We start from the raw sequence: 56,670 nt of genomic DNA on the forward strand, positions 1-56,670 counted from the left end.
CGGTTGGTCCGCTAAGTCTGGCGGTATCAAAGGGAATGGTCTTCGATTATTTCGATGCTGTGCGGCGTATTGTTGAAGGTGCTAGAAGAGAGGTCTTCTTCATAGATCCATATCTCAGTGCTGACTTCGTTCAACGATATCTGCCTTTCGTAGCCGCAGGCGTTCGGGTTCGCCTGCTTGGCAGAGAGAAATTCAGCGCACTCCAGCAAGCCGCTGCAATGTTCGCACAGCAGAGCGGCCTTGCAGTAGAAGCCCGTAGCGGATCGAAGTTTCATGACCGCTATTTGTTGATTGATGGTGAGACAGGTTATGGTTCTGGCGCATCATTCAAGGATGGTGGGGTCAATACACCTACCGTTTTGCTGGAACTACATGATGTGCTTCCCCAAGTCTTGGAAACTTATCACTCTCTTTGGAACGATAGCGCCCAATAGGTCTGGACCCGATGTGGCATACGTCAGCTGGCTCTGCAGAGCGAAGGGTCGGAGGAAGTAACGGCAAGCAGGAGTGAATAGCGTTCGCTGGTTCGAAAAATATGGCTTCTCACGAAGCATCCTCCATTCGGCGCGGACTACGCATCCGCCCCGTAATTATCTCTCAGAAGCGTGGAAAGCTTCGCGATTCCCGAGGGACTTTCTGTGCCGCCGCGTGCTTTTCCACCCCCTTGTTCCATTTTCATTCCAACTCCTCTATTTTTCGCTTGCGCCGAAAATCCCGAAAGACTAACAGGATCAAGCCTGTTTAGGCGTGACGGAATGTAGCGCAGCCCGGTAGCGCACTTGACTGGGGGTCAAGGGGTCGTCGGTTCGAATCCGGCCATTCCGATATTTTCAAGGTTTAGCGGACGCGTGACGCTTTCTCCTTACAAAGCCAGTTAGCGACACCGCTAGCTGGCTTTTGTTTTTGGCGATGCGCCCGGCAGTGATGGGTCTTCTCGCCTGAATCCGGCAGTCCGAGGTGGCAAGAGACTTTCTTTTGCCATCGGATGCAGGGTATATCAGCGGCCATTATCTTCATGTGGATGGTGGTTTGATCTAGCGACTTTACTGGCAATAGTCGCTATGAGCAGCAAAATGGAATGAAGACGGAACAGGGAATGCGGCAGGTGTCGGACAGGTCAGTAACGCGAAGCGCGGACCTTCTACTCAATGACGATAGCGAGCCCGCGCGCCGGCAGGTTTCGCAGCAGGGCGCGGGCTACCGCCCTTCAGACCTCCAGGAGGTCCTGAATGTCGTCGGCGACGTTTTGCTGTCCCCGCAGGCTCCCGATATGGCCGGATATGTGGCCGGCAACGTCTACCGACGGCTTGAGAAGCGTGGCTCTGTGCGGGAAGCTTCCGCAACCGATCTGAAGCCGCCGGAGCATCTGCAGCGCGCGCTTGCAAACGTAGCGGCTTCCCTGTCGCGTTTCGCAGCCATAAAGGAATCGCTTTTCAACGTTGCGGAACGGCTGACATGGCGCCGTGGCCGCGGCGGCCCTTTCGCGAGCCTGAATTTCGAGACGGCACACGCACATGCGGTGATCGTCGGCCCAGGCGGTATGGAAGAGCGCAGCGACGTGCGCCTGGGACTGACCCTGATGGCGCCCTATAGCCGCTTTCCCGACCACGTCCAGTTTCATTCGCGGGTGTTCATGTTGTTGTCGGATGGAGAGGTCTGCCTCGACGACAGCAACTGGTTCCGGGCTACGGCGGGAACGATCTTCTTCAATGAAGCCGGCCGCAAGTTTGCGATGCGCTGCACCGCAGAGCCACTCCTTGCGATCTGGTGCCACGTCGAGGACGCGTCTCTCTAGGGACGCCAGCCTTCCAGTCTAGTCAACTTTGTTTTGATGCGCCGCGCTTGCGCCCAGCGTGCAGCCGCCGCTGGAATGCACGCATCTGCAAATTCCAGATGCCTCATATGCAAATTTCGATCTGCTCACTCCATGTGCAATGCGCTATATAATTGTGCAACGCAAAAGGAGAAATGCAATGAATATCGCCAACAGGATTGTTGAGTTCTTTCAGCTTGGTAAGGCATACCGCGAACTGGCTCGTATGGATGATGCCGCACTGAAGGACATCGGTGTAAGCCGTTCGGATCTCAAGCGCCGAGTTTACGGTCGCTGATCGTTTTCAGCCAATACCGGTATTGAAGGGCCTGCCTACGCGGGCCTTTGTTGTTTCTGCCCCCGGGTGGCAGTTGACAGTCGTCGCAAGACTGAAGCGATCAGGAGTTGCGCGGCAACGGCGCCAAGTGGCGGAATTAACAGATAAATGACGAAGTTGCGCGCCCGGGCTTGGTAAATTATTGGGCAGCCCTATGTTGATTGCGAAAACATAAGGAGAAGGCCATGACAAAGAAGATCGCAGTAGTACTCGCAACGGCGGTTCTGGCGCAGTCATTTGCCACGAGTCTTGCCGCTGCCGACCTCAATCGTACTTATGTGGCGCCCGATAGCAGTGACGGCGTCAGGATCGGTGTTCTGGCATGTAACATTGGTGGGGGCATCGGCTATCTCATTGGCTCGGCCAAGACGCTCGAATGCGTCTTTACGCCTGCCGGCGGTGGAACCCCTGATTATTACAGCGGCGCGGTGCGCAAGCTGGGCGTCGACGTCGGCTTCACGACGCGCGGCGGGCTGGTTTGGGCTGTGTTCGCGCCGACCGCCGGCTATCACCGCGGTTCACTGGGCGGCCTTTACCAGGGCATAACCGCTGAGGCGACACTTGCCGGCGGCGTTGGCGCCAATATCCTGATTGGTGGGACCTCAGGATCGATCCACCTGCAGACGATCAGCGTGACCGGCCAGCTCGGCCTCAACGTGGCTGCGACGGGAACCTCGGTGACCCTCACGCCTGCTGGCTAGGCATGCCCTTTCGGAGGCAGGACGCTATTTGCGTCCGGATGACAAGATGAAAGAGCCGCCAAGTGCGGCTCTTTCGCATTTGTGCGTGTAGGGTTGCTTTGATTCCCGCGACGCACGCTGACCGTGTTTATGTGGGTGGCACAATTTCTCGCGGTATAGACCGGCGACGATTTTCGGCTGTTATTGCGAGAGTCACGAGATCATCATAAGGCACAGAGTGTTGTTGAGCGTTGAGATTCATTTAATAAGTAATTCGCTAATATAAGTACATGATGGATCTCGAAATTAACGAAATTGCGTGCTAGATGTATTTGGGGATACGTCTGGTGGGCCATGTTGGATCGTAATCGTGACGAGATGTGCAGAAAAGATATTGCCAAGGCTTTTGACGAGTTGACCAGTCAGGCAACTCAGTCCGGTTGGCCGGCACACGAAGCGGCGCTCGTTCTCTATGAGCTCGCCGAGGCTTACCTGATGCAGGCGGGTGCCACGATCATCATCGAAGGATCGATGCAGTCGCAGTTCATCAGTGACCGTTTGAAGGGGTGAGCGGCAGCCGCCTTCCTGCGCAGAGGCAGTGTCGGACCGTTCACATTAATGTTTCCTAACACAACATGAGTTGATAAATGCCGATCCTGCGCGCATAGTAATCGCATTGTCGGCTATGGAAGGGCGGCCGGCTTTTAGGCTGTCTGTGTTGGTAGCCCTGGATGGGACGTGCAGCTCCGATGCTCAAATCCCCTATATTTCCGCGCGATTTGCCGCTGTTCTCGGAAGATCTGAATCTTCTATCGGGGGTCCTCGACGACGTTTGCGAGAACCGGGGCATCAGCCGAAACACGGCGGAAGCCGAGCACATCGGTGCGTTGATCATCCAGCTCTATCGGCAGGGCGTCAAAGACCCCGCCAAGCTCGCGGCTCTCGGCAAAGCCTATCTCTAGCGATCACCCGCCGGAGCAATCAGTCATCATTGGCAGCGTTGAGGTTTTCCGGCCTGATGCCTTCATCGGCCGCCGACCGGGCTTTCAGCCGCACGCCGGGCCCGCCTTCGTCATGATTGCCGCTTGCGATGAAGATGATGCCGGCTGCCTCCAGGGCATGCTTTATGGCGAGCACGGCGTGTGGTTCGCCATTCGCTTCATCTTCTTCGAGTGTTTCGATGGTTGCAATCGGCAGGCCCGAGGCGGCTGCCAGTTGCTCGATGCTCAATCCGGTCATGGCGCGGGCACCGCGCATTTGTGTCGCTGTGATCATAAGGAAAGTCTAGCGCGGCGGCGAGCGTTCGCAAGGGGCTAGCGGTGCGCGCGACGGTTCTCGTTGCGAATATGCCGTGCCTCGAGAGCGACGCAGCCCCAAACCACGCCGAACAGGAGGTAAACGTGGCGCCAGTGGTCGATGTCGATGACATTGCCGATCGCCGCGTGTCCGAGAACGGCGATCCACCCGATCATCAGGTATGGTTGCCAGGGCCGGTCCTTCAGCAAGTGCTTGAAACCCAGGCACAGGGTGCAGCACAGCATGCCGACATAGCTGATGAAGCCGAGCCATCCATAGGTCGTCAGTGACTTCAGCCAGATATTATGCTCGTCCTCGGGAAAGATGGTGCCGAAGACCATTGGCCCTATGCCCAGAGGTCGTTCCATCATCATCGTGAAACCAATGCGGTGTCGCTCGAAGCGCCCGAGATGCTCGCCGTCGTAGTCCTGGACCAGCTGCGCACGCGTCGAGAAGAGGTCGCTCACCTTGGGAAACTGGAGGGCGATGAGCAGCGATGCCGTCATCATCATGATCGCGGCCAGCGACAGGATGAGAATGCGCAGGCGAAAGGCTCCGCTGCGCTCCTTCAATAGCATGAGGAAGACGAGCAGCAGCACGCCAAGCAGGAAGAGACCCCATGCTGCGCGGGAGAACGAGAGAAAGACGCCGAAGGCGAGGATCAGCAGGGCTCCGGCCCGGATCGGAGCAGACCGCAAATTTCCGGTCAGTATTCCATGGACCAGATAGAGCGAAGGGGGGACCAGAAATGGGCCGAAAACGTTCGGATCCTGGAAGGCCCCCTTGGCACGGTCATAGAGCGTGAAGACCTCGGCGCCGGGGAAGGCGTGAAAATAGCCAAGGATGCCGAGCGTCGCGGTGATCACGGCGGCAAAGACCCAGGCGTTGAAGATCAGCGGCAGGCGTCGGTGGCTGTCTTCTATGATCGCCGCGTAGAACACGGCCGTCAGTGCGAGGAAGCTCGAAACGGCAACATACATCGGTCCGTCGGCGAGGTCCCGCATCTGCGTCAACGATAGCATGCCGCCGACGTTGAATGTCATGAGAAGCGCCAGGAGAGGGGCGGTGTAGCGGGAGATCCTGAGTCCGAGGATGAACCAGATACCGACTAGGCCGGCCATCCAGAGCTCGTAAGGGGCGGGTTCATTGATGACGAAACCGGACAGGAAGACGCCGAATGCGACCGCTGCCGATCCGATCAGACGCAGCGTCGCCCGCTGCGGATTGGCGACGCGGGAATATGCCGCCTCCACCGTGCTCAATAGGCGTTTTCCGTATTGAACAGCCGGAATGGCGTCAGGAACAGGATCTTCAGATCGAACCAGAGCGACCAGTTCTCGATGTAGTAGAGGTCGTATGCGGTGCGGAACTTGATCTTGTCGTCGTTGTCGACCTCGCCGCGCCATCCATTGATCTGTGCCCAGCCGGTCACGCCCGGCTTGACGCGATGGCGGGCGAAGTAGCCTTCGACCACGTCGCCGAAGGCGCGATCGCGGGCCTGGGCAAGCACTGCGTGGGGACGTGGCCCGACGAGGGAGAGCTCGCCGCGGAGAACGTTGAAAAGCTGCGGCAGTTCGTCAATCGACGATTTGCGGATGAAGCGCCCAACGGGCGTGACGCGCGGGTCCCCCTTCGTCACGGCAGCGCGACCGGTCGGGTCGCCCATGTCGGTATACATGGACCGGAACTTGAAGATGTTGATCACTTCATTGTTGAAGCCATGCCGTTTCTGCATGAAGAAGACGGGGCCCTTCGAGGTTGCCTTGATGGCAATCGCCGTCGCCAGCATGATCGGCCAGACGATAGCGAGCGCGATGACGGCGAAGAAGACGTCGAAGCAGCGCTTGGCAACCGAATCCCAATCGCGGATCGGCTTGTTGAATATGTCGAGCATCGGCACCGCGCCGACATGCGAGTAGGCGCGCGGACGAAAGCGCAGGCGGTTTGCGTGCGCGGCTAGGCGGATGTCGACCGGCAGGACCCAGAGCTTTTTCAGCAGCTGCAGGATACGGGCCTCAGCGCTGAGCGGTAGCGCGATGATCAGCATGTCAATGCGCGTCATACGACCGAACTCGACGAGCTCGGCAACCGTCCCGAGCTTGGGATAGCCGGCCACCATGATCGGCGACCGTTGCTCTCCGCGGTCATCGAAGATGCCGCAGATGCGGATGTCGTTGTCGGGCTGCTGCTCCAGCAGGCGGATCAGGTTCTTTGCCGGTTCGCCGCCGCCGACGATGACAGCGCGCCGCTCCATGATGCCGTTGCGCGCCCAGTTGCGGATGCCGTAGGCGATGAGGAAACGCGAACCCAACAGAAATACGGCGCCGAGGGCAAACCAGAAGAGGTAGGATTGGGCATGCGCCCAGCCGATCCCACCAAGCAGGCTCGTGGCTGCCGCCGTCAACAGGAAGGCGACCGTCCACGCGGCGAATACACGAGGCAGCAGCCGGATCCGCGCGCGCAACGGCGGAATGGAATAGTTGTCGGTGACCTGTAGTGCGACAACGAGCACGGCTGCAGCGACGGCCGCCGTCGCGGCGCGACCCAGGAAGGTGTCGGTAACGTCACCGGGCCAGATGAGGAAGGCAAGGAGACCGATCGCAAACTGCGATACGAACTCGAACAGCCGCAGTTGCCCGATCATGATCGATGGCGAGCGTGTCTCTTCGCTGAATTGCGCGGCGATCTGTCTTGCAAACTCGTTGATCGGCTCGGAAGGCGCTTCAGCTTCCGTGTCGCTGCCACGCAGATTGATGCCGGAAACCTGCTTGCGCAGTGCTTCCAGATCGAATTGATCGTTTTTCTCTGCCTTGTTCATGAGGCTACCGCATCTGGTTGTCCAAATGGCAATAGCAGAAAGGCACTAAGAAACTTTTACGAAGCAGCAGCAGTAGTTTGGCTATGCTGGGTGTCCAGCAGTTCGCGGTACAATTTCAGCACATCACTGGCCATGACCGAGGCTGAAAAGACGGACCGCACGCTTTCTATTGCCGGCATGACTGCATCGTGCCAGCCGGGAATGCGGATCGCGTCAGCCATCACGCGAGCCAGATCGTCGGCATCTTCGGGTTTCACGAGAGCGGCGCTATCCACGCCGAGAGCTTCTGGAATGCCGCCGACGCGGGTGGCGATGATGGTCTTGCCGGCGGCCAGGCCTTCCAGGACGATGTAGGGAAGGGCTTCCGCCCGCGATGGCACGACAAGGTTCTGCGCCATCGCGAAGGCCTGCTGCACCCGCATCGCGGGCAGCATTCCGATGCGCTTGCCGAGCCCGCGTTCCACCATCATGTCGCGATATTTATCCCGGTCCGGCCCATCGCCGATCATCAAGGCAGAGAGAGGCCGTCCGAGGATCCGCTCCGCTTTTGCGAAGGCGTCTATAAAAAGGTCGGGACCCTTAAGGTCCCGCAGCATCCCGATATAGATGTAATGCACGGCGTCCGATCGCGTTGGCACGGGCGCGAAATCCCGTTCGCCTATGCCATTATAGATCAGCCGCGTTTCCGTTCGTGGGCGTCCGACCTTCCTGGCGTAGGTGTCGCGCTCGTACTCGCAGATGAAGACGAGCGCATCGGTGAAGTATTCCTGCAGCCGCTCCATGCGCAGGACGAACTGTCCGATGAGTGAGGAGCGGGAATAATGCAGGCTTCCACCGTGCGCGGTATAGAGGCGGGCTACGCGATACCTGTTCACCCGCAAGGCTGAGCCGGCAAGTCGCGCGAGCACGCCGCCTTTGGCGCCGTGTCCGTGCAGCACATCCGGCCGCAAGCTTTTGATATGTTTGTATGTGTCCCAGATAACGCCGATATCGGAGAAGCTGACCGAGCGGCGGATCGGCACGCGGATCAGACCGAGAGCGAGATAGGGACGGATTTCGTCAAAAAGACTGTCCTCGTGCTCGCCGCCGGTCGAACTGTCGCAAATGATGCCGACTTCATGCCCTGCCTTGCTATGCTCGATCACCAGGTCGCGGACATGGCGGAAGATTCCGCCGACCGGGGACCTGAAGCAATGGAGGATGCGAAGAGGGCGCTGTTTGCTCATCAAGGGTCAGAAGAGCCGTTCGCGCACGTAGATCGTGTCGCCTGCGATGATCGCCGAGGAGATGTTGACCCGGCCCGTCAGAACCTGGCCGTTAATCTTGCGTGTGACGTCGACGGCGCCCTGGTTTGCCCTGGCACTGAAGCCACCGGCCACAGCCACGGCATTTTGTACGGTCATGCCCGGGACGTAGGCATATTGGCCGGGCTGGCCGACTTCGCCCATGATGAAGATCGAGCGGTAACGATCGACGTCGATCGTGACGTCGGGATCGCGCAGGTAGCCCTGCTTGAGCTTCTGGGCGATTTGGCCCGAGAGTTGCTGCAGGGTACGACCGCGCGCCGGCACTTGGCCGATAAGCGGGAAGGCGATGTATCCGGCCTGGTCGATCGTGTAGACGTTCGTCATGCTCGGCTGGTCGAATACGGTGATGCGCAATCGATCGCCGCTATCCAGCGAATAGGGCTGGATCGTCGCCTGGTTGAAGGCCTGCGGGGCCGGCTTGTAGCTATTGCAGCCCGCCAACACCGCAGTCATGGCGGCGAGGCTCAGGGCCAGCAGAAGTTTTGGCTGTGCAACAGGCATGCGCAGGTGCTCGCAAGAAATGAATGTGTTCTTCGCTGTTATCATTCCGTTAGGGTTAATAGCCGGTAAAGGGAGGGCATTTTTCCCCTTCCCGGTGCTGAAGGACCCAACGGCACGCACTCAAGCATTAACCCTTGAGTTACTGTAATCATTTACCTTCGCCGCACGTTTGTTCTTGGAGTACGAGCATGTCCGGCGTAATGGGTCATCAGGATGTGGACATTGATCTTGGCCAGTTGGTCCGCGCGGTATGGGCGCGGCGCCTGAAGGTCGCTGCGATCACCGTGCTCGGGGCAGGGGTCGCTTTTACCGGCGCCAAGATGATGGCGCCGAAATATCGTAGCGAGACACGCATCCTGATCGAGCCGCGTGCTCCGGCTTTCGCGACAGCCCAGGCCAATGACCCCGGCGCCAGCCCGCTTCTCGACGAGCTCAACATCGCAAGCCAGGTCCAGCTTCTTCAATCCGCGGATCTGATCAAGCAGGTCATCAACAGCCAGAAGCTTTACGCGCTTCCGGAATTCGACGCCGCGGCCAACGGGTCGGCGCTCAACGATATCCTGATCGCGCTTCATCTGAAGAAGAGTCCTCTGGAGAGCCCGCCCGAGGAGCGGGTGATCGATGCCTTCACCGAGCGATTGCAGGTCTACCAGGTCCCCGGTTCGCGGGTGATCGGCATCACCTTCACGTCAAAGGATCCGAAGCTCGCGGCGACCATTCCGAACGCGATGGCTGCGGCGTATCTCGTCAAGCAAAGCGGCGCGAAGCTCGATTCCAATTCGGAGGCGACGCGCTGGCTGGAGCCCGAAATCGAGACCCTTCGCAGGAAGGTCAGCGAGGCGGAGCAGAAGGTTGCCGAATATCGCGCCGAACACGGTCTGTTGCCGACCAACACAGGCACCAATTTTCCGACGCAGCAGCTGAACGATATCTCCGCTGAGTTGACGCGCGTGCGCGGCGAGCGGGCCAATGCGGAGGCCCGCGCCCGGTCCGTTCGCGACAGCCTGTCATCAGGCGAGCCGTCGGATACGCTTCAGGACATCATGTCTTCGCAGTCGATCCAGCGTCTGAAGGGTACGGAATCTGCTCTGCAATCGCAGATCTCTGATCTTCAGACCTCGTTGCTCAACAATCACCCGCGGCTTAAAAGCCTTCGGGCGCAGCTTGCCGACATCAAGGCGCAGATCCGCCAGGAGACGCAAAGAATTCTGTCGAGCATCGAGAACGAGGCCAAGGTTGCGGCCCTCCGTCAGGCTGAGCTCGAGCAGCAATCCGACAAGGTCAAGGCAAGCAGCGCGCAGGCGGGCGAAGACGAAGTCGGCCTCAACGCGCTGGAACGCGAGGCGGTCGCCCAGCGGCAGCTTCTTGAAACCTATCTGTCGCGCTACCGCGAGGCGGCCTCCCGCGCAGACAAGAATTCCAGTCCTGCGGACGCGCGCGTCGTGTCGAATGCCATCCAGCCAGTCGATCCCTATTTCCCGAAGGTCGTCCCGATCGTCACGGTCGTTGCGCTCGCGACCTTCATCCTGACTTCGATCGCAATCATGCTGGCCGAGTTGTTTAGCGGTCGGGCGCTGCGCCCTGTCGGAGTTTCCACCGCCGCCGAGGAAGAACCGGTCGAGAAGGATGAAATCGTTCATTCCGAACCGCGCAGGAGCGCGGCCACTCCGAGCATGCTGGCTCTGACGGCCGAGGACGAAGAGCCTGTCGAGGACGTCGCCGATGTGCTCCCCGAGGAGCCGGCGGTCGACGACAACGAGTTTTCCGTCGCGTCTGTCGCCGATTACCTGATCGGCAGCCGAGCCCCGCTTGCGATCGCGATTTCGCCGACCGGCGATCGCGGTTCGGCAGCCACCGTGTCTCTCGCGCGTAAGCTGGCCGATGCGGGGTCGCGTGTCGTTCTGGTCGATATGACGGGGTCCGGCTGCCCGACCGACCTCATGGCGCAGGATCGCGACGCGCTCGGCATCACCGATCTTCTCTGCGGGGAAGCAGCATTCGGCGACACGATCCACGGCGATCGCCTGTCCGATGCGCATCTCATTCCCCAGGGCGTGAGCGATACGCGACGGGCCATGCGCGGCGCCAGCCGCCTTTCGCTGCTGCTGGACGCGCTTGCTTCGGCCTATGATATCGTGCTTGTCGAATGTGGTGCGGCCGACGTCGCAGGCGTCTCACGTCTGACGCAGAGCAAGGATGTCGAAATCATCCTCTCGATGCCTGATATTGTCGAAGACGAGTTTGTCGCCGCGATGACCGCTTTCGAAGCGGCCGGATACAGCCGTGTCGTACTCATGTCAGGCGACGATCCGGCGGACGACATGATATCGCGCCAGGCGGCGTGATCAGACGCCGGCAACCCTGCGCGTGCGCTGGGCGAATTTGTAGAGACGCTCGCGGCTTTTGACGTAAGCCTTGCCGCGGGTGATGGCGCGATACGCAAGACCGGCCAGAGACCCTCGTGCGGTGATGGGCAAGACTACGTCATGATGATCTGTTTCGACGGGTGCCCAGGAGCGCTTGTAGCCCTGATCGCCGAGGCCAAAGTCGAAGAGGCTGACGCCCTTGCCGTGAAGCCCCGAGATCATCTGCCAAAACAGGAATTCACCCGGGCTCGCCTCCGCGGCAATCCCCTCATCGATCGCGCTGAATTGGCAGATGACGTGGTCGGCCTTTCTGGAGATGCCGGCGACCGCCGCGATCTTTCCATCATGTTGGCCCTTCAGGCGGATTGCGTGCATTTCCAGCGGGAATGCCTCGCCGGTTCTTGCATCGATCGCGCCACGCAGGAAGACTTTGGTTTCAGGATCAGCGAAGACGTCGGGCAGGCCCATGGCCGCGAAGCGTTCACGCTTCATCTGAAAGAAGCGGTCGAGAAGCCAATGCTGTTCCTCCGGGCGACCGCCGGCGACATAGTCGAAGCCACCGAGCGCTTCGAGCCGCTTGGACTGCACCCGGAACTTCTTGCGTCGACCCTTTGCGTTCAGCTGGGCAAGGGTCGCTTCGAAGGTCTCCAGCAACGGAAGCTGGTAGGCATGATTTTGGTTTCGCACCATCGGCAATGCGGCGAGCGGATTTTGACGCTCGCGCCAGATCAACGGAATGTTCTGGAGCAGCAGAAGATCGGCTCGCCCGCGCAACGCCACCCGCAACTGTTCTGCGAAGCCGCGGTCGGCTACGAAATCGGCCGAAAACAGTCCGGTATTGATGTTGCTGTGGTCGGCGCCGATGAATTTGGCGACCCGTCCGCCGTATGACGGAACGATCTCGACAGGCAGGATGAACACCGTCTGCCGGCCCGACCTTCCGCGAATGATGGTGACAGCGCGGCCATGTGCCCGGACCCAGGCAGCGCACCAGTCGTAGCCCTGATGCAGAGAGGTCAGGGCATCCGTTTCAAGGGCGCGCCATTCCTTCTCGAGGGGTTCGATCGCATCCACGATGTCGATCTCGTAGGCGCCGGCTATCGGCGCTGAAATGCCATGCCTGCTGCCGCCCAGGGGCTCTTCATCGATATGAAGCATCTGCGTTTGCACAGGGACTCTCCGGTCAAGCTCGTTGCGCGAAGAGAATAGAGAGCAGAAGCGTGAATTTTGTTTATGCCGGCGCGTGAGCCGGGATTTCCGCCGATCACGGTTATCCGGCGATTAACGCTTACTGCTGCTTCGGGCCGGCCATCCACTTGATGATGACCATTGCCGGCAGCACCCAGAGCAGGCCGCTCAGTGCGAAATAGAGCAGATGCCCCCACCAGGGCGCATCTCCGAGTGTCGCAACCGCGATGGTGTTCGCGAGCAGCGCATAGAAGAGCACGAGAACGACGATGAGGATCGTGCCGATGAACTTGCGAAGGCGAACAGGCATCGATTGTCTTTCAAAAGAGATTGGCAACCGCCGCGACGGCATGCCGCAAAGGTTCGGGGCTTGTTTTGCATGAGCCGCTAAGGCAAATCAACAGCGCAGATAAGGAGCCGTCATGAGCATCGCGAACACGACCATCGAGAAGCAGCTGTTGCAGGAAGTACGCACGCAGGACAGCAACCGTCGCGTCGTCCGTATCTGGCTCGGGTTCGTTCTTCTGGCGCTTTTCTGTCTTGTGATTGTCGGTGGCGCCACCCGGCTGACCAATGCTGGCCTGTCCATCACCGAGTGGAAGCCCATCCACGGCGTGATCCCGCCGCTGAATGCAGCCGAATGGGAAGAGGAGTTCAAACTCTACCAGCGCATTCCCGAATATCAGGTGCTCAACAGCGACATGACGGTTGAGCAGTTCAAGGGGATCTTCTGGTGGGAATGGGCGCATCGGCTGATTGCTCGCGGCATCGGGGTGATCTTCGCGTTGCCGCTGTTTTATTTCTGGGCGACTGGCCGGATCGAGAAGCGCCTCCGCTGGCCACTGGTCGGCATTCTTGCCCTCGGCGGCCTCCAGGGCGCGATCGGCTGGTGGATGGTGTCGTCGGGTCTCTCCGTTCGCACCGATGTTAGCCAGTACCGGCTCGCCACGCATCTGGTCATGGCGTGTCTGATCTTTGCGTCCTGCATGTGGATCATGCGGGGACTGTCGCCGCACTCCGACGATGCGCCGCCGACGTCAAGTTCGCGCGCCTGGGCAGGCGCCATCGCCATTTTCGCGTTGTTCCAGATCTATCTCGGCGCGCTCGTGGCGGGGCTCGATGCCGGCTTCACTTATAACACCTGGCCCTTGATGGACGGTGCCGTGGTCCCGTCAGATCTCCTGATACAGCAGCCTGCCTGGATCAACTTCTTCGAAAATCCCAAGACGGTGCAGTTCATTCACCGCGTCGGAGCCTACACGCTGTTTGCGCTAACGCTGGTCAACATGATCATCGCGCTCAGCGCGGCGCCTTCGACCACGCATGCCCGCCGCGCCGTCGTCCTTTTTGCGCTCGTCGTCATCCAGGCGTCGATCGGTGTCGCCACCTTGCTGCTTCACGTCCCACTCCATTGGGGACTGCTGCACCAGGCGGGCGCACTTGTCGTCTTCGGCTTCGCGGTCGCCAACTGGCGCGGCTTCTATGGCGAATACCCGCGCAAGACGGTGATCTCCGAGCGCGACTAGCGCTCCGCCTGCTTGCAGGCGAATGCCGAGACACAGAGATTTTTAGTTTCGTTTGTCGAATCGGGCCTCCCATCGCCGTCCTTGTCAGAACGTAGAAAGGGCGGGAGGCCAGCATGCGACAGCTCAAGGTATTTCTCAGCATTTCCGTGGACGGCTATTTCGCCGATGAACGCGGCGACATGAGCTGGGCTCATGCCGATGATCCGGATTTCAAGGCATTCGTGGCAGCCAATGCCGGTTCAGGAAATACGCTCGTCATGGGCCGCGTGACCTACGACCTCATGGCTTCCTATTGGCCGACTGATATGGCGAAACGGAACGATCCCGTTGTCGCCGCTGCAATGAACGAACTGCCGAAGATCGTCTTTTCAAGAACGATGCGCGAGGCAAACTGGAACAACACCAAGGTGCTCCATGGTGACGCTGTGCTAGCGATGCAGGCCCTCAAGAACGAGGAGGGCAGGGATATGGTGATCCTCGGCAGCGGCAGCACCGCAAGACTGTTTGCGGAAGCCGGCCTTGTCGACAGCTTTCAGTTCGTCGTCGTGCCGCTTGTGCTCGGTGGAGGGCGTGCGGCGCTTGCCGGTCTCTCGCGTCGCTTGCGGCTGACGCTGGAGGACAGCAGGACATTCAAGAACGGCATGGTGGTTCTCACATATCGCCCTGGCTGATCCACCCAGGCTTGCGGCTTCATCGGGTGCCATAACGAAAAATCCGGCCGCGTTGCCGCAGCCGGATCTCTATCATTCCCTTGTGGGGATCAGTCTCAGAAGAAACCGCGACGCTGCCACCAGCCAGCCTTCTTGGGCTTGCCGTCGTTTTCGGTCGTTTCAGTGCGGGTCGACGTCACCGTCGGCTCGGAAGAAGAGATGTTCGATTCGCGGTTGGCGCGCACCGGCTTTGCGTCTTCGTCGGCCGGCGTTGCGAGATCTGCGACCGCATCGATGGTTTCTGCTTCAGCGACCGGAGCAGCCTCTTCGGCAGGAACAGCCTCGACCACGGGCTCTTCGACCGGCGACGCCTTGCGGCTACGGCGAGCGCGCTTAGGCTTCACGTCTTCGGTGACCGATGCGGCCGTTTCCACGGCAGCCATTGCCGATTGCGCCTCGACCGCTTCCTCGGCAACGGTCTCGATGACCTCGCCCTCGGTTACGACTGCCTCGTCGGCTGCAGCGACATCGCCAGCTTCCGCCTCGGCATCATCGCTCTCGCCATCAGCGTTCTGCTCGGCACCTTCTTCGCGGCTCCGGCGACCACCACGCTTACCGCGACGGCGGCGCTTGCGGCGCTGGGCGTCATCGCCCTCGGCGCGCTCTTCAGTCGCCGCAGCTGCGGTAGCACCTTCGGCATCATCACCCTCGTCGTCGCCTTCGTCCTCGTCGCCAGCGGCAAGTTCGGAAGCAGAATCACCGGATGACTGCTGTTCGGCATTGCCGTTGCGACCGCGACGGCGGCGGCGGCGCTTGCGCTTGCGGCCGTCACCTTCACCTTCGGCGCGAGCCGCCGGGCGCTCGGCAACTGCCGGCTTTTCTTCCAGTTCTTCGTCTTCTTCTTCATCCGCCTCGATGACGATATCGTCGTCATCGTCATCAGGGATGGCTGCGAAGTTGAAGAGCGTTTCGATCTTGACCGGGTTTTCGACGGCTTCGCCGCGATCGATCGCGAAATGCTGTGCCCCGACCGAGCCGTCGGCATCGATGATGATCGCGACGCCGAAGCGCGCTTCGTAATCGATGATCGTCTGGCGCTTGTGGTTCAGCAGGTAGAGCGCGATATCAGGCGTCGTGCGAACCGTGATGTCGTGCGTCGTGTTCTTGAGCAGGTATTCCTCGATGCCGCGCAGGACATGCAGGGCAACGGAAGACTGCGACCGGACGTGACCGGTGCCGCCGCAATGCGAGCAGACCTGGGTCGTCGATTCGAGAACGGAAGCGCGGATGCGCTGGCGCGACATTTCGAGCAGGCCGAAGTGCGAGATGCGGCCGACCTGGATACGAGCACGGTCGTTCTTCAGGCATTCCTTCAGCTTCTTCTCGACAGCGCGGTTGTTGCGCTTTTCTTCCATGTCGATGAAGTCGATGACGATCAGGCCGGCAAGGTCGCGCAGGCGCAGCTGACGCGCAACTTCGTCGGCAGCCTCAAGGTTTGTCTGCAGCGCGGTATCTTCGATCGAATGTTCACGCGTCGAACGGCCAGAGTTGACGTCGATCGATACCAGCGCTTCGGTCTGGTTCATGATCAGGTAGCCGCCGGACTTCAGCGTCACCTGCGGCTGCAGCATGCGATCGAGTTGCGCTTCGATGCCGGAGCGCGAGAAGATCGGATGAATGTCGCGGTAAGGCTGAACCACCTTGGCGTGGCTCGGCATTAGCATCTTCATGAAGTCTTTCGCTTCACGATAGCCTTCCTCGCCGGCAACGATGATCTCGCCAATATCCTTGTTATAGAGGTCGCGGATCGAACGCTTGATGAGCGAACCTTCCTCGTAGACGAGGCAGGGAGCTGTCGAAGCGAGCGTGAGCGTGCGGACGTTTTCCCACAGACGCATGAGGTATTCGAAGTCGCGCTTGACCTCGACCTTGGTGCGGTTGGCGCCGGCGGTGCGCAGGATCACGCCCATGCCCTGCGGCACTTCGAGCATCCGTGCGATTTCCTTGAGGCGCTTGCGATCCTGGGGATTGGTGATCTTGCGGGAGATGCCGCCGCCACGCGCGGTGTTCGGCATCAGAACAGAGTAGCGGCCGGCAAGCGACAGATACGTCGTAAGCGCTGCACCCTTGTTGCCGCGTTCTTCCTTGGCAACCTGCACGAGGAGAATCTGGCGACGCTTGATGACTTCCTGGATACGGTACTGCTTGCGCGGCTTGCGCTGCACGCGATCCGGAACTTCTTCCATCGCATCTTCGGCGCCGACGCTCTCGATCACTTCTTCTTCGTGATCATGATCGTCGTCGTCATCGTCATCACCGCCACGGCGGCGTGCATCGACGTCTTCGGAGATCGAGTCGGTTTCGACCATTGCAGCCATCTCGCCGCCGGTCGAGCCATCGTCTTCGCTGTCGACGGCAGCCGTAGCTTCCGGTTCGCTTGCTGTCTCTGCATCGGCTGCAGGCGCTGCCTTCTTGCGGCTGCGACGCGGCTTGGCTGCCTTCTTAGCGGGCGCGGCCTCTTCCGTGACTTCGGCCACGACATCAACTGCTTCGACCGCTGCCTCGATGGCTACGGGTTCGTCGTCGCTGGCAACGATGCCGATGTCGGGCTGTGCCTGCGTCGAGAGATCGACGGTTGCGGTTTCGACATGCTCGACATCGTCGTCGCGGCGATGCTCTTCAGCTTCCGCGCGCAACAGGGCCTGCCGGTCCGCAAGCGGGATCTGGTAGTAATCGGGATGGATTTCGGCAAAGGCCAGGAAGCCGTGCCGGTTGCCGCCGTAGTCCACGAACGCAGCCTGTAGCGAGGGTTCGACCCTCGTTACCTTTGCGAGATAGATGTTGCCGCGAATTTGCTTCTTATGCTGTGACTCGAAGTCAAATTCTTCTATGCGGTTCCCGCGAACGACAACGACGCGCGTCTCTTCCTCGTGAGACGCGTCGATAAGCATTTTGTCTGCCATGTAAGCTGTGCTCCTCGGCGCAGTCGAGCGCCAGCAACTCCTCCTGTCGATAGTACAGAAAGAGTGCTGCCCGCCATTGCAGCGCCGGATAGTGAAAGTCGCGATTGGTGCGGTGTGGAAGGCAGCAGCCAGACAACAGCGGGGAAGCTTTTCTCCCGGGGCCTGTAGACTTCAGATAAAACCTGCTGCGACACCATCAAAGACCAAGCGAGATCGACAAAACTAAGACCTTATTCAGGTCCGATGAGTTTGCTCTCTCTTTAAAGAGCGGTTGGTGGCTATCCACCGATGAAGTTTCCGAACTATCCGGAAAATCCAGGATCCATTGTCGAGTAAAAACATGTGAGACGGCGGACGATTGCCGGTTGTGGCGCCAGGTCCTTTGCGGTTGGCTGCCGTGTCGGCGACTCTATCCCGTCAGTGCTTCTACCCTGAAAAACCTTGTATGTTTTCTCCGTCACAATAGCAAGGGAAAAGCCAAATGTGCCATAATATTGATGGATTTGGCGAAGCATACACAGACAGGATGAGGGGTGCCGATTCTGACGGTGCGCATGGGGGCTGTACTTCAGCCGCTTTCGCGTCTGCCGCGCAGGATCCATCACAGATGTTATTTAAGGTGTGGCGGTCGATTGTTTAAGAGGATGCGACGCGCGACGGTGGTCTCCGGTTTGCGAAAGAACAATTTCCTTGGATGTGTGATCGCGGCGGCCATCACGACGATGGCGCCTGCGGTCGTCCATGCGACCGATACGGCGTCTGCTGAGCCGCTGCTGGCCTATGGCGCCCGCATTGTGGGAGACGATGCCCGTACGCGGATCGTGATCGATTTCGATCGCGCGCCGACGTTTTCGATTCATTACATTGCCAATCCCGAGCGCGTCGTCGTCGACCTGCCTGCGACCGCCTTCGGCTTTCCGGCCAAGGACCTCGAGGCGAGGGGGCTGTTCAAGGATATCCGTTACGGCAAGATGGATGAGGACAGCGCGCGCATCGTGCTCACGGCAACCAAGCCGCTGAAGATCGGGCTGGCAAAGGTCCAGGCCGACGAAGGCGGCAAGGGGCAGCGACTGGTGCTCGAGGCCGAAATTTCAGACAAAGAGAAGTTTGATGAGTTGGTCAAAGCCCAGTCCTGGGCTGAGCCGGCTGCTCCTGACGTGACGAGCGCGATCCCTTTACCGGCACAGCCCGGCAGCGGCGATTTCATCGTTGCCGTCGACGCTGGACACGGCGGTATCGATACCGGTGCCATCGGCATCGATACCAAAACGCAGGAGAAGGATGTGACCTTGGCCTTCGCCCGGGCGCTTGCCGATCGCCTCAACCGCGAGCCCGGCATCAAGGCATTTCTCACGCGCAAGGATGACAGTTTCCTGTCGTTGTCGGAGCGGGTGGAGATCGCCAGGCAAAATCATGCCGGTCTCTTCGTTTCGATGCACGCCGATACGCTGAAGCAGAAGGATATCCGCGGCGCCACCGTCTATACGATCTCCGACAAGGCCTCGGATAAACTCGCAGCAGATCTTGCCGAACGAGAAAATCTTTCCGATCAGATCGCCGGAAAGGCTGCGGCTACGGAGCCGCCGGAGGTCGCCGACATTCTTCTCGATCTCACGCGTCGTGAAACGCAGGCCTTTTCGATCTCTCTTGCTGAGAGCGTTCTGGCGTCTTTCAAGGATCAGGTCGGGACGATCAACAATCCGCATCGTCACGCGGGATTCCGCGTCCTGCAGGCGCCTGACGTTCCCTCGATCCTGCTCGAGCTGGGCTTCCTGTCCAACAAGGACGACGAGAAGCTCCTGTTGGACGACGTGTGGCGCGGGAAAATGGCCGATCTTCTGACCGAGGCGGTTAAGCACTATCATTCTTCCATGGTGGCGAATGGTGGTTGAACGCCTGCGTGGCGCAGATGTTACAGTCAGCTGCGTAACGCTGTCGGAGTATGGGAATAGGGCGCTCGGGCCCTATTTTGCTCACATTCGCGCCGTTACTCCCCGCTATGTTTTTGATGGCCGAACGGAAACGGCTTGTGGCGATAACGCTCATGGAGTAAGTCGCCAAACGTGCAAAACGCCCCGATCCATGCGATTGTTATGCTCGCGCCGATCGATGATTGAGATACCGGTAGCTTAGATATGATCAGACTTCTTGGATATTTCTTCGGAGTGGCTTGCGTCCTGTTTTTGGGCGTGGCGGCGATAATCGCCGTTTATTTGTCCAACGTCGCGAAGGATCTTCCTGACTACGCCGTTCTGAGCACCTATGCGCCGCCGGTCACCACCCGCGTCCATGCCGGCAACGGTGCGCTGATGGCGGAATATGCCAAGGAACGGCGTCTCTTCCTGCCGATCCAGGCGATTCCCGATCGCGTGAAGGCGGCTTTCCTTTCGGCGGAAGACAAGAATTTCTACAATCATCCGGGTGTTGATCTGACCGGCCTCGGCCGCGCGATCCTCGTCAATCTGCAGAATTTCGGTTCCGGTCGCCGCCCGGTCGGCGCATCGACGATCACACAGCAGGTCGCGAAGAACTTCCTCTTGACGTCCGACCAGACTATCGACCGCAAGATCAAGGAAGCGATCCTGTCGTTCCGCATCGAGCAGGCCTACAACAAGGACAAGATCCTTGAGCTTTACCTCAACGAGATTTTCTTCGGTCTGAATTCCTACGGTATTGCAAGCGCGGCGCTGACATATTTCGACAAGTCGGTAACGGAGTTGACCGTTGCGGAAGCAGCCTATCTCGCCTCGCTGCCGAAAGGTCCCGCGAACTACCACCCCTTCCGCCACCCCGAGGCAGCACTCGAGCGCCGCAACTGGGTCATCGATCGCATGGTCGAGAATGGCTATGTCAGCCAGTCTGACGGCGCCGAAGCCAAGCAGCAGCCGCTTGGCGTGACCGGCCGCACGAGTGGCCCATCGCTCTTCGCCTCAGGTTATTTCGCTGAAGCCGTTCGCCGGCAGGTGATCGAACAGTACGGTGAGAAGGCGCTTTACGAAGGGGGTCTCTCGGTTCGTACCTCGTTCGATCCGCAGCTTCAGGTCTTTGCGCGCAAGGCGCTGCAGGATGGCCTGACGACCTATGACGAGCGTCGCGGCTTCCACGGCCCGCTCAAGCAGATCGATACGACCGCCGATTGGGGCAAAGCCCTTGCGGATATCCCGGCATTGGGCGACGTACCCGAATGGCGCCTTGCCGTCGTGCTCGCCGTGTCCGACGACAGCGTCGACATTGGCCTTCAGCCTACCAAGGACGGCGGCGGCAAAATCCCCGCCGAGCGCGAACGCGGCGTGATCCAGGCAAAGAATATGCAGTGGGCCTATCGCTCCGCCGCCGGCGGCAAGACGGCCAAGTCTCCGCAGGGCGTGCTGTCCGCGGGTGACGTCGTCTATGTCGAGCCTATCGGCGATGACAGCTCGAAGTCCTACCGCCTGCGCCAGCCGCCAAAGGTTGAAGGCGGTCTGGTCGCCATGGACCCGAAGACCGGCCGCGTCTTGGCGATGGTCGGCGGCTTCTCCTATTCACAGTCCGAATTCAACCGTGCCACGCAGGCAATGCGCCAGCCGGGCTCCTCCTTCAAGCCGTTTGTGTATGCCGCGGCGATGGACAACGGCTACACGCCGGCGTCGGTCGTCAGCGACGATCCGCTGGAGATCCAGACCGGCAACGGCCAGGTCTGGGCACCTGATAACTATGAAGGCGAGGGCGGCGGCGCCAACACCTTGCGCTTCGCGATCGAGCATTCGCGCAACCGCATGACCGTCCGCCTTGCCAACGATCTCGGCATGAATGTCGTGGCCGAATATGCGGAGCGCTTCGGCATCTACGACAAGATGATGCCGGTTCTGGCCATGTCGCTGGGCTCCGGCGAGACGACTGTACTGCGCATGGTTTCGGCTTATTCGGTCATCGCCAACGGCGGCAAGCAGATCAAGCCGACCCTCATCGACCGTATCCAGGACCGCTACGGCAAGACGATCTTCAAGCACGAAGAGCGCGTCTGCGAAGGCTGCAACGCCAGCGACTGGCAGAGCCAGGACGAGCCGAACGTCGTGGACAACCGCGAAACCGTCCTCGATCCGATGACCTCTTACCAGATCACGTCGATGATGCAGGGCGTTATCCAGCGTGGTACCGCAGCAGGCAAGGTTCAGCTCGGCACCCGTGACGTTGCCGGCAAGACCGGTACCACGAACGACGAAAAGGACGCCTGGTTCGTCGGCTTCACGCCGGATCTCGTTGCCGGCCTCTACATCGGCTTCGATTCTCCCTCGACGCTTGGACGTGGCGGCACCGGCGGTTCGCTGTCTGCGCCTGTTTTCAACGAGTTCATGCAAGCTGCCGTCAAGGAAATGCCGGAATCCAAGTTCGTTATTCCGGCCGGCATGAACCTCATCCCGATCGACCGCAAGACCGGCATGGCCGCGATGCAGGGTGATCCCAACACGATCATCGAAGCCTTCAAGCCGGGCACCGGTCCCGCGGATAGCTTCTCTGTTATCGGTATGGACAACACCATGGCGCCGGAAGAGATCCTCAAGACGTCGCCGCAGGCAAACCAGGCGGTCCAGTCGGGCGCCGGCGGTCTCTACTAAGCATTCGCAAGACAGATGTGGCGGTTGCGGCTTTACATCCGCAGCCGCCACAATTATTTGACGGACGACTTTTCAAGCAACGCAAAGAAGCAGGAAAATGCGAGCGGAAATCCAGAACGTAGTCGATGAAACCAAGCAGGCTATCACCCTGCTGAGGAGGCATCTTTGACTGGGACCAGGCGATAAGACGACTGGACTGGTTGAACAACAAGGCAGAGGATCCGACCCTCTGGAACGATGCTTCCGAAGCGCAGAAGCTGATGCGCGAACGCCAGCAGCTCGATGACGGCATCAATGGCGTCCGACAGCTCGAGCAGCAGCTGAACGACAACGTCGAACTCGTCGAGATGGGCGAGGAAGAGGGTGACGCCAGTATCGTCAAGGAAGCGGAAGACGCCCTCAAGGCGCTGAAGGCCGAAGCCGCCCGCCGCCAAGTCGAAGCGATGCTGTCTGGCGAAGCCGATAGCAACGACACCTATCTCGAAGTTCATTCCGGCGCCGGCGGTACCGAAAGCCAGGACTGGGCAAACATGCTGTTGCGCATGTACACCCGCTGGGCCGAACGCCAGCGCTTCAAGGTAGAGCTGCTCGAAGTTCACGACGGCGAAGAAGCTGGCATCAAATCGGCAACGCTGCTGGTCAAGGGCCACAATGCCTATGGCTGGCTGAAGACGGAATCGGGCGTTCACCGTCTCGTCCGTATTTCGCCCTATGACAGCAACGCGCGTCGCCACACCTCCTTCTCGTCGATCTGGGTTTATCCCGTCGTCGATGACTCGATCCAGATCGAGATCAACGAAAGCGATTGCCGCATCGATACCTACCGCTCGTCTGGTGCCGGTGGTCAGCACGTCAACACGACCGACTCCGCCGTTCGTATCACGCATATTCCGACCGGCATCGTCGTGCAGTGCCAGCAGGAACGCTCGCAGCACAAGAACCGGGCGAAGGCCTGGGACATGCTGCGTGCCCGCATGTATGAAGCCGAACTTGAGAAGCGTGAAGCCGCTGCCAACGCCGAAGCCGCCTCCAAGAGCGATATCGGCTGGGGCCACCAGATCCGCTCCTACGTCCTGCAGCCATATCAGCTGGTCAAGGATCTCAGGACCGGCGTAGCGAGCACGGCGCCCGACGATGTTCTGGATGGTGAACTTAACGAGTTCATGGAAGCTGCACTTGCCCATCGCATCAGCGGCAAGCCTGATGCAGTCGTCGACGACGTCGATTGATAGCAGCAGCTAATTTGCGTCAGGAGGCCCCCCGCGTGGGGCCTCTTTGATTCTATTCGGGCATTTTTAGATGCGCCCGCAACAGCGCTTCCTGCATGATGATGACATCCTCGACGACGAGCCGATAAGGCGAGTGTCCCTTCGTTAGCGCGACGGCAAAGCAGATGTGTCCGGTTTCCAGCAGAAGGATGCCCAGTCGGCGAGCCGTGGCGGCGCCGAGCTCGGGATCGGCCTTGAGCAGCCAGGCGGTGTGGGTTTCGATGATCGCATGGTCATGCTCCTCCGCAATGCGGCGCAGTTCTGGGTGCGATTGAAGCGCCTCGATTGTCGGAAGAAGTGCTCGATTTTCCTCGTACATGGCCGCGATCGCCTGCGTGAAATCGCGAAATTCCCGGCTGAACGCCGCCCAGGTCCGCGGTATGTCCTTGGTCGCATAGGCTAGGGGAATGGGCCGAAACGCTGCCAGCCAGCGGCGTGCCAGTTCGAGAACGATCGCCTCCTTGTTCGGGAAGTATTGATAGAGCGAGCCGACGGACAGTCCGGCCCGCTCGGCGATCGCGCTCGTCGTCAGGCCCTTGGTGCTGTCGTCGGCCAGCAGTTCCCGCGCGGCTCCGAGAATGCGTTCCACCATGCTGTGGGAGCGATCCTGCTTGGGTTTTTTTCGCGGCTCTATCGTCACGGATGTCCTGCCTTCGATCTTGCAACGCGCTGAAGTTAGACCGTTTTCGGCCCGGACTTCCAGATCACAAGCCGAATTTTCTCGTCCATCGCTACCGCGTTGACAAATGCGAATAAATATTCGTATTTTGACTTGAGCCTGATGGCTCGAAATTTTGTGGAGGAAGATATGATCAGGGAAATGCGCGCGCTCGAATGGCGCGGTATCGCGATGGGGGTATTGGCCGCGGCAGCTGTCATCGGGCAGCCAGGGCTAACGAGGGCAGACGATCCGCCCCCCTTTCCCAAGACCGTGGAAGAGGCTGTGCTGGCGGAGAAGGACGATGCCCTGCCTCTGACGGCTTTCTATGACCAGTCATTTCGCTTGGCGGACAGCAAGCCCGGCGCCTTGCTCGCAAGCGAGACGGTGAGCGACTACGCACTTGCCGTCGGCGTTACCGCGACACGCATTCTCTATCACTCCGTTCAGGATGGTGCGGATGCGATGACGTCGGCCGTCGTATTGACGCCCGCAGGGACGCCACCGGAAGGCGGTTGGCCAGTGATTGCATGGGCGCACGGCACCAGCGGCGTCGCCCGCCAATGCGCGCCATCGGCGATGAAGGACGTCTATTACGGGGGCGAGGGGCTGGCCGACATGCTGGCCGGCGGGTTCGCCGTTGTCGCGACGGACTACCACGGCCTAGGCACGAAGGGGCATCACCCCTACATGAACAAAGCGGATCAGGCCAACGACGTCATCTACTCAGTGCCGGCGGCGCGCGAAGCCGTCGCGACACTCGGGAAAAAATGGGTCGTCGACGGTCACTCGCAGGGTGGATTGGCCGCCTGGGGCGTAGCGGAAGCACAGGCCAAGAGCCCCGATCCCGATTATCTCGGTGCCGTCGCTGTCGCCGGCGCGACCCACTTGGGCTGGTTCCTCGATCACCCGGAGGCGACGAAAGGAGCGGGCTTCTATCTCGCCTGGCACGCCTATGCCGTGCAGCAGAGCTATCCCGAGTTCAAGGTGGAGGACATGCTGTCGAGCGCAGCCATGGACCGCTATGAAAAGGTCACCAACGAGGGGTGCTGGCTTTACGGCTTCCTGAACTACGACGGCGTCGAGGCGCCGCAGATGGTGAAGCCGGGCTGGCGCGATAATAAATGGGTGCGGAAATTCTATCTCGAGAATTCGGCTGGCGACAAACCGGTCGGCGGCCCGATGCTCGTCATAGCAGGCGAAGGCGACAACTCGGTGCCGGTCGAAGCGATCCGCGATACCGTGAAGAAAGCTTGCGGCAACAAACCGGTTCTGGAGTTCAAGAGCTATACGGGCCTCGATCATGATCCTGTCATGAGCGAATCGACGGCGGCTCAGCTTGATTGGATCAGAGACCGTTTTGCCGGCAAGGCTGCCTCAGGCAACTGCAGCGGTTAAGCATTGGTCGGGGAGGCTAGTTGCTCGCCTTCCCGACGGTGACGTCGCCGAATTCGTCGATGATGACTGTCCAGCTTTCGGCGTCGGCATCTGGATCCGTCTTGAGAAACACGGTCGCGAAGAGGCCGGGCTCCTTCAGGATGCCGGTCGAGTTCTCCGGACGGATATCGGTCACATAGGGCTTCAGGTCATTCAGCTCCTGCAGCTCCACCGTCGAAACGATGTTCGGCCCCTCATCGGTCTGCGCGATCTGCTGCAGGTAGACCTTCGCCGTTCTGTCGGCTTGGCGGACAGCGAACAGCTTGTAGTAGCCGTGCCGCGGCTGCTTTGCGGTCTCCGCTTCCTTCGAACCGGCAGGTTGAGCAGCCGCAGGCGCATGCTGAACGGCAGGGGCACTGCCGTCATCCTCCCAGTAACCGGTGCTGGTGGCAAAGGTGATGGAGGCAGGAAGTATGGCATCCTGAGGCTCAGCTGCGCGTGCAGCGAAAGACCAGCCGGCCAATGAGAGAGCGATGAATGCGATCGACCGCAGAGACATCGTCAATCCTCGAATTGCTCGGCGAGAATGCGATCCGACCAGGAACGATCGGGATCAGAGAGGATACGAGCCGTCGTGTGCTCCGACTGGGCAATGCGAACATGCAGCACCGACTTGACTTCGCTGTTGTCGGCAACCGCGTTCACAGGGCGCTTCTCGGCCTCGAGAATATGGATATCGACCGTGACCTTGTTCGGCAGCAAGGCGCCGCGCCAGCGGCGCGGGCGAAATGCGCTGACCGGTGTCATCGCGAGCAGTGGAGCGTCCAGCGGCAGGATCGGTCCATGGGCCGAAAGGTTATAGGCCGTCGAGCCAGCTGGTGTCGCAACCATCAGACCATCGCAAATCAGCTCTTCGAGACGCACCACGCCGTCCACTTCGACCCGCAGCTTGGCAGCCTGATAAGACTGACGAAACAGGGAGACCTCGTTGATCGCCAGCGCCGTCGAGTTCGTGCCATCCGCGTTCGCGGTGGTCATCTGCAACGGCCGGAACGCGTTTTCAACCGCGGCGTTGATGCGCTCGGGCAGATCGTCGACCCGATAGTCGTTCATCAGGAAGCCGATCGATCCGCGGTTCATGCCGTAGACGAGTTTGCCGGAGTTCATCGTGCCGTGCAGGGTCTGCAGCATGAAACCGTCGCCGCCGAGCGCCACGATCACGTCGGCCTCGTCGGCCGGGACATTGCCATACACGCGAATCAACTCGTCTCGCGCCGCAAGCGCCTCGGTCGTCGGGGAAGCCAGAAAACTAAGCGTCTGAAAGGAGAGGCTCATGCAATGCCCTTTGTGATGTCGGCCTAGCTAAATGATTATAGGTTCGCACGACAAGGCATTTTAAGGCTGCAGGCGTTCGCCCGCATTAGCTATCAAAGCCCATAGTCTGGAAATTGTATGCCCGACATTCTGGAGCTGCGCTCGGCATCTGCCCTCACAAGAGCTTCCGAGATCTATGGTGCGCCTCGTTTCAGGAGAGAAAGCCAAATCTGATTCTACTGTGCTATGTGTAGAGATCTCACAAAGCTACCCGTTTGAGTTTGCCGTCAGCTGCAATATCGCTCCAATCTTCACTACCCTAATGAGACGACGCTGGGTGTAGGCGGTGGCGCTTCGGCCACGCTGGGGTATTTGGTCATGACAGGTGTCTTGGCGATCGATCCAGTCGGCTCCGCGGCGCGCAGAACACGCTTGATAGCAGCTTGGCGGAACGATGCGCATGGCATGATCAGGACTTCCCTTCATTGCTGCGTGCATGTCGAGGCGGATGCCTTATCCGAGCTCGGAAGTACGGTATGAAACCATTGACGCTTCTCGTCAGCTCGAACCGCGCCGATTTGTCGCATCGATACATGATCCGTCGAGGCCCCGCCTGGGACCTAAGTCCGTATCGCGCGGTCCGATCCCGTGATTGAGTAGGGAATATTGATTACGGAGAGGGCAGATGTCTCTAGCAATAATCGTTCAGGTTCAAGAGGCCATCATCTCATTGCCATTGCTTGATCGCGAGCAGCGGATGGCGCTGTTTTTGCGACTACTCAGTGAGATCGAGTTTTTGGGGAAGACGGTGCTGGCAAGCCTTGAGCCCGGCGCCTGCGTTTGGATAGACAATCTTGTCGCTACGGTGTCCGCTGGCCTGCCAGAGATCGCCGAAATGGGCGACTCTGAATTCCAGTTCCTACTCACCGAGTTCGAAAAGGTCGTATCAACGCTCGTCTCTCTGGGTCCGATCGCTGGATGAGGGAGCCCCCGGCATATCGTCCACTCGGGTCGGATGGCCCCGATGGGGGCAGAGCGTGTCGCATTTACACGGATTCGCCGATAGGGCAGGTGAATGCCTGCAATCCAGGGGATTGGATGCAACAGGCCGCGACACGAAAACACCCGCCAAATGAGGGCGCTTCGATCATCAAATCATTGATAGGATTTCAGAATTATGGTGCCCCCGGCAGGGTTCGAACCCGCGACCCCCTGATTACAAATCAGGTGCTCTACCAACTGAGCTACAAGGGCAATGCGTGCCAAGTACCAGATTCTGCCGTCCTGTAAAGAAGAAATCCGCTCGGCATTGATTTTGCTGGGGGAAACCATAAGCCGTGTGTCCGAGCGGAGCGGTGAACGCCTAGTTTTGCGAGGTCTGACGTATGCTGGCTTGCAGGTGAGCGCCGTTCGCCTCACCGGCGTCCCCGGATGGTGACATGATGACGATGCTCAGCACTGAAATAACCATGGCGGCAATGACGGCAATCATTATGCGCAAGCGTCTTCTCCTTGTTGACGGAGAATGAAACGCAATCGAGGCTTTCCGGTTCCGGCGCGTGAAGGTGACCTTTACTGGCTAGGTGCGGGGATTGGCTCAGTGGGCAACGTGGAGGGCGCGAGCGGATCGCGTTGATGGATGGGTTGCGTCTTGTCGATCCAGGTCATGCTGAGAATGATGGCAACAAGGATGCCAACGAAGAGTATGCCGATAAAAAGAGGGCGAACTGCCATATCGAGTGGTCTCCCGTTGCTCGGGTGATTTGAAACGTTGGTCGGCGGGTCGAGGCGAAGCCTTTATTGCCCCTTGACCATAAGCAAGGGCTTGCCGCCTTCATCGGGGCTCTTTTCGAACGAGCCATCGGAGCGCATGTCGAATGAAATCGAAGCGCCATCCTTGCTCATGAGCACGAGGCCGAAACCCTCTAGGTGAAAGATGGCGATGTTGAGTTTGGCGATTGCCGGTGCGCAGTCACCAGATGGAGACAACGGCGCATTGCCATCCTCATCCATTCTATCCTGCAGGCTGAGTGTGCAGAGCTTTTCCCCATTGGGGCGTTCGAGCATCCATTTTCCCGCGAGGCTTGCGGCCGTTGGCAGATGGTCCACACCTTGCGGCGCTTCGGTGAGGAGGAGCGGGTCGTCGCCTTCCGTCTTTAGTGGGGAACCCTCGCTTTCAACGAAGCGCGCGAGAACCTTGCGCGTCGCGTCGATGAGGATCAGGTCGCCATTGTCGTCGAAATTCCAGGAATAGGCTTGCGCAAGAAAGGGGAGCGGTTTGCTGCAGCTGTCCTGACCGGAAAGGGAGTAGCCGCCGATGGCGGTGCCTGTATCCAGCGTGACGCTGCAACCGGGCTTTCCGCTGACGGGCGCGATGAGATAGGTGCCGGCTTGTGCCCTGACTGTGTCGGCGTCGACGTCGTCCGCAAGTGCGGCATGGCAGCAGAGGAGACCGGCAGCAATTGCCACTGCCGGTCGAAACGCTAAACGGATCATGACACCCCCTTGTCGCGGCCCGTTTCTGGGCCGTTTTATCCCTTCAAGTGCAGCCTCGCGGCATAGAGCGCGATCGCCGCGGCATTCGATACGTTCAATGATTTGATCTCGCCCGGCATGTCGAGTCGTGCCAGCGCGCTCACGGTTTCGCGGGTCTTCTGCCGCAGGCCCTTGCCCTCGGCGCCGAGAACAAGCGCAATCTTCTCGCCGGAGAATGTGCCCTCCAGCGGGGCCGGTCCCTCCGAATCGAGGCCGATCGTATAGAAGCCGAGCTTATGCAGTTCGCCGAGTGCGTCAGCGAGGTTGGTGATCTGGATATAGGGAATCATTTCCAGCGCGCCGGACGCCGATTTGGCGAGCACGCCGGATTCCGTCGGGCTGTGGCGTTGCGTGGTGATGACCGCGCCGGCATTGAAGGCAACGGCCGAGCGCATGATGGCGCCGACATTGTGCGGATCCGTCACCTGGTCCAGCACGAGCAGTAGCGGGCTGCTCTTCAGGGCCTCCAGGCGGCGAACGGGCAACGGCCGCGTCTCAAGCATCACGCCCTGGTGGATCGCTTCGGGGCCGAGCACCTTGTCGATATCCTGCGGCGAAACCATCTCGACGGGGATGCCGAGGCTGTCGGCATCGATCTCGAGGCGGGCAAGCGCGTTCTGCGTCACCGACAGCTTTATCTTCTTGCGCTCCTTGTTCTCGAGCGCGGCGCGTACAGTGTGCAGCCCATAGAGATAGACCTGGTCGGGCGCCAGTGCCGGCGGCTTCCAGTCGTCGCCGCCGCGCTTGCGCTTCTGAAAGCCGGGAGTTGGAATTTCGCCTCGTTCGCGCTTGTTGTCGCGATGCGCACGACGCAGATTCGCGTAGTGCGTATCCTTGGCGGATTTTTCGTCGGCGGACGGGCCGCCTGTTTTGTTGTCTTTGCTCATGCCGCTTTATAGCGGTGGCGTTTCTTTCCGCATAGGATTTCTTTGTGCGCAGGGCCTTTCCACCGCCGATGACATTTTTCACATATTTTCCATCGTCATCGTGTTGACATAGGCAACTCGGCCCGTCATATACGCGGCGCAGACCGAGGGGCGGCAACGCTTCGAAAGTCTAGCAGACTTGGTCTAACGATCCGGACGAAAAACTGGAGAGATGCCCGAGTGGTTAAAGGGGACGGACTGTAAATCCGTTGGCTCAGCCTACGTTGGTTCAAATCCAACTCTCTCCACCATTCGTCATTGGATCGGACCACCCCGCGGGTATAGCTCAATGGTAGAGCAGCAGCCTTCCAAGCTGAATACGCGGGTTCGATTCCCGCTACCCGCTCCAAAACTTCTCCAAGCAATTTACGATCCGGCAGTCATGCCGCGCGCTAGCGGTGTGCTTAGAGTGCCCCGGTTTTCAGCCCCATAAAAGAACGAACGGCGAGATGAGGGCGATGATTCCAGCAACCGTCCATCGATTGTGGCCGTAAGTCTTCAACTCTTCCTTCGAGAGCCATTTCCGGACGGCAAAGAAGCCGATGGCAATAATCGCGCTATAGATGACGGCGCGCAGCAGGATCGACCAGCCGCCCCCAAATAGACCGATCGCGATCCCGAACCCGGTCAGCGCCCCCAGAATCCCGTATCCGACATCGAACATTAACGTGGTCGTGGTCGATAGTGGCGTCAGGATTTTCGGGAAGGCGATCGCCACGGCTGCGGTCAGGAGCCAGATGGCGACGATTGCCTGGAGAGTCGATGAACTGACGATGGAGGCCGCAAGGGCCGGAAGTCGCTCTGGTGAGGAGAGGCGCACGAGTTGAGCGACCCAATCGATCGCAGCGGCGAATATCCATAGTATAAAGGCACAGGCGGCGAAGATCAGAAAGTTGCTGGCCGACCGTTTTATGATTGCCGTCTGTTCCATTGCATTCTCCCCAACAGGCGCTCCCACGAGCGAGATAGGGGAAGTCGTATCATAAGATCAGTCGGTTGTGCCTCCCCACCAATAAACTCTTTGCGTCACCTTTCCGGGTGAAGGTTGCCGTTTGAATGGTTCCTTCCCATATGCGACCGCAGCAAGGAATAACGTCCGCAATTAAGTCTTGCGCAATGCCGCCGAAAGCCTTAAACGGCGGCACTAAACCGGTTCGCCGGGGTCATCCATTTCGTTCACAGGAAGCATTCAAATGGCAAAGAGTAAGTTTGAGCGCAACAAGCCGCACGTTAACATCGGCACGATCGGCCACGTTGACCACGGCAAGACGTCTCTGACGGCAGCGATCACGAAGTTCTTCGGCGAGTTCAAGGCGTATGACCAGATCGACGCTGCTCCGGAAGAAAAGGCACGCGGCATCACCATCTCGACGGCACACGTTGAGTATGAGACGCCGAACCGCCACTACGCGCACGTTGACTGCCCCGGCCACGCCGACTACGTCAAGAACATGATCACCGGTGCCGCACAGATGGACGGCGCGATCCTGGTTTGCTCGGCCGCTGACGGCCCGATGCCGCAGACCCGCGAGCACATCCTGCTGGCTCGTCAGGTTGGCGTTCCTGCGATCGTCGTGTTCCTCAACAAGGTCGACCAGGTTGACGACGCCGAGCTTCTCGAGCTCGTCGAGCTGGAAGTTCGCGAACTTCTGTCGTCCTACGACTTCCCGGGCGACGACATCCCGGTCATCAAGGGCTCGGCTCTGGCCGCTCTCGAAGCTTCCGACAAGAAGATAGGCGAAGACGCGATCCGCGAGCTGATGGCTGCTGTTGACGCCTACATACCGACGCCTGAGGGCCCGATCGACCAGCCCTTCCTGATGCCGATCGAAGACGTGTTCTCGATCTCGGGCCGTGGTACGGTTGTGACCGGCCGCGTCGAGCGTGGTATCGTCAAGGTTGGCGAAGAAGTCGAAATCGTCGGCATCCGCGCCACCTCGAAGACGACGGTTACCGGCGTTGAAATGTTCCGCAAGCTGCTCGATCAGGGCCAGGCTGGCGACAACATCGGCGCCCTGGTTCGCGGTGTTAACCGTGATGGCGTTGAGCGTGGTCAGATCCTGTGCAAGCCGGGCTCTGTCAAGCCGCACAAGAAGTTCATGGCCGAAGCCTACATCCTGACGAAGGAAGAAGGCGGCCGCCATACGCCGTTCTTCACCAACTACCGTCCGCAGTTCTACTTCCGTACGACTGACGTGACCGGTATCGTCTCGCTGCCGGAAGGCACGGAAATGGTTATGCCTGGCGACAACGTCACCGTTGCTGTCGAGCTGATCGTTCCGATCGCGATGGAAGAAAAGCTGCGCTTCGCTATCCGCGAAGGCGGCCGTACCGTCGGCGCCGGCATCGTCGCTTCGATCGTCGAGTAATCGGCGAGCCGACGATGGCGCAAGCTTGCCGACGGCAGGCATAAGATGTGCAAATGGCGCGCAAGCGCGATTTGCACGCGGCGCCGGCATGTCGCTTCGATCGTCGAGTAATCCTAGGATTATCTTGAATTAGGAAAGGCCCTGCCGGCGACGGCGGGGCCTTTTCTTTGTGATACGGCAGTGTCGTCCTCACTTGCGCTCCACGGCAAAGCCTTTATCTATCCCCGCGGTCTCATGAGGCGGAGGATATTTCATGAAGAAGCGTATTCTGTTTACCGGCGGCTCGGGCAAGGCGGGGCGGCATGCTGTGCCGTGGCTGGTCAATGCCGGCTACGAGGTGCACAACCTCGATCTGGTGCCGCTGGACAGCCCCGGCGTTACCAACCTGATCGTCGACATCACCGATAGTGGGCAGGTCTTCAACGCGCTCTCGATGCATCGCGACTTCCCCGATCTGGAAGCGGGCAGGGGTGTGCAGCCTTTCGATGCCATCGTGCATTTCGCGGCGATTCCCCGCATTCTGATCAAGCCTGACAACGAGACCTTCCGCATCAACGCGATGGGCACGTACAACGTCATCGAAGCGGCCGTGAAGCTGGGCATCAGGAAGATCATCGTCGCCTCCAGCGAGACGACCTACGGGATCTGCTTTGCAGAAGGGCATCGCGACTTCCATCAGTTCCCTCTGGAGGAAGACTACGACGTCAACCCGATGGACTCCTATGGCCTGTCAAAGGTCGTGAACGAAAAGACCGCTCGCGCCTTTGCCGAGCGCTCTGGCTTCGACATTTATGCGCTGCGAATCGGTAACGTCATCGAACCGCATGAATATGAGAAGTTCCCGACTTTCTTTGCCAATCCCGAAATGCGCAAGCGCATTGCCTGGAGCTACATCGACGCACGCGACCTCGGTCAGATCTGCCATCTCTGCATCGAGAAGGACGGCCTAGGCTATCAGGTCTTCAATGCCGCGAACGACACCGTCTCGGCCAATACGCCGTCTCGGGAGCTGGCCGAACGCTACTTCCCGAATGTACCGTTCACGCGCGAAATCGGCGAATACGAAGGGCTTCTCTCGAACCGGAAGATCCGCGAAGTGCTTGGTTTCAAGGAGGAACATGACTGGCGCAAGTACGTGAAGGTCTGATTGCACTGCATGAGTTGGATGTAGTGCTGGAAAAATCGCAAAACGCTCTTGCCAATTCCGCGGAGCGGCCTTAAAGGGTGCGCCATGCTTTCACAAGCGCTTTGAGGTCCTTGGGCCAAGAGGCTGAATGAAAGGCATGAAGGGGTATAGCTCAGCTGGTAGAGCGGCGGTCTCCAAAACCGCAGGTCGGGGGTTCGAGCCCCTCTGCCCCTGCCATCTTTTCTAAGCGGACAGCGCGGTTATCTGCAGCGTTCCGTTTGGGGAGGCTACACATGGCAAATTCGTTAAACATCGGTTTCCCCTCTTGTCTAAAGTGGAATCGGTGTTTATGTAGGGTTCAACAGACACGCGGTGCGTGGGGCTGATATGTTCAGCTTTACGCGCCGTAATTGCGTGGGCAGTCGATGGCATCCAAATCTAATCCGTTTACGTTTCTGCGTCAGGTCCGCTCGGAGACGGCGAAAGTTACCTGGCCGTCGCGCCGCGAGACGATGATCTCCACGGTCATGGTGCTTGTGATGGTGGTATTCGCTGCGTTGTTCTTCTTTGCGGCTGACCAGCTTATTGGCTGGTTGCTGAGCTTCGTGCTCAACGTCGGCAACTGATCGGGTGGAGATGTAAGATGGCGGCACGTTGGTATATCGTCCACGCGTATTCGAATTTTGAAAAGAAGGTCGCAGAAGACATCGAGAACAAGGCTCGTCAGAAGGGGCTTGAGCATTTGTTCGAGAAGATTCTCGTTCCGACTGAAAAGGTGGTTGAAGTGCGCCGCGGCCGTAAGGTTGATTCCGAGCGCAAGTTCTTCCCGGGCTACGTTCTCGTTCGCGCTAACCTGACGGACGAAGCCTACCACCTGATCAAGAACACGCCGAAGGTTACGGGCTTTCTCGGTTCCGACAATAAGCCTGTTCCGATTCCTGATTATGAAGCCGAGCGCATCCTCGGTCAGGTTCAGGAAGGTGTCGAACGTCCGAAGTCTTCGGTTACGTTCGAGATTGGCGAGCAGGTTCGCGTTTCCGATGGTCCGTTCGCGTCGTTCAACGGCACGGTTCAGGATGTCGATGAAGAGCGTTCGCGCCTGAAGGTGGAAGTGTCGATCTTTGGTCGCGCGACGCCGGTCGAACTGGAATACGCCCAGGTCGAGAAGGTCTGAGTTTTTTTCGAATGGGGATCGGTTTGGCCGGTCCTCGAGCGGGCGTTGCCGCTACCCGCGTGGAAGGTGAGGGGTCTTAGCCGGGCCTTTGATCCGCACCACGCAACCGCAGCCGCCGGAGAGATCCGGCATGAATGACCGGGAAATCGGTCGCCAATGAAAGGCAGAGAGATATGGCTAAGAAAGTTGCAGGCCAGCTCAAGCTTCAGGTCAAGGCAGGATCGGCAAACCCGTCCCCGCCAATCGGCCCGGCGCTTGGTCAGCGTGGCATTAACATCATGGAATTCTGCAAGGCGTTCAACGCCGCTACGCAGGAAATGGAAAAGGGTATGCCGATCCCGGTCGTCATCACCTATTACCAGGACAAGTCCTTCACCTTCGCGATGAAGCAGCCTCCGGTCAGCTACTGGCTGAAGAAGGAAGCGAAGATCACGTCCGGTTCGAAGACGCCTGGCAAGGGCGCTACCGCCGGCAAGCTCACCAAGGCTCAGATCAAGTCGATCGCCGAAGCCAAGATGAAGGATCTGAATGCAGCGGATATCGAAGGTGCAATGGCGATGATCGAGGGCTCTGCCCGCGCCATGGGCCTGGAAGTGGTAGGATAAGACCATGGCTGGCAAGCGCACTAAGAAGATCAACGAAGGTGTTGATCCCACGAAGCTCTACGCTCTGAACCTCGCCATCGGCATGGTCAAGGAACGGGCTATCGCCAAGTTCGACGAAACCGTCGAAGTATCGATGAACCTGGGTGTTGACCCGCGCCACGCTGACCAGATGGTTCGCGGCGTTGTCAACCTGCCGAACGGCACCGGCCGCGACGTTCGCGTTGCTGTCTTCGCACGTGGCGCCAAGGCTGACGAAGCCAAGGCTGCTGGTGCAGACGTTGTCGGCGCTGAAGATCTCGTCGAGATCGTTCAGGGCGGCAAGATCGACTTCGATCGTTGCATCGCAACGCCTGACATGATGCCGCTCGTCGGTCGCCTCGGTAAGGTTCTCGGCCCGCGTGGCATGATGCCGAACCCGAAGGTTGGTACGGTTACGATGGACGTCTCTGGTGCCGTTAAGGCTTCCAAGGGCGGCGCTGTCGAGTTCCGCGTCGAGAAGGCTGGTATCGTCCACGCCGGCATCGGCAAGGCTTCGTTCGACGCGAAGGCTCTTGAAGAAAACATCAAGGCTTTCGCTGACGCCGTCATCAAGGCAAAGCCGGCTGGCGCCAAGGGTAACTACGTCAAGCGCGTAGCGATCTCTTCGACCATGGGCCCGGGCGTCAAGATCGACCCGTCGTCGGTCACGGCTGCTTAATTAAGTTTCGCCGGGCTTCGGTCCGGTTCACGAATTCCGGCCTCGCAAGGGGCCGGAATATTCCGGAGAAATCCGGAATCCTGTCCGAGATTGCAGGTGGTTTTCCCTTAATCACTTGGCCTGCATGAGACGGGTAAGACCCGAATTGCATGAAGCTTTGCTTCGATCGATTTGGTTCGAGCCTTGGATGCCTTGTGCCTCTTAGCCTTTCTGGCGCGGAGCGCGAGGGGACAGGATCCTCAAGCGTCGCTTGGGATCATTCGTGATCTCAGGAGGCAAAGGCAACCCGATGGGGCCGGTCACGGTCTCATCTACTGGAGATAGGCAGTGGAAAGAGCGGAAAAACGCGAATTCGTCACGGAACTGAACGAAGTCTTCAAGGCTTCGGGCTCGGTTGTCGTGGCCCACTATGCTGGTGCTACAGTCGCGCAGATGAACGACTTCCGTTCCAAGATGCGCGCAGCTGGCGGTACCGTCAAAGTCGCGAAGAACCGCCTGGCCAAAATCGCCCTTCAGGGTACGGAAGCGGAAGGGATCTCTGGTCTCTTCACCGGTCAGACGCTCATTGCATACAGCAATGACCCGATCACCGCTCCGAAAGTCGTCGTGGATTTCGCCAAGACCAACGATAAGATCGTTGTTTTGGGCGGCGCCATGGGAACAACGACGCTCAACGCTGATGCAGTCAAGTCGCTCGCGACCCTGCCTTCGTTGGACGAACTGCGCGCGAAGCTGCTGGGCATGATCCAGACTCCGGCTACCCGCATCGCAGGCGTTGTTGCAGCACCGGCAAGCCAGCTTGCTCGCGTGTTTTCGGCTTACGCCAAGAAGGACGAAGCCGCATAAGGCGGTTTTTTGCTGTTTATAAACAACCGGTTCGAACCGAACAAAAGGAACTAGTAACATGGCTGATCTCGTAAAGATCGTTGAAGACCTCTCCGCGCTGACCGTTCTGGAAGCCGCAGAACTGTCCAAGCTTCTCGAAGAAAAGTGGGGCGTATCCGCTGCTGCTCCGGTAGCTGTTGCTGCTGCTGGCGGCGCTGCTGCTGCTGCTGTCGTTGAAGAAGAAAAGACCGAGTTCGACGTCATCCTCACGGATGCTGGCGCGAACAAGATCAACGTCATCAAGGAAGTTCGTGGCATCACCGGCCTCGGCCTCAAGGAAGCCAAGGACCTCGTCGAAGGCGCTCCGAAGGCTGTCAAGGAAGCCGTTTCCAAGGCTGAAGCCGCTGACATCAAGAAGAAGCTTGAAGACGCCGGCGCTAAGGTCGACGTTAAGTAATCTTGAACTGCATCTGGGAGGCTGGATTTCCGGCCTCCCATTTGCCGTTTTCCGGAACGAATTACCCAAAAGCCGCGTGAAAACGGCTTTTGGGTAATGGGTTCTTCAAGAGGATGGTCTCGAACCGAGACGCGAAGGCAATCCGGCCTCGTATTTCGGGAAGTGAGACGAGATTGAAGTACACATTGGTTGACGGGGTCGACTGGCCATCGGTTCCCGTCCGTTGCAGGCCCGGATGCAATTTTGAAGGAGCGACGATGGCTCAGACCCTTTCGTTCAATGGTCGTAGGCGCGTACGCAAGTTTTTCGGTAAGATCCCAGAAGTCGCAGAAATGCCGAACCTCATCGAGGTTCAAAAGGCATCGTATGATCAATTCCTGATGGTTGAAGAGCCCAAGGGCGGTCGCCCTGATGAGGGCCTTCAGTCCGTTTTCAAGTCGGTTTTCCCGATCACCGATTTCTCCGGCGCTTCCATGCTGGAATTCGTATCCTACGAATTCGAGCCGCCGAAGTTCGACGTCGATGAATGCCGCCAGCGCGACCTGACCTACGCCGCACCGCTGAAGGTTACGCTTCGCCTGATCGTGTTCGATATCGATGAGGATACGGGCGCGAAGTCCATCAAGGACATCAAGGAACAGTCGGTTTACATGGGCGACATGCCGCTCATGACCAACAACGGTACGTTCATCGTGAACGGCACCGAGCGCGTTATCGTGTCTCAGATGCACCGTTCGCCGGGCGTCTTCTTCGACCACGATAAGGGCAAGAGCCACTCGTCCGGCAAGCTGCTCTTCGCTGCTCGCGTCATCCCGTATCGCGGTTCCTGGCTCGATATCGAATTCGACGCCAAGGACATCGTCTACGCCCGTATCGACCGCCGCCGCAAGCTGCCGGTGACGTCGCTGCTGATGGCGCTCGGCATGGATGGCGAAGAAATCCTGTCGACCTTCTACACGAAGTCGAACTACTCGCGTGACGGCAAGGGCTGGCGTATTCCGTTCACCCCTGAGACCCTCAAGGGTGCGAAGACCATCACCGACATGATCGACGCCGACACCGGCGAAGTCGTGGTCGAGGGCGGTAAGAAGCTGACCCCGCGTCTGCTGCGCACGCTGTCCGAAAAGGGCCTCAAGGCTCTGAAGGCGACCGACGAAGACCTGTACGGCAACTTCCTCGCCGAAGACATCGTCAACTACTCGACGGGTGAAATCTACCTCGAGGCCGGCGACGAAATCGACGAAAAGACGCTGCCGATCATTCTTTCTCACGGCTTCGATGAGATCCCGGTTCTCGGTATCGACCACATCAACGTCGGTGCCTATATCCGCAACACGCTGAACGCCGACAAGAACGAGAACCGTCAGGACGCTCTGTTCGACATCTACCGCGTCATGCGTCCGGGTGAGCCGCCGACCATGGACTCGGCCGAAGCCATGTTCAACTCGCTGTTCTTCGATGCGGAGCGCTACGATCTCTCCGCCGTGGGCCGCGTGAAGATGAACATGCGTCTCGATCTCGACGTCGAAGACACTGTCCGTATCCTGCGCAAGGACGACATCCTGGCCGTGGTCAAGATGCTCGTCGAACTGCGTGACGGTAAGGGTGAAATCGACGACATCGACAACCTCGGCAACCGTCGTGTTCGCTCCGTCGGCGAACTGATGGAAAACCAGTACCGTCTCGGCCTGCTCCGCATGGAGCGTGCGATCAAGGAACGTATGTCCTCGATCGAAATCGACACGGTCATGCCGCAGGACCTGATCAACGCGAAGCCGGCAGCTGCCGCGGTTCGCGAATTCTTCGGCTCCTCGCAGCTGTCGCAGTTCATGGACCAGGTGAACCCGCTTTCGGAAATCACCCACAAGCGCCGTCTTTCGGCACTTGGCCCGGGTGGTCTGACCCGCGAGCGCGCAGGCTTCGAAGTCCGCGACGTTCATCCGACCCACTACGGCCGTATTTGCCCGATCGAAACGCCGGAAGGCCCGAACATCGGTCTGATCAACAGCCTTGCGACCTTCGCACGCGTCAACAAGTACGGCTTCATTGAATCGCCGTACCGCCGCATCGTCGACGGCAAGGTGACGAACGACGTTCTTTATCTCTCCGCTATGGAAGAGGCGAAGTACTACGTCGCGCAGGCCAACGCCGAACTTGGCGCTGACGGTTCGTTCACCGACGAATTCGTCGTTTGCCGTCACGCCGGCGAAGTTATGCTCGCTCCGCGCGACAGCATGAACCTGATGGACGTTTCGCCGAAGCAGGTCGTTTCGGTTGCTGCGGCTCTCATCCCGTTCCTGGAAAACGACGACGCCAACCGCGCTCTCATGGGCTCGAACATGCAGCGTCAGGCCGTTCCGCTGCTGCGCGCTGAAGCTCCGTTCGTCGGCACCGGCATGGAGCCGATCGTTGCCCGCGACTCCGGTGCTGCCATCGGCGCCCGTCGTAGCGGCGTGGTCGACCAGGTCGACGCGACGCGTATCGTTATCCGTGCGACGGAAGACCTTGATGCCGGCAAGTCCGGCGTTGACATCTACCGCCTGCAGAAGTTCCAGCGTTCGAACCAGAACACCTGCGTCAACCAGCGTCCGCTGGTCACCGTTGGTGACGTCATCAACCGCGGCGACATCCTCGCTGACGGCCCGTCGACGGACCTGGGCGACCTGGCACTCGGCCGCAACGCGCTCGTCGCGTTCATGCCGTGGAACGGTTACAACTACGAAGACTCGATCCTGATGTCGGAACGCATCGTCGCTGACGACGTGTTCACCTCCATCCACATCGAAGAATTCGAAGTGATGGCCCGTGACACCAAGCTTGGTCCGGAAGAAATCACGCGCGACATTCCGAACGTTTCGGAAGAAGCGCTGAAGAACCTCGACGAAGCCGGTATCGTCTACATCGGTGCCGAAGTTCAGCCGGGCGACATCCTCGTCGGCAAGATCACGCCGAAGGGCGAAAGCCCGATGACGCCGGAAGAAAAGCTTCTGCGCGCCATCTTCGGCGAAAAGGCGTCCGACGTTCGCGACACCTCCATGCGCATGCCTCCGGGCACCTACGGCACCATCGTCGAAGTTCGCGTTTTCAACCGCCACGGCGTTGAAAAGGACGAGCGCGCGATGGCTATCGAGCGCGAAGAGATCGAGCGTCTTGCAAAGGACCGCGACGACGAGCAGGCGATCCTCGACCGTAACGTCTACGGCCGTCTGATCGACATGCTGCGCGGCCAGGTTGCCATCGCGGGCCCGAAGGGCTTCAAGAAGGGCACCGAGCTGGCAAACGCCGTCGTCTCCGAATATCCCCGCTCGCAGTGGTGGATGTTCGCCGTCGAGGACGAGAAGGTTCAGTCCGAGCTCGAAGCTCTGCGTGGCCAGTACGACGAATCCAAGTCGCGCCTTGAACAGCGTTTCATGGACAAGGTCGAGAAGGTCCAGCGCGGCGACGAAATGCCTCCTGGCGTCATGAAGATGGTCAAGGTCTTCGTCGCTGTGAAGCGCAAGATCCAGCCCGGCGACAAGATGGCCGGCCGTCACGGTAACAAGGGCGTTGTCTCGCGTATCGTGCCTGTCGAAGACATGCCGTTCCTCGAAGACGGTACTCATGTCGACATCTGCTTGAACCCGCTGGGCGTGCCTTCGCGCATGAACGTCGGCCAGATCCTCGAAACCCACCTTGCCTGGGCTTGCGCCGGTATGGGTAAGAAGATCGGCGAACTGCTCGACGAATACCGCAAGACGATGGACATCACCGACCTGAAGACGGAGCTGACGGAAGTCTATGCGTCGCAGGCCAAGGACGAAGTCGCCAACTTCGACGACGATTCGCTCGTCAAGCTGGCCGAACAGTCCCGCCGTGGTGTCTCGATCGCAACGCCGGTCTTCGACGGTGCGCATGAGCCTGACGTTGCCTCGATGCTGAAGAAGGCAGGTCTGCACGAGTCCGGTCAGTCGGTTCTGTACGACGGCCGTACTGGCGAGCCCTTCGACCGCAAGGTCACCGTCGGCTACATGTACATGATCAAGCTGAACCACCTTGTCGACGACAAGATCCACGCTCGTTCGATCGGTCCTTACTCGCTCGTTACCCAGCAGCCGCTGGGCGGCAAGGCGCAGTTCGGCGGTCAGCGCTTCGGGGAAATGGAAGTCTGGGCTCTGGAAGCATACGGTGCGGCTTACACGCTGCAGGAAATGCTCACCGTCAAGTCCGACGACGTCGCCGGCCGTACCAAGGTCTACGAAGCCATCGTCCGCGGCGACGACACGTTCGAAGCGGGTATTCCCGAAAGCTTCAACGTTCTCGTCAAGGAAATGCGCTCGCTGGGTCTTTCCGTCGAGCTCGAGAACTCGAAGGTTGACGAGCAGCAGACCGGCCAGCTGCCGGACGCCGCCGAGTAACCACCTGATAGGGTGCGCGCTGTCCTGCAGCGCGCACCGTCCCAGCTCTGGCCCCGTAACGTGTTGGCCGGGAAGGGACGATTTCGCCGCATTCTGCGGTTATTGTCGTTTTTTCGCGATGGCGCGGCGCCCGGGATTTGCCGCTGACCATCGCAGTTTGAGGGCTTTCAGCCCATGAAGGAGACAGGCATGAACCAAGAGGTCATGAATCTTTTCAATCCGCAGGTGCCTGCGCAGAATTTCGATTCCATCCGGATCTCGATTGCGTCTCCGGAGAAGATTCTCTCCTGGTCTTATGGTGAGATCAAGAAGCCGGAAACGATCAACTATCGTACGTTCAAGCCTGAACGCGATGGTCTGTTCTGCGCCCGCATCTTCGGACCGATCAAGGACTACGAATGCTTGTGCGGCAAGTACAAGCGCATGAAGTACAAGGGCATCATCTGCGAAAAGTGCGGCGTCGAAGTTACGCTGTCGCGCGTTCGCCGTGAGCGCATGGGCCACATCGAGCTCGCCGCTCCCGTTGCCCACATCTGGTTCCTGAAGTCGCTTCCTTCGCGCATTTCGACGCTGCTCGATATGACGCTGAAGGATGTAGAGCGCGTGCTCTATTTCGAACACTACATCGTCACCGAGCCGGGCCTCACCGCGCTCAAGGAGCACCAGCTCCTGACGGAAGAAGAATACATGCTGGCCGTCGATGAATACGGCGAAGATCAGTTCACCGCTATGATCGGCGCTGAAGCCATCTTCGAAATGCTGGCATCGATGAACCTTGAGAAGATCGCGGGCGACCTGCGCTCGGATCTGGCCGACACCACGTCGGATCTCAAGCAGAAGAAGCTGATGAAGCGCCTGAAGATCGTCGAGAACTTCATGGAGTCAGGCAACCGTCCGGAATGGATGATCATGAAGGTCGTCCCGGTCATCCCGCCGGACCTGCGCCCGCTGGTTCCGCTCGATGGCGGCCGTTTCGCGACGTCCGACCTGAACGACCTGTACCGCCGCGTCATCAACCGTAACAACCGTCTGAAGCGCCTGATCGAACTGCGCGCTCCTGGCATCATCATCCGCAACGAAAAGCGCATGCTGCAGGAATCTGTAGACGCGCTGTTCGACAACGGCCGCCGTGGCCGCGTCATCACCGGCGCCAACAAGCGTCCGCTGAAGTCGCTGTCCGACATGCTCAAGGGCAAGCAGGGCCGCTTCCGTCAGAACCTGCTCGGCAAGCGCGTCGACTACTCCGGCCGTTCGGTCATCGTGACCGGTCCGGAACTGAAGCTGCACCAGTGCGGCCTGCCGAAGAAGATGGCGCTCGAACTGTTCAAGCCGTTCATCTACGCCCGCCTCGACGCCAAGGGTTACTCCTCGACCGTCAAGCAGGCCAAGAAGTTGGTTGAAAAGGAAAAGCCGGAAGTCTGGGATATCCTCGACGAGGTCATCCGCGAGCATCCGGTTCTCCTGAACCGCGCACCGACGCTGCACCGCCTGGGCATCCAGGCCTTCGAACCGATCCTGGTCGAAGGCAAGGCTATCCAGCTGCACCCGCTCGTTTGCACGGCCTTCAACGCCGACTTCGACGGTGACCAGATGGCTGTTCACGTGCCGCTGTCGCTCGAAGCCCAGCTCGAAGCCCGCGTCCTGATGATGTCGACGAACAACATCCTGCACCCTGCAAACGGTGCACCGATCATCGTTCCGTCGCAGGACATGGTTCTCGGCCTGTACTACCTCGCGATCATGAACCAGAACGAGCCGGGCGAAGGCATGGCCTTCTCCGATCTGGGCGAACTGCATCACGCGCTTGAAAACAAGGTCGTGACGCTGCACTCCAAGATCCGCGGCCGCTTCAAGTCGATCGACGAGGATGGCAAGCCCTACTCGAAGATCTATGAAACGACCCCTGGCCGTCTGCTCATCGGCGAACTCCTGCCAAAGAACGGCAAGGTGACCTTCGACATCTGCAACCAGGAAATGACCAAGAAGAACATCTCCAAGATGATCGACACGGTCTACCGTCATTGCGGCCAGAAGGACACGGTCATCTTCTGCGACCGCATCATGCAGCTCGGCTTCACGCATGCCTGCCGCGCCGGCATTTCGTTCGGCAAGGACGACATGATCATTCCGGAAACCAAGGCGAAGATCGTTGGCGACACCGAAAACCTCGTCAAGGAATACGAGCAGCAGTACAACGACGGCCTGATCACTCAGGGCGAGAAGTACAACAAGGTCGTTGACGCCTGGGGCAAGGCAACCGAAAAGGTCGCCGAAGACATGATGGCCCGCATTAAGGCCGTCGAGTTCGATCCGAACACGGGTCGCCAGAAGCCGATGAACGCCATCTACATGATGTCGCACTCGGGTGCGCGTGGTTCTCCGAACCAGATGCGCCAGCTGGGCGGCATGCGCGGCCTGATGGCCAAGCCGTCGGGTGAAATCATCGAGACCCCGATCACGTCGAACTTCAAGGAAGGTCTGACCGTTAACGAGTACTTCAACTCGACCCACGGTGCCCGTAAGGGTCTCGCAGACACCGCTCTGAAGACGGCGAACTCGGGTTACCTGACCCGTCGTCTCGTCGACGTCGCGCAGGATTGCATCGTCAACATGGTCGATTGCGGCACCGACACCGGTCTTACGATGACTGCCATCGTCGATGCTGGTCAGGTCGTCGCGTCGCTCGGCGCGCGTATCCTTGGCCGTACGGCTCTGGACGATATCGATCATCCGATCACCGGCGAGCGTCTGGTCGACGCCGGCAAGATGATCCTCGAGCCCGATGTCATCGAGATCGAAAAGGCTGGCATCCAGTCGATCCGTATCCGCTCCGCACTGACCTGCGAAGTGCAGACGGGCGTATGCTCGGTCTGCTACGGTCGCGACCTCGCACGCGGTACGCCTGTCAACATGGGCGAAGCCGTCGGCGTTATCGCGGCTCAGTCGATCGGCGAGCCGGGCACGCAGCTCACCATGCGTACGTTCCACCTTGGTGGCACGGCTAACGTGGTTGACTCGTCGTTCCTGGAAGCATCGTACGAAGGTACGATCCAGCTGAAGAACCGCAACGTTTTGCGCAACTCGGAGAACGTGCTCGTCGCGATGGGCCGCAACATGACCGTCCAGATCCTGGACGAGCGTGGTGTAGAGCGCTCCTCCCAGCGTGTTGCCTACGGTTCGAAGCTGCATGTCGACGAAGGCGACAAGGTCAAGCGCGGTCAGCGTCTGGCAGAGTGGGACCCCTACACCCGTCCGATGATGACGGAAGTGGCCGGTACCGTTCAGTTCGAAGACGTCGTCGACGGTCTCTCGGTTCTCGAAGCGACCGACGAGTCCACGGGTATCACCAAGCGTCAGGTTATCGACTGGCGTTCGACCCCGCGTGGTTCGGACCTCAAGCCGGCAGTCGTCATCCTCGATGCCAGCGGCAATGTTGTTAAGCTGCCGCGCGGTGCAGATGCACGCTTCCAGCTGTCGGTCGATGCGATCCTGTCGGTCGAGCCTGGTCAGAAGGTCTCCCAGGGTGACGTGCTTGCACGTTCGCCGCTGGAAAGCGCCAAGACCAAGGACATCACCGGTGGTCTGCCGCGTGTTGCCGAACTGTTCGAAGCTCGTCGTCCGAAGGACCACGCCATCATCGCTGAGATCGATGGTACGATCCGCCTCGGCCGCGACTACAAGAACAAGCGTCGCGTCATCATCGAGCCGGCTGAAGACGGTGTCGAGCCTGTCGAATACCTGATCCCGAAGGGCAAGCCCTTCCACCTTCAGGAAGGCGACTACATCGAAAAGGGTGATTACATCCTCGACGGTAACCCGGCTCCACACGACATCCTGGCGATCAAGGGCGTCGAGGCTCTGGCTTCGTACCTGGTCAACGAAATTCAGGAAGTCTACCGTCTCCAGGGCGTTGTCATCAACGACAAGCACATCGAAGTGATTGTCCGTCAGATGCTGCAGAAGGTGGAAATCACTGATGCGGGCGACTCGACCTATATCGTCGGCGACAACGTCGACCGTATCGAGCTCGAAGACGTCAACGACGGTCTGATCGAACAGGGCAAGAAGCCTGCCTACGGCGATCCGGTTCTGCTCGGCATCACCAAGGCATCGCTGCAGACGCCGTCCTTCATCTCCGCCGCGTCCTTCCAGGAAACGACGAAGGTGCTCACGGAAGCCGCGATCGCCGGCAAGACCGATGGCCTGCAGGGCCTGAAGGAAAACGTCATCGTTGGCCGCCTCATCCCGGCCGGTACCGGTGGCACCATGACCCAGATCCGCCGTATCGCGACCTCGCGCGACGAGCTGATCCTGGAAGAGCGTCGCAAGGGCACGGGTGCAGATGTTGCAACCCCGATGCTTCAGGACCTCGCAAGCGAAAGCGCCCCGGCTGCCGAGTAATTGGTAGCTTGGTCTTCGAAATTAAAAAGCCGCCCGGAGCGATCCGGGCGGCTTTTTGTTTGAGAAAGACTCCACTTAGGCGCTTACCTGTTGGCGGCAGTGTGAACGACCTGATACTCGCATCTAGCGAGCTCAATTAAGTTGAAACGCCTCAAATAGTCGGCAATGTTACGTTGTGCTACGATGTTTATCGAGACGACGAAGACAATGTCAAATAACGAGAGCTCAGCGAGCGACTACCGCGGCCGCGCCATATTTAGACGTTCCGATCTGGAGCGCCACCTCAAGGCTCGCTGGAATGAAAAAGGCGAAAAACTTGGGGACAATGAACGGCTTGGCGTTTCGATTGCGGAGCTTGTAAGCCATTCGCTTTCGCGAAATTCGGCCATAGACCTTCCTTACGTCGATCTTTGGGTTGCGATTTTAGACGAGTGCATAAGCTGGTTGATTAGTTTGGATGCTGTCGTGCATTCTGGCCGACTACAGCACCGTAAGATGGAAAACTTTGAAAGGTCCATTGTTGTTCTTCTTAGCAAGATAGTCTCCGACCTGACGGCAATTAGACATCTCGTTCTTGCGGGGTTTGACGGCGCGGCGCGAACGATTGTCCGTTCGGTGGCAGAATATATGGAGGTCCTAGTTGCCGTCGTGCATCAGCCAACCTTCGCGGATGAGTTTGTAAAAAGTGACACGCCCGAAGCATCGCACCTATTCTGGCAAACACATTTACGTGGTGGAAAACTTCGTCGGAGAATAACTGCAGCGTGGGCGGACTTCTTCACGACAAATGCTGCTCATGAACGGTCGACGGCGACAGAGACCTTTGCTAATTGGGGAAGAGGATCGAACGCACTACTATCAGGCTCAACTCACCCGAGCTTCGGCGGCGGGCTCTTAGCTGCTATTCCGCTGAAGGGAAAGTATGAGGATGAAAACTGGCTTGGTACCTGGGGCGACAAGGCCGACTTTTCGGTAAATACAATCTACATCATCACACAGTTCATATTCCCAGTTCTGATTTTGGGATCAAATTTTCCCTTCGGCTTTGTAAGAGAGGGCGATACTGAGCCCTTCCGCGCGTATGACCGAAATCAAGAACTCCATCGGCACGTGCGCACCGGTCGCGATATCTTGGCAAGCCTTATAATCTCGCTGTGCCAAGAAATTAATCGGCCGTTCGTCTTTCCGGAGTTTGACATGAGCATATGGCCCGAACAACCTGAGCCAGCTTAACCGTCTCTCAGCTGATGTGGATGATCGCGGCTTCGCCGTGGACCGCGTCTTGGTAGTTGAAGGGTCTCGGCTATCGGGAGCAGAAGCTCCTCAACCGATCAGCGGCAGGCACTCGGCCATTCCGTAGCCGAGCTTCGCTCGCGCCTCGGAGAAGCTGATCCAGAAGAAGCGAAACAGGATGGGCGCGCCGCCGCCGAAGGGAGTGAGCTCCCGGTGCAGCCAGGTCGATGACTGGTTGCTGTCGAGACCGACATGAAAATAGTGGCGGCGGTGAAGCACCGTGCCGCCGTTCTTCAATGAAAAGCGATAGTCATGAGTGCCGAGTTGGGTGAGGGGACCCGGCGTCAGGCCCGTTTCTTCGTGGAACTCGCGGCTGGCTGCCTCGGCGACATCCTCGCCGTGTTCGACAGTGCCGCCGGGGACTTGCCACTGGACGTCGGGAAAGTCGGGCTCGTCGAACACAAGAAGCCGGTCGCGGCAGGTCGCATAGATCAGCACCTTCAACGCATCCGGCTTCATCGATAGTCTCAGCTGAAGCGGATGATCGCGACTTCGCCGTCGACGGCGCCCTGATAGGCCGAAGCGTGGGGCTCTTCCTCGGGCACCTCGGTCAGCATGCCGATCTGGTCGAGATCGGCCTCGATGAAGCCTTCCTCGGCAAGCGCGTTGAGCGCCTCGCGCACGGCGCTGTCGTCGTCGGCCGCCCTCAGCATGATGTGGAGGTCGACACCCTCGCTGGCATCGGACTCATAGCCCTTGCCGATGATGATGAAGACCATCGGGCCTTCGGTGTTGTTGTCGTTATCGGGGGCGTTAATCATTCTCAGTCCTTCGATTCGAGATTTGAATCTGTTTTCAGGCACTTGGCCTCTGCAATCTGTGATTCCTTAGCTGCTTTCGCTGCAATGCCCAAGTTTATCTTGCCGCCTTCCGCCGAATTTGTCTAAAAGCCTCAAGAGAGGGCTGAAAGGCCGCGTTTCAAGGCGTTGCAGCGAAGATTATTTCTTAACAGCCTTGACGAGAGAGCGGGAAACCAGTAGTACCCGCGCCATCGGAACCCATGTGAGGCATGGCCATCTGGTGCGACACGCCCCTGATATCACCTCAAACAAGGTTCGAAACGCACGTTGAAGATATGTTGCCTGCACGCATGACGCATCTCTTTGCGTCCTCTGCTTCCTGTGGTCCATCTGTGAAAGCAGATCGGGCCACGTTTTGCGCATTGAGACAGGCGTGTGATCTTGCCGGAGACGGCGTGAGTTACGCCCGCAAGGGTTTGAGATTTAAACGTAAGGGATGGTTGAATGCCTACCGTAAACCAGCTGATCCGCAAGCCGCGCCAGCCAAACGTAAAGCGTAACAAGGTTCCTGCTCTGCAGGAAAACCCGCAGAAGCGTGGTGTTTGCACCCGCGTCTACACCACGACCCCGAAGAAGCCGAACTCGGCTCTCCGTAAGGTTGCCAAGATCCGTCTGACCAATGGCTTCGAAGTCATCGGTTACATTCCTGGTGAAGGTCACAACCTGCAGGAACACTCTGTCGTCATGATCCGTGGCGGCCGCGTGAAGGACTTGCCGGGTGTTCGTTACCACATCATCCGCGGCGTTCTCGATACCCAGGGTGTCAAGAACCGCAAGCAGCGCCGTTCGAAGTACGGTGCGAAGCGTCCGAAGTAATTCGGACTTTTGTAAATTCGGCGCTGCGTGAGGTCCTCCGCGTGATAAAGCGCCTTAACGGTTAAGAGACGAGAAGTATGTCCAGACGTCACAGAGCAGAAAAGCGCGAGATCAACCCGGACCCGAAGTTCGGCGATCTCATCGTCACCAAGTTCATGAATGCAATCATGCTTGACGGCAAGAAGTCCGTCGCTGAAAGCATTGTTTACGGCGCATTTGATTCCGTGCAGGCAAAGTCGAAGCAGGAGCCGCTGGTTGTTTTCCACGCCGCCCTCGACAACATTGCTCCGCACGTCGAAGTCCGTTCGCGCCGCGTTGGTGGTGCTACGTACCAGGTTCCGGTTGATGTTCGCCCTGAGCGTCGCCAGGCCCTCGCAATCCGCTGGCTGATCACTGCCGCTCGCAAGCGCAATGAAACGACAATGGTCGATCGCCTTTCCGGCGAGCTTCTCGATGCTTCCAACAACCGTGGTAGCGCCGTCAAGAAGCGCGAAGACACGCACAAGATGGCTGACGCCAACCGTGCGTTCTCGCATTATCGCTGGTAATTCCGAACGGATCCGAAAGGCAGTCCATTATGGCTCGCGAATATAAAATCGAAGACTACCGTAATTTCGGTATCATGGCGCACATCGACGCCGGCAAGACGACGACGACCGAGCGTATCCTTTACTACACCGGCAAGTCGCACAAGATCGGCGAAGTGCACGATGGCGCGGCCACGATGGACTGGATGGAGCAGGAGCAGGAGCGTGGCATCACGATCACTTCCGCTGCGACCACGACCTTCTGGAAAGGCCGTGACGGCAAGATGCGCCGCTTCAACATCATCGACACCCCCGGCCACGTCGACTTCACCATCGAAGTCGAACGTTCGCTGCGCGTTCTCGACGGTGCTGTCGCTCTTCTCGATGCCAACGCCGGCGTAGAGCCGCAGACGGAAACCGTCTGGCGTCAGGCTGAGAAGTACAACGTTCCGCGTATGATCTTCTGCAACAAGATGGACAAGACCGGTGCTGACTTCTACCGCTCGGTAGAAATGATCAAGACCCGTCTCGGCGCCACCGCAGTCGTCATGCAGCTCCCGATCGGCGCTGAAAGCGACTTCAAGGGCGTCGTCGATCTGATCGAGATGAACGCTCTCATCTGGCGCGACGAGTCGCTCGGCGCTCAGTGGGACGTCGTCGAAATCCCTGACGACCTGAAGGAAAAGGCTGCCGAATATCGCGAAAAGCTGATCGAGACCGTTGTCGAGATCGACGAAGCCGCGATGGAAGCCTACCTCGAAGGCACCATGCCCGACAACGACCAGATCCGCGCGCTCGTTCGTCGCGGCACGATCGACGTCAAGTTCCACCCGATGTTCTGCGGCACCGCCTTCAAGAACAAGGGCGTTCAGCCTCTGCTCGACGCAGTTGTCGACTACCTGCCGTCGCCGCTCGATATTCCGGCGATCAAGGGCATCGACTTCAAGACGGAAGCCGAAATCGAGCGTCACGCTGACGACGCCGAGCCGCTTTCCATGCTCGCGTTCAAGATCATGAACGACCCCTTCGTCGGTTCGCTGACCTTCGCCCGCATCTACTCCGGCAAGCTCGAAAAGGGCGCGTCGGTCATGAACACGGTCAAGGACAAGCGCGAGCGCGTCGGCCGCATGCTGCAGATGCACTCGAACTCGCGTGAAGACATCGAAGAAGCCTTCGCAGGCGACATCGTTGCTCTCGCTGGTCTCAAGGAAACCACCACTGGCGATACGCTCTGCGATCCGCTGAAGCCGGTTATCCTCGAGCGCATGGAATTCCCCGAGCCCGTCATCCAGATCGCGATCGAGCCGAAGACCAAGGGCGACCAGGAAAAGATGGGCCTCGCGCTCAACCGTCTGGCTGCTGAAGATCCGTCCTTCCGCGTGAAGACTGACCAGGAATCTGGCCAGACGATCATCGCCGGCATGGGCGAACTTCACCTCGACATTCTCGTCGACCGTATGCGTCGCGAATTCAAGGTTGAAGCAACCGTCGGTGCTCCGCAGGTTGCCTACCGCGAAACCATCACGCGTCAGCACGAAGAAGACTACACGCACAAGAAGCAGTCCGGTGGTACCGGTCAGTTCGCGCGCGTCAAGATCATCTTCGAACCGAACCCAGAAGGCGACGACTTCAAGTTCGAATCCAAGATCGTCGGCGGTGCTGTTCCGAAGGAATACATCCCGGGCGTTCAGAAGGGTATCGAAAGCGTTCTGTCTTCCGGTCCGCTGGCTGGCTTCCCGATGCTCGGCGTCAAGGCGACGCTCGTTGACGGTGCCTTCCACGACGTTGACTCGTCCGTCCTGGCGTTCGAAATCGCTTCGCGTGCTTGCTTCCGTGAAGCAGCCAAGAAGGCCGGCGCTCAGCTCCTCGAGCCGATGATGAAGGTCGAAGTCGTGACGCCGGAAGATTACGTCGGTGACGTTATCGGTGACCTGAACTCCCGCCGTGGTCAGATCCAGGGTCAGGAACAGCGCGGCATCGCGATCGTCATCAACGCCAACGTTCCGCTGGCGAACATGTTCAAGTACGTCGACAACCTGCGCTCCATGTCGCAGGGTCGCGCCCAGTACACGATGACCTTCGATCACTACTCGCCGGTCCCGTCGAACGTCGCAAACGAGATCCAGGCAAAGTATTCCGGTCAGAAGTGACCGGAATACCAATTGACCGATAACAAGAATTAGATCCCCTCGGGGACTAGCAGAATTGGAGAGCCGCAATGGCAAAGAGTAAGTTTGAGCGCAACAAGCCGCACGTTAACATCGGCACGATCGGCCACGTTGACCACGGCAAGACGTCTCTGACGGCAGCGATCACGAAGTTCTTCGGCGAGTTCAAGGCGTACGACCAGATCGACGCTGCTCCGGAAGAGAAGGCACGCGGCATCACCATCTCGACGGCACACGTTGAGTATGAGACGCCGAACCGCCACTACGCGCACGTTGACTGCCCCGGCCACGCCGACTACGTCAAGAACATGATCACCGGTGCCGCACAGATGGACGGCGCGATCCTGGTTTGCTCGGCCGCTGACGGCCCGATGCCGCAGACCCGCGAGCACATCCTGCTGGCTCGTCAGGTTGGCGTTCCGGCGATCGTCGTGTTCCTCAACAAGGTCGACCAGGTTGACGACGCCGAGCTTCTCGAGCTCGTCGAGCTGGAAGTTCGCGAACTTCTGTCGGCCTACGACTTCCCGGGCGACGACATCCCGGTCATCAAGGGCTCGGCTCTGGCCGCTCTGGAAGACTCGGACAAGAAGATCGGCGAAGACGCGATCCGCGAGCTGATGGCTGCTGTTGACGCCTACATCCCGACGCCTGAGCGTCCGATCGACCAGCCGTTCCTGATGCCGATCGAAGACGTGTTCTCGATCTCGGGCCGTGGTACGGTTGTGACCGGCCGCGTCGAGCGTGGTATCGTCAAGGTTGGCGAAGAAGTCGAAATCGTCGGCATCCGCGCGACCTCGAAGACGACGGTTACCGGCGTTGAAATGTTCCGCAAGCTGCTCGATCAGGGCCAGGCTGGCGACAACATCGGCGCCCTGGTTCGCGGTGTTAACCGTGACGGCGTTGAGCGTGGTCAGATCCTGTGCAAGCCGGGCTCTGTCAAGCCGCACAAGAAGTTCATGGCCGAAGCCTACATCCTGACGAAGGAAGAAGGCGGTCGTCATACGCCGTTCTTCACCAACTACCGTCCGCAGTTCTACTTCCGTACGACTGACGTGACCGGTATCGTCTCGCTGCCGGAAGGCACGGAAATGGTTATGCCTGGCGACAACGTCACCGTTGCTGTCGAGCTGATCGTTCCGATCGCGATGGAAGAAAAGCTGCGCTTCGCTATCCGCGAAGGCGGCCGTACCGTCGGCGCCGGCATCGTCGCTTCGATCGTCGAGTAATCTTCGCAACGGCCACTCTCAACGGAGTGGCCGCTTCGATGACAATATTATGAAGCAAGTGGCTTTAGCCGCTTGCTTATTACATGAAAATGTTGCACATGGCGCGCGAGCGCTATTTGCGCCCTGCTTCGTTCGTCGAAGCGGGTGACTAAGCTAACAATAAGGTGGGCCGAAAGGCCTGAAGACTGGATAGGGGCTCGGTAACCCGCAGCCTCCATCGATCTTTGAAACCGGTGGTCCGCCTTAGGAATAAGAACAGCCCGTGCCTACCCAAAAGGCGCACGGGATAACAAACACAAGGATAACGTCGAATGAACGGCCAAAATATCCGCATTCGCCTGAAGGCGTTCGATCACCGCATTCTCGACGCTTCGACGCGCGAGATCGTGTCGACGGCGAAGCGCACCGGCGCAAGCGTCCGGGGCCCCGTTCCGCTTCCGACTCGCATCGAGAAGTTTACGGTCAACCGGTCCCCACACATCGACAAGAAGAGCCGCGAGCAGTTCGAGATGCGCACGCATAAGCGCCTCCTCGACATCGTTGACCCGACACCGCAGACGGTAGACGCGCTGATGAAGCTCGATCTCGCCGCTGGTGTCGATGTTGAGATCAAGCTCTGAGCCTAGCTCGAGCTGAGTTGGAAGGATTGAACCGATGCGTTCAGGTGTGATTGCACAGAAGATCGGCATGACCCGCGTCTATAACGACGCCGGCGAACATGTTCCGGTAACAGTACTGCGTATGGAAGGCTGCCAGGTCGTAGCCCAGCGCACAGTAGAAAAGAACGGCTACGCCGCAGTTCAGCTTGGTGCTGGCACGGCGAAGGTCAAGAACACGTCCAAGGCGATGCGCGGCAATTTTGCTATTGCCAACGTCGAGCCGAAGGCCAAGCTCGCTGAATTCCGTGTTTCGGAAGACAACCTGCTTGACGTCGGCACCGAGCTCAAGGCTGGCCACTTCGCCACCGGTCAGCTCGTCGATGTCACCGGCACGACGATTGGTAAGGGCTTTGCCGGCGCTATGAAGCGTCACGGCTTCGGCGGTCTGCGCGCCACGCACGGTGTGTCGGTTTCGCACCGCTCGCACGGTTCGACCGGCTCGCGTCAGGATCCGGGCAAGGTTTTCAAGAACAAGAAGATGGCTGGTCACATGGGCCAGACGCGCGTAACGACTCAGAACCTTGAAGTGGTTTCGACCGATGAAGATCGCGGTCTGATCCTGATCAAGGGTGCAGTACCCGGTTCCAAGGGTGCCTGGATCATCGTGCGCGACGCCGTCAAGTCGGCCGCGAAGTAAGGGAGCCAGACCAATGGAATTCAACGTCAAGACCCTCGAGGGAAAAGACGCAGGGAAGGTTTCTCTTTCTGACGCGATTTTCGGTCTCGAGCCCCGCGAAGACATCCTCGCCCGCGTTATCCGCTGGCAGCTTGCCAAGAAGCAGCAGGGCACTCACCAGGCAAAGGGCCGCGCCGACGTATGGCGTACCGGCGCCAAGATGTACAAGCAGAAGGGTACGGGCCGCGCTCGTCACCATTCGGCTCGTGCTCCGCAGTTCCGCGGCGGTGGTAAGGCTCACGGCCCGGTCGCTCGCAGCCACGAACACGACCTTCCGAAGAAGGTTCGCGCTCTCGGCCTGCGTCACGCTCTCTCGGCCAAGCTGAAGTCCGATGATGTCATCATCATCGACAACCTGGTTGCTGCAGAAGCAAAGACCAAGGCACTGGCATCGGTTTTCGAAACGCTCGGCCTGACCAACGCCCTCTTCATCGGTGGCGCTGAACTTGATGGCAACTTCAAGCTCGCAGCACAGAACATCCCGAACATCGATGTTCTGCCGATCCAGGGCATCAACGTTTATGACATCGTGCGCCGTGGCAAGCTCGTGCTTTCCAAGGCTGCCGTTGAAGCTCTAGAGGAGCGTTTCAAGTGACCGATCTTCGCCACTATGATGTGATCGTCTCGCCGGCGATCACCGAAAAGTCCACTCTGGTATCCGAGAACAACCAGGTTGTTTTCAACGTCGCCAAGACGGCGTCGAAGCCGGAAATAAAGGCTGCAGTCGAGGCGCTCTTCGGCGTCAAGGTCACGGCCGTCAACACTCTGCTCCGCAAGGGCAAGACCAAGCGTTTTAAAGGTTTTGTCGGCAAGCAGAAGGACGTGAAGAAGGCTGTCGTGACGCTGGCTGAAGGCCAGACGATCGACGTCTCCACCGGTCTCTGAGGTATAAAAAGATGGCATTGAAAACATTCAATCCGACGACCCCGAGCCAGCGTCAGCTGGTCATCGTCGACCGTTCCTCGCTCTACAAGGGCAAGCCGGTCAAGGCGCTGACGGAAGGTCTGACCAAGAGCGGCGGTCGTAACAACCTCGGTCGCATCACGGCTCGCTTCATCGGCGGCGGTCACAAGCGTACGTATCGTCTGATCGACTTCAAGCGTCGCAAGTTCGACGTTGAAGGCACCGTTCAGCGTATCGAATACGACCCGAACCGTACGGCGTTCATCGCGCTCGTCGCTTACGCAGACGGCGAACAGGCCTACATCATCGCTCCGCAGCGTCTTGCTGCCGGCGACAAGGTCATCGCTTCTGAGAAGGCTGTCGACGTAAAGCCCGGCAACACCATGCCGCTGCAGTTCATCCCGGTCGGCTCCATCATCCACAACGTGGAAATGAAGCCGGGCAAGGGCGGCCAGATCGCTCGCTCTGCTGGTTCCTACGCACAGCTCGTTGGCCGCGACCAGGGTATGGCGATCCTTCGCCTGAACTCCGGCGAACAGCGTCTCGTGCACGGCTCCTGCCTTGCTTCGATCGGTGCGGTTTCGAACCCTGATCACGCCAACATCAACGACGGCAAGGCCGGTCGTACGGTTTGGCGCGGCAAGCGTCCGCATAACCGCGGTGTCGTCATGAACCCTGTCGACCACCCGCACGGTGGTGGTGAAGGCCGCACTTCTGGTGGTCGTCACCCGGTTACCCCGTGGGGCAAGCCGACCAAGGGCAAGCGCACTCGGTCGAACAAGTCGACCGACAAGATGATCATGCGCTCGCGTCACCAGCGTAAGAAGTAAGAGAGGAAGTCTCCAATGGCTCGTTCAGTATGGAAAGGTCCGTTCGTTGACGGCTATCTTCTCAAGAAGGCTGAGAAGGTTCGTGAAGGCGGACGTGCAGAAGTAATCAAGATCTGGAGCCGTCGCTCCACGATCCTGCCGCAGTTCGTCGGTCTCACCTTCGGCGTCTACAACGGCAGCAAGCATGTTCCGGTCAGCGTCAATGAAGACATGGTCGGTCATAAATTCGGTGAATTCTCTCCGACCCGGACCTACTATGGTCACGGTGCGGACAAGAAGGCAAAGAGGAAGTAATCATGGGCAAGGCAAAAGCCGAACGCCGGCTGAAGGACAACGAGGCGCAAGCAGTCGCCCGTACGCTCCGCGTCAGCCCACAGAAGCTCAACCTCGTTGCTGCGGCTATCCGCGGCAAGAAGGTCGAACGTGCACTCGCTGAGCTGGAGTTCTCCCGCAAGCGTATCGCAGGCGCCGTCAAGAAGACGCTCGAATCTGCGATCGCAAACGCCGAGAACAACCATGATCTCGACGTTGACGCGCTGGTCGTAGCAGAAGCCTACGTCGGCAAGTCGATCGTCATGAAGCGTTTCCACGCTCGTGGCCGTGGCC

At 59.1% G+C, this 56,670-nt stretch carries 54 protein-coding genes and 5 tRNA genes (2 of these 59 running past the window's edge); 40 read left to right on the forward strand and 19 right to left on the reverse strand.

Annotation, left to right across the window (positions count from 1 at the left end):
• From A6U87_RS05170 to A6U87_RS05195, 7 genes are all read left to right on the forward strand, one after another.
• Positions 1-434: the 3' portion of a hypothetical protein gene (locus A6U87_RS05170; RefSeq protein WP_065690104.1), read on the forward strand. Its footprint begins 253 nt before the window's first position; only the last 434 of its 687 coding nucleotides appear in the window; the start codon falls outside the window, past its left edge; the stop codon is at positions 432-434.
• A 317-nt stretch (positions 435-751) separates the two neighbouring features.
• Positions 752-825: transfer RNA gene (locus tag A6U87_RS05175), tRNA-Pro, on the forward strand.
• A 271-nt stretch (positions 826-1,096) separates the two neighbouring features.
• On the forward strand, positions 1,097-1,795 hold the full coding sequence (locus A6U87_RS05180) for a dimethylsulfonioproprionate lyase family protein (protein ID WP_065690290.1): 699 nt from the start codon (positions 1,097-1,099) through the stop codon (positions 1,793-1,795).
• A 178-nt stretch (positions 1,796-1,973) separates the two neighbouring features.
• Complete coding sequence (locus tag A6U87_RS29105) at positions 1,974-2,111, forward strand: DUF1127 domain-containing protein (RefSeq protein ID WP_083199267.1); 138 nt, start codon at positions 1,974-1,976, stop codon at positions 2,109-2,111.
• A 224-nt stretch (positions 2,112-2,335) separates the two neighbouring features.
• Positions 2,336-2,851 carry a DUF992 domain-containing protein gene (locus A6U87_RS05185; RefSeq protein ID WP_065690105.1) on the forward strand — a complete coding sequence of 172 codons (516 nt, stop codon included), beginning with the start codon at positions 2,336-2,338 and terminating at the stop codon, positions 2,849-2,851.
• Positions 2,852-3,184: 333 nt separating this feature from the next.
• Positions 3,185-3,400: a hypothetical protein gene (locus tag A6U87_RS05190; protein WP_065690106.1), complete on the forward strand. Its 216-nt coding sequence runs from the start codon at positions 3,185-3,187 to the stop codon at positions 3,398-3,400.
• A gap of 179 nt (positions 3,401-3,579) precedes the next feature.
• On the forward strand, positions 3,580-3,792 hold the full coding sequence (locus A6U87_RS05195) for a hypothetical protein (RefSeq protein WP_065690107.1): 213 nt from the start codon (positions 3,580-3,582) through the stop codon (positions 3,790-3,792).
• A gap of 19 nt (positions 3,793-3,811) precedes the next feature.
• Here A6U87_RS05195 and A6U87_RS05200 read toward each other — a convergent pair whose 3' ends face one another.
• Genes A6U87_RS05200 through A6U87_RS05220 form a run of 5 tightly spaced genes read right to left on the reverse strand, consistent with a single transcriptional unit; the run spans position 3,812 to position 8,752 of the window.
• Positions 3,812-4,105 (reverse strand): RodZ family helix-turn-helix domain-containing protein, encoded by a 294-nt coding sequence (locus tag A6U87_RS05200; protein ID WP_065690108.1) that lies wholly within the window; start codon positions 4,103-4,105, stop codon positions 3,812-3,814.
• 38 nt (positions 4,106-4,143) lie between these two features.
• Entirely contained in the window at positions 4,144-5,388 is a 1,245-nt protein-coding gene (locus A6U87_RS05205; RefSeq protein ID WP_065690109.1) for an O-antigen ligase, read from the reverse strand.
• Complete coding sequence (locus A6U87_RS05210) at positions 5,385-6,944, reverse strand: undecaprenyl-phosphate glucose phosphotransferase (protein WP_065690110.1); 1,560 nt, start codon at positions 6,942-6,944, stop codon at positions 5,385-5,387. The genes A6U87_RS05205 and A6U87_RS05210 overlap by 4 nt, the downstream gene beginning before the upstream one ends.
• Before the next feature lie 56 nt (positions 6,945-7,000).
• Positions 7,001-8,170 (reverse strand): glycosyltransferase, encoded by a 1,170-nt coding sequence (locus A6U87_RS05215; protein ID WP_065690111.1) that lies wholly within the window; start codon positions 8,168-8,170, stop codon positions 7,001-7,003.
• Between the two features lie 6 nt (positions 8,171-8,176).
• Positions 8,177-8,752: a polysaccharide biosynthesis/export family protein gene (locus A6U87_RS05220; RefSeq protein ID WP_065690112.1), complete on the reverse strand. Its 576-nt coding sequence runs from the start codon at positions 8,750-8,752 to the stop codon at positions 8,177-8,179.
• A 188-nt stretch (positions 8,753-8,940) separates the two neighbouring features.
• On the opposite strand from A6U87_RS05220, the gene A6U87_RS05225 reads away from it, so the two are divergent.
• A complete protein-coding gene (locus A6U87_RS05225) occupies positions 8,941-11,097 on the forward strand; it encodes a GumC family protein (RefSeq protein WP_065690113.1) in 2,157 nt (718 codons plus the stop codon).
• Here the strand turns inward: A6U87_RS05225 and A6U87_RS05230 are convergent, their stop codons facing one another.
• Together A6U87_RS05230 and A6U87_RS05235 are read right to left on the reverse strand one after the other, a co-directional pair.
• Positions 11,098-12,276 carry a GNAT family N-acetyltransferase gene (locus A6U87_RS05230; RefSeq protein ID WP_065690291.1) on the reverse strand — a complete coding sequence of 393 codons (1,179 nt, stop codon included), beginning with the start codon at positions 12,274-12,276 and terminating at the stop codon, positions 11,098-11,100.
• 130 nt (positions 12,277-12,406) lie between these two features.
• A complete protein-coding gene (locus tag A6U87_RS05235; protein ID WP_065690114.1) occupies positions 12,407-12,616 on the reverse strand; it encodes a DUF2842 domain-containing protein in 210 nt (69 codons plus the stop codon).
• Positions 12,617-12,728: 112 nt separating this feature from the next.
• On the opposite strand from A6U87_RS05235, the gene A6U87_RS05240 reads away from it, so the two are divergent.
• Positions 12,729-13,832 (forward strand): COX15/CtaA family protein, encoded by a 1,104-nt coding sequence (locus tag A6U87_RS05240; protein ID WP_065690115.1) that lies wholly within the window; start codon positions 12,729-12,731, stop codon positions 13,830-13,832.
• 113 nt (positions 13,833-13,945) lie between these two features.
• Positions 13,946-14,503: a dihydrofolate reductase family protein gene (locus tag A6U87_RS05245; protein WP_065690116.1), complete on the forward strand. Its 558-nt coding sequence runs from the start codon at positions 13,946-13,948 to the stop codon at positions 14,501-14,503.
• A 95-nt stretch (positions 14,504-14,598) separates the two neighbouring features.
• On the opposite strand, the gene A6U87_RS05250 is transcribed toward A6U87_RS05245, so the two are convergent.
• The gene (locus A6U87_RS05250; RefSeq protein ID WP_065690117.1) at positions 14,599-17,445 is read right to left on the reverse strand and encodes a ribonuclease E/G; all 2,847 of its coding nucleotides are present in this window, start codon (positions 17,443-17,445) and stop codon (positions 14,599-14,601) included.
• A gap of 632 nt (positions 17,446-18,077) precedes the next feature.
• Here A6U87_RS05250 and A6U87_RS05255 point away from each other — a divergent pair.
• The 3 genes from A6U87_RS05255 to prfB all read left to right on the forward strand — a co-directional run bounded on the left by A6U87_RS05255 (position 18,078) and on the right by prfB (position 23,269).
• The gene (locus A6U87_RS05255) at positions 18,078-19,337 is read left to right on the forward strand and encodes an N-acetylmuramoyl-L-alanine amidase (RefSeq protein WP_198928663.1); all 1,260 of its coding nucleotides are present in this window, start codon (positions 18,078-18,080) and stop codon (positions 19,335-19,337) included.
• Between the two features lie 243 nt (positions 19,338-19,580).
• Positions 19,581-22,040, forward strand: coding sequence for a penicillin-binding protein 1A (locus tag A6U87_RS05260; protein WP_065690119.1), 2,460 nt, complete (start codon positions 19,581-19,583; stop codon positions 22,038-22,040).
• Positions 22,041-22,137: 97 nt separating this feature from the next.
• Positions 22,138-23,269 (forward strand): peptide chain release factor 2 gene (prfB, locus tag A6U87_RS05265; protein WP_113524656.1). Its coding sequence is split into 2 segments (ribosomal slippage): positions 22,138-22,206 and positions 22,208-23,269, totalling 1,131 coding nucleotides; the frame shifts between segments, so codons are not numbered across the junction.
• Between the two features lie 52 nt (positions 23,270-23,321).
• On the opposite strand, the gene A6U87_RS05270 is transcribed toward prfB, so the two are convergent.
• Positions 23,322-23,900: a TetR/AcrR family transcriptional regulator gene (locus A6U87_RS05270; RefSeq protein WP_083199269.1), complete on the reverse strand. Its 579-nt coding sequence runs from the start codon at positions 23,898-23,900 to the stop codon at positions 23,322-23,324.
• 216 nt (positions 23,901-24,116) lie between these two features.
• On the opposite strand from A6U87_RS05270, the gene A6U87_RS05275 reads away from it, so the two are divergent.
• Positions 24,117-25,364 carry a lipase family protein gene (locus A6U87_RS05275; RefSeq protein WP_198928664.1) on the forward strand — a complete coding sequence of 416 codons (1,248 nt, stop codon included), beginning with the start codon at positions 24,117-24,119 and terminating at the stop codon, positions 25,362-25,364.
• Positions 25,365-25,380: 16 nt separating this feature from the next.
• Here A6U87_RS05275 and A6U87_RS05280 read toward each other — a convergent pair whose 3' ends face one another.
• Complete coding sequence (locus A6U87_RS05280) at positions 25,381-25,902, reverse strand: hypothetical protein (RefSeq protein WP_065690122.1); 522 nt, start codon at positions 25,900-25,902, stop codon at positions 25,381-25,383.
• Between the two features lie 2 nt (positions 25,903-25,904).
• Positions 25,905-26,678, reverse strand: a complete 774-nt coding sequence (locus A6U87_RS05285; protein WP_065690123.1) for an NAD kinase — start codon at positions 26,676-26,678, stop codon at positions 25,905-25,907.
• A gap of 664 nt (positions 26,679-27,342) precedes the next feature.
• Here A6U87_RS05285 and A6U87_RS05290 point away from each other — a divergent pair.
• Positions 27,343-27,639, forward strand: a complete 297-nt coding sequence (locus A6U87_RS05290; protein ID WP_065690124.1) for a hypothetical protein — start codon at positions 27,343-27,345, stop codon at positions 27,637-27,639.
• Between the two features lie 196 nt (positions 27,640-27,835).
• On the opposite strand, the gene A6U87_RS05295 is transcribed toward A6U87_RS05290, so the two are convergent.
• The 5 genes from A6U87_RS05295 to rlmB form a co-directional block, all read right to left on the reverse strand.
• Positions 27,836-27,911: transfer RNA gene (locus tag A6U87_RS05295), tRNA-Thr, on the reverse strand.
• Between the two features lie 109 nt (positions 27,912-28,020).
• On the reverse strand, positions 28,021-28,158 hold the full coding sequence (locus A6U87_RS30065) for a hypothetical protein (RefSeq protein WP_198928665.1): 138 nt from the start codon (positions 28,156-28,158) through the stop codon (positions 28,021-28,023).
• A gap of 71 nt (positions 28,159-28,229) precedes the next feature.
• On the reverse strand, positions 28,230-28,391 hold the full coding sequence (locus A6U87_RS30070; RefSeq protein ID WP_198928666.1) for a hypothetical protein: 162 nt from the start codon (positions 28,389-28,391) through the stop codon (positions 28,230-28,232).
• Between the two features lie 63 nt (positions 28,392-28,454).
• A complete protein-coding gene (locus tag A6U87_RS05300; RefSeq protein WP_065690125.1) occupies positions 28,455-29,153 on the reverse strand; it encodes an AprI/Inh family metalloprotease inhibitor in 699 nt (232 codons plus the stop codon).
• Between the two features lie 35 nt (positions 29,154-29,188).
• Positions 29,189-30,079 carry a 23S rRNA (guanosine(2251)-2'-O)-methyltransferase RlmB gene (gene rlmB / locus A6U87_RS05305; RefSeq protein ID WP_065690126.1) on the reverse strand — a complete coding sequence of 297 codons (891 nt, stop codon included), beginning with the start codon at positions 30,077-30,079 and terminating at the stop codon, positions 29,189-29,191.
• A gap of 205 nt (positions 30,080-30,284) precedes the next feature.
• Here rlmB and A6U87_RS05310 point away from each other — a divergent pair.
• Both A6U87_RS05310 and A6U87_RS05315 read left to right on the forward strand, forming a co-directional pair.
• Positions 30,285-30,369 (forward strand) — tRNA-Tyr (locus tag A6U87_RS05310).
• Between the two features lie 24 nt (positions 30,370-30,393).
• Positions 30,394-30,467: transfer RNA gene (locus tag A6U87_RS05315), tRNA-Gly, on the forward strand.
• A gap of 72 nt (positions 30,468-30,539) precedes the next feature.
• On the opposite strand, the gene A6U87_RS05320 is transcribed toward A6U87_RS05315, so the two are convergent.
• Positions 30,540-31,049, reverse strand: a complete 510-nt coding sequence (locus tag A6U87_RS05320; protein WP_065690127.1) for a hypothetical protein — start codon at positions 31,047-31,049, stop codon at positions 30,540-30,542.
• A gap of 262 nt (positions 31,050-31,311) precedes the next feature.
• On the opposite strand from A6U87_RS05320, the gene tuf (A6U87_RS05325) reads away from it, so the two are divergent.
• The 12 genes from tuf (A6U87_RS05325) to A6U87_RS05380 all read left to right on the forward strand — a co-directional run bounded on the left by tuf (A6U87_RS05325) (position 31,312) and on the right by A6U87_RS05380 (position 47,399).
• Positions 31,312-32,487, forward strand: a complete 1,176-nt coding sequence (gene tuf / locus A6U87_RS05325) for an elongation factor Tu (RefSeq protein ID WP_065690128.1) — start codon at positions 31,312-31,314, stop codon at positions 32,485-32,487.
• Positions 32,488-32,740: 253 nt separating this feature from the next.
• The gene (locus tag A6U87_RS05330) at positions 32,741-33,634 is read left to right on the forward strand and encodes an NAD(P)-dependent oxidoreductase (RefSeq protein WP_065690129.1); all 894 of its coding nucleotides are present in this window, start codon (positions 32,741-32,743) and stop codon (positions 33,632-33,634) included.
• Positions 33,635-33,774: 140 nt separating this feature from the next.
• Positions 33,775-33,850 (forward strand) — tRNA-Trp (locus A6U87_RS05335).
• A gap of 188 nt (positions 33,851-34,038) precedes the next feature.
• Positions 34,039-34,239, forward strand: coding sequence for a preprotein translocase subunit SecE (gene secE, locus A6U87_RS05340; RefSeq protein WP_065690130.1), 201 nt, complete (start codon positions 34,039-34,041; stop codon positions 34,237-34,239).
• Between the two features lie 17 nt (positions 34,240-34,256).
• Positions 34,257-34,787, forward strand: a complete 531-nt coding sequence (nusG, locus tag A6U87_RS05345; protein WP_065690131.1) for a transcription termination/antitermination protein NusG — start codon at positions 34,257-34,259, stop codon at positions 34,785-34,787.
• A gap of 173 nt (positions 34,788-34,960) precedes the next feature.
• Entirely contained in the window at positions 34,961-35,392 is a 432-nt protein-coding gene (gene rplK / locus A6U87_RS05350; RefSeq protein ID WP_024318430.1) for a 50S ribosomal protein L11, read from the forward strand.
• 4 nt (positions 35,393-35,396) lie between these two features.
• Positions 35,397-36,089, forward strand: coding sequence for a 50S ribosomal protein L1 (rplA, locus tag A6U87_RS05355; RefSeq protein ID WP_065690132.1), 693 nt, complete (start codon positions 35,397-35,399; stop codon positions 36,087-36,089).
• A gap of 327 nt (positions 36,090-36,416) precedes the next feature.
• The gene (gene rplJ / locus A6U87_RS05360; RefSeq protein ID WP_016553543.1) at positions 36,417-36,935 is read left to right on the forward strand and encodes a 50S ribosomal protein L10; all 519 of its coding nucleotides are present in this window, start codon (positions 36,417-36,419) and stop codon (positions 36,933-36,935) included.
• 58 nt (positions 36,936-36,993) lie between these two features.
• Positions 36,994-37,371 (forward strand): 50S ribosomal protein L7/L12, encoded by a 378-nt coding sequence (gene rplL, locus A6U87_RS05365; RefSeq protein WP_065690133.1) that lies wholly within the window; start codon positions 36,994-36,996, stop codon positions 37,369-37,371.
• 257 nt (positions 37,372-37,628) lie between these two features.
• Complete coding sequence (gene rpoB, locus A6U87_RS05370; protein ID WP_065690134.1) at positions 37,629-41,765, forward strand: DNA-directed RNA polymerase subunit beta; 4,137 nt, start codon at positions 37,629-37,631, stop codon at positions 41,763-41,765.
• Positions 41,766-41,954: 189 nt separating this feature from the next.
• Positions 41,955-46,166 carry a DNA-directed RNA polymerase subunit beta' gene (gene rpoC, locus A6U87_RS05375; RefSeq protein ID WP_065690135.1) on the forward strand — a complete coding sequence of 1,404 codons (4,212 nt, stop codon included), beginning with the start codon at positions 41,955-41,957 and terminating at the stop codon, positions 46,164-46,166.
• Between the two features lie 183 nt (positions 46,167-46,349).
• A complete protein-coding gene (locus A6U87_RS05380; protein ID WP_158007254.1) occupies positions 46,350-47,399 on the forward strand; it encodes a hypothetical protein in 1,050 nt (349 codons plus the stop codon).
• Positions 47,400-47,489: 90 nt separating this feature from the next.
• On the opposite strand, the gene A6U87_RS05385 is transcribed toward A6U87_RS05380, so the two are convergent.
• Both A6U87_RS05385 and A6U87_RS05390 read right to left on the reverse strand, forming a co-directional pair.
• Entirely contained in the window at positions 47,490-47,918 is a 429-nt protein-coding gene (locus tag A6U87_RS05385) for an NUDIX domain-containing protein (RefSeq protein WP_065690137.1), read from the reverse strand.
• Positions 47,919-47,926: 8 nt separating this feature from the next.
• A complete protein-coding gene (locus tag A6U87_RS05390; RefSeq protein WP_065690138.1) occupies positions 47,927-48,220 on the reverse strand; it encodes a transcriptional regulator in 294 nt (97 codons plus the stop codon).
• A gap of 483 nt (positions 48,221-48,703) precedes the next feature.
• On the opposite strand from A6U87_RS05390, the gene rpsL reads away from it, so the two are divergent.
• From rpsL to rplV, 11 genes are all read left to right on the forward strand, one after another.
• Entirely contained in the window at positions 48,704-49,075 is a 372-nt protein-coding gene (rpsL, locus tag A6U87_RS05395) for a 30S ribosomal protein S12 (protein WP_018902683.1), read from the forward strand.
• Positions 49,076-49,152: 77 nt separating this feature from the next.
• Positions 49,153-49,623 (forward strand): 30S ribosomal protein S7, encoded by a 471-nt coding sequence (rpsG, locus tag A6U87_RS05400; RefSeq protein WP_065690139.1) that lies wholly within the window; start codon positions 49,153-49,155, stop codon positions 49,621-49,623.
• A 29-nt stretch (positions 49,624-49,652) separates the two neighbouring features.
• Entirely contained in the window at positions 49,653-51,752 is a 2,100-nt protein-coding gene (gene fusA / locus A6U87_RS05405; protein ID WP_065690140.1) for an elongation factor G, read from the forward strand.
• Positions 51,753-51,820: 68 nt separating this feature from the next.
• Positions 51,821-52,996, forward strand: coding sequence for an elongation factor Tu (gene tuf / locus A6U87_RS05410; RefSeq protein WP_065690141.1), 1,176 nt, complete (start codon positions 51,821-51,823; stop codon positions 52,994-52,996).
• Positions 52,997-53,307: 311 nt separating this feature from the next.
• Entirely contained in the window at positions 53,308-53,616 is a 309-nt protein-coding gene (gene rpsJ, locus A6U87_RS05415; RefSeq protein ID WP_003547547.1) for a 30S ribosomal protein S10, read from the forward strand.
• A 34-nt stretch (positions 53,617-53,650) separates the two neighbouring features.
• Positions 53,651-54,292: a 50S ribosomal protein L3 gene (gene rplC / locus A6U87_RS05420; protein ID WP_065690142.1), complete on the forward strand. Its 642-nt coding sequence runs from the start codon at positions 53,651-53,653 to the stop codon at positions 54,290-54,292.
• 13 nt (positions 54,293-54,305) lie between these two features.
• The gene (rplD, locus tag A6U87_RS05425) at positions 54,306-54,926 is read left to right on the forward strand and encodes a 50S ribosomal protein L4 (RefSeq protein WP_065690143.1); all 621 of its coding nucleotides are present in this window, start codon (positions 54,306-54,308) and stop codon (positions 54,924-54,926) included.
• The gene (locus tag A6U87_RS05430) at positions 54,923-55,216 is read left to right on the forward strand and encodes a 50S ribosomal protein L23 (protein ID WP_056820386.1); all 294 of its coding nucleotides are present in this window, start codon (positions 54,923-54,925) and stop codon (positions 55,214-55,216) included. The genes rplD and A6U87_RS05430 overlap by 4 nt, the downstream gene beginning before the upstream one ends.
• 11 nt (positions 55,217-55,227) lie before the next feature.
• The gene (gene rplB, locus A6U87_RS05435) at positions 55,228-56,064 is read left to right on the forward strand and encodes a 50S ribosomal protein L2 (RefSeq protein ID WP_065690144.1); all 837 of its coding nucleotides are present in this window, start codon (positions 55,228-55,230) and stop codon (positions 56,062-56,064) included.
• A gap of 15 nt (positions 56,065-56,079) precedes the next feature.
• Positions 56,080-56,358, forward strand: a complete 279-nt coding sequence (gene rpsS / locus A6U87_RS05440; protein WP_007531666.1) for a 30S ribosomal protein S19 — start codon at positions 56,080-56,082, stop codon at positions 56,356-56,358.
• Between the two features lie 2 nt (positions 56,359-56,360).
• Positions 56,361-56,670: the 5' portion of a 50S ribosomal protein L22 gene (gene rplV, locus A6U87_RS05445; RefSeq protein ID WP_065690145.1), read on the forward strand. It continues 80 nt past the right edge of the window; the window shows 310 of its 390 coding nt (coding positions 1-310); its start codon is at positions 56,361-56,363; its stop codon lies beyond the right edge, outside the window.

The sequence above is a fragment of the Rhizobium sp. AC44/96 genome, assembly GCF_001692185.1.
Classification (GTDB): domain Bacteria; phylum Pseudomonadota; class Alphaproteobacteria; order Rhizobiales; family Rhizobiaceae; genus Rhizobium.

Coding starts and splice junctions, on each gene's coding strand:
- A6U87_RS05240 (WP_065690115.1), top strand. CDS start 12,729: ATGAGCATCGCGAACACGACCATCGAGAAGCAGCTGTTGCAGGAAGTA.
- A6U87_RS05275 (WP_198928664.1), top strand. CDS start 24,117: ATGATCAGGGAAATGCGCGCGCTCGAATGGCGCGGTATCGCGATGGGG.
- A6U87_RS05290 (WP_065690124.1), top strand. CDS start 27,343: ATGTCTCTAGCAATAATCGTTCAGGTTCAAGAGGCCATCATCTCATTG.
- rplA (WP_065690132.1), top strand. CDS start 35,397: ATGGCTGGCAAGCGCACTAAGAAGATCAACGAAGGTGTTGATCCCACG.
- A6U87_RS29105 (WP_083199267.1), top strand. CDS start 1,974: ATGAATATCGCCAACAGGATTGTTGAGTTCTTTCAGCTTGGTAAGGCA.
- rpsG (WP_065690139.1), top strand. CDS start 49,153: ATGTCCAGACGTCACAGAGCAGAAAAGCGCGAGATCAACCCGGACCCG.
- A6U87_RS05250 (WP_065690117.1), bottom strand. CDS start 17,445: ATGGCAGACAAAATGCTTATCGACGCGTCTCACGAGGAAGAGACGCGC.
- A6U87_RS05390 (WP_065690138.1), bottom strand. CDS start 48,220: ATGATTAACGCCCCCGATAACGACAACAACACCGAAGGCCCGATGGTC.
- rpsJ (WP_003547547.1), top strand. CDS start 53,308: ATGAACGGCCAAAATATCCGCATTCGCCTGAAGGCGTTCGATCACCGC.
- A6U87_RS05260 (WP_065690119.1), top strand. CDS start 19,581: ATGATCAGACTTCTTGGATATTTCTTCGGAGTGGCTTGCGTCCTGTTT.
- tuf (WP_065690141.1), top strand. CDS start 51,821: ATGGCAAAGAGTAAGTTTGAGCGCAACAAGCCGCACGTTAACATCGGC.
- A6U87_RS05215 (WP_065690111.1), bottom strand. CDS start 8,170: ATGAGCAAACAGCGCCCTCTTCGCATCCTCCATTGCTTCAGGTCCCCG.
- A6U87_RS05380 (WP_158007254.1), top strand. CDS start 46,350: ATGTTTATCGAGACGACGAAGACAATGTCAAATAACGAGAGCTCAGCG.
- rlmB (WP_065690126.1), bottom strand. CDS start 30,079: ATGAGCAAAGACAACAAAACAGGCGGCCCGTCCGCCGACGAAAAATCC.
- rpoC (WP_065690135.1), top strand. CDS start 41,955: ATGAACCAAGAGGTCATGAATCTTTTCAATCCGCAGGTGCCTGCGCAG.
- A6U87_RS05285 (WP_065690123.1), bottom strand. CDS start 26,678: ATGAGCCTCTCCTTTCAGACGCTTAGTTTTCTGGCTTCCCCGACGACC.
- secE (WP_065690130.1), top strand. CDS start 34,039: ATGGCATCCAAATCTAATCCGTTTACGTTTCTGCGTCAGGTCCGCTCG.
- rpsL (WP_018902683.1), top strand. CDS start 48,704: ATGCCTACCGTAAACCAGCTGATCCGCAAGCCGCGCCAGCCAAACGTA.
- A6U87_RS05230 (WP_065690291.1), bottom strand. CDS start 12,276: ATGCTTCATATCGATGAAGAGCCCCTGGGCGGCAGCAGGCATGGCATT.
- A6U87_RS05245 (WP_065690116.1), top strand. CDS start 13,946: ATGCGACAGCTCAAGGTATTTCTCAGCATTTCCGTGGACGGCTATTTC.
- A6U87_RS05300 (WP_065690125.1), bottom strand. CDS start 29,153: ATGATCCGTTTAGCGTTTCGACCGGCAGTGGCAATTGCTGCCGGTCTC.
- A6U87_RS05210 (WP_065690110.1), bottom strand. CDS start 6,944: ATGAACAAGGCAGAGAAAAACGATCAATTCGATCTGGAAGCACTGCGC.
- rplC (WP_065690142.1), top strand. CDS start 53,651: ATGCGTTCAGGTGTGATTGCACAGAAGATCGGCATGACCCGCGTCTAT.
- rplB (WP_065690144.1), top strand. CDS start 55,228: ATGGCATTGAAAACATTCAATCCGACGACCCCGAGCCAGCGTCAGCTG.
- nusG (WP_065690131.1), top strand. CDS start 34,257: ATGGCGGCACGTTGGTATATCGTCCACGCGTATTCGAATTTTGAAAAG.
- rpoB (WP_065690134.1), top strand. CDS start 37,629: ATGGCTCAGACCCTTTCGTTCAATGGTCGTAGGCGCGTACGCAAGTTT.
- A6U87_RS30070 (WP_198928666.1), bottom strand. CDS start 28,391: ATGGCAGTTCGCCCTCTTTTTATCGGCATACTCTTCGTTGGCATCCTT.
- tuf (WP_065690128.1), top strand. CDS start 31,312: ATGGCAAAGAGTAAGTTTGAGCGCAACAAGCCGCACGTTAACATCGGC.
- A6U87_RS05185 (WP_065690105.1), top strand. CDS start 2,336: ATGACAAAGAAGATCGCAGTAGTACTCGCAACGGCGGTTCTGGCGCAG.
- A6U87_RS05330 (WP_065690129.1), top strand. CDS start 32,741: ATGAAGAAGCGTATTCTGTTTACCGGCGGCTCGGGCAAGGCGGGGCGG.
- A6U87_RS05235 (WP_065690114.1), bottom strand. CDS start 12,616: ATGCCTGTTCGCCTTCGCAAGTTCATCGGCACGATCCTCATCGTCGTT.
- rplK (WP_024318430.1), top strand. CDS start 34,961: ATGGCTAAGAAAGTTGCAGGCCAGCTCAAGCTTCAGGTCAAGGCAGGA.
- A6U87_RS05195 (WP_065690107.1), top strand. CDS start 3,580: ATGCTCAAATCCCCTATATTTCCGCGCGATTTGCCGCTGTTCTCGGAA.
- A6U87_RS05270 (WP_083199269.1), bottom strand. CDS start 23,900: ATGGTGGAACGCATTCTCGGAGCCGCGCGGGAACTGCTGGCCGACGAC.
- A6U87_RS05320 (WP_065690127.1), bottom strand. CDS start 31,049: ATGGAACAGACGGCAATCATAAAACGGTCGGCCAGCAACTTTCTGATC.
- A6U87_RS05190 (WP_065690106.1), top strand. CDS start 3,185: ATGTTGGATCGTAATCGTGACGAGATGTGCAGAAAAGATATTGCCAAG.
- A6U87_RS05385 (WP_065690137.1), bottom strand. CDS start 47,918: ATGAAGCCGGATGCGTTGAAGGTGCTGATCTATGCGACCTGCCGCGAC.
- rplL (WP_065690133.1), top strand. CDS start 36,994: ATGGCTGATCTCGTAAAGATCGTTGAAGACCTCTCCGCGCTGACCGTT.
- A6U87_RS05280 (WP_065690122.1), bottom strand. CDS start 25,902: ATGTCTCTGCGGTCGATCGCATTCATCGCTCTCTCATTGGCCGGCTGG.
- A6U87_RS05220 (WP_065690112.1), bottom strand. CDS start 8,752: ATGCCTGTTGCACAGCCAAAACTTCTGCTGGCCCTGAGCCTCGCCGCC.
- A6U87_RS05200 (WP_065690108.1), bottom strand. CDS start 4,105: ATGATCACAGCGACACAAATGCGCGGTGCCCGCGCCATGACCGGATTG.
- rpsS (WP_007531666.1), top strand. CDS start 56,080: ATGGCTCGTTCAGTATGGAAAGGTCCGTTCGTTGACGGCTATCTTCTC.
- rplD (WP_065690143.1), top strand. CDS start 54,306: ATGGAATTCAACGTCAAGACCCTCGAGGGAAAAGACGCAGGGAAGGTT.
- A6U87_RS05225 (WP_065690113.1), top strand. CDS start 8,941: ATGTCCGGCGTAATGGGTCATCAGGATGTGGACATTGATCTTGGCCAG.
- A6U87_RS05180 (WP_065690290.1), top strand. CDS start 1,097: ATGCGGCAGGTGTCGGACAGGTCAGTAACGCGAAGCGCGGACCTTCTA.
- fusA (WP_065690140.1), top strand. CDS start 49,653: ATGGCTCGCGAATATAAAATCGAAGACTACCGTAATTTCGGTATCATG.